Raw genomic sequence first — 57,110 nt, 5'->3', positions numbered from 1 at the left:
CCACGTGATGTTTGGCGGCCTGACCCATGCCCCGGCGGTGGAGCTCTGTCGCAAGCTGGTGGAGATCACCCCGGCTGGGCTGGATCGGGTGTTTCTGGCGGATTCAGGCTCGGTGGCGGTGGAGGTAGCGCTCAAGATGGCCCAGCAGTACTGGCACGCCAAGGGGACGCCTCGCGCCAAGTTCGTTGCCCTGCGCGGTGGCTATCACGGCGACACCTTCGGCGCCATGAGCGTGTGCGACCCGGATGGCGGCATGCACGAGCTCTACCAGGGCTTCCTGCCCGAGCACCATTTCGTGGAAGCCCCCAGCTGCCGTTTCCACGCCGAGTGGGACGAGCGTTGCGTGGTGGAGCTGGCCACCCTGATGGCGGACCATCACGAGGAGATCGCCGCCATCGTGCTCGAACCCATAGTCCAGGGCGCCGGTGGCATGCGCTTCTATCACCCCCGCTACCTGCAGTGGGTGCGCGCCCTGTGCGACGAGTTCGGCGTGCTCTTGATTGCCGACGAGATAGCCACCGGCTTTGGCCGCACCGGCCAGCTGTTTGCCTGCGACTGGGCCGGCATCAGCCCCGACATCATGTGTCTGGGCAAGGCGCTCACCGGCGGCTATCTGACGCTGTCGGCCACGCTCACTACCGAGCATGTGGCTCGCACCGTGTGTGATGGGAAGGCTGGCGTCTTCATGCATGGGCCGACCTTTATGGGCAATCCGCTGGCCTGCGCCGTGGCCAACGCCTCCATCGAACTGCTGCTGGCCTCGCCTTGGGCTGAGCGGGTGCGCGCCATCGAGCATCAGCTGCGCACCGAGCTGGTGGAACTGACCCTGCATCCGGCGGTGGCCGACGTGCGGGTGCTCGGCGCCATCGGGGTGGTGGAGATGAAGGAGCGGGTGGACGTGGCGCGTATCCAGCGCAAGTTTGTGGAGCTCGGGGCCTGGATCCGCCCGTTTGGCAAGCTCATCTACCTGATGCCCCCCTTCGTCATCGGCCCGGCACAGTTGACCGTGCTGACCGGCGCCATCACCGCCGCCATCCACAGCGGCGAGTTCTGAGCCAACAGCGCAGACCCTGCCTGTCAGGCAGGGTCTTTTGAATCTTTTTCATCAGAATGTGAGCAAGACACCAGACCCGGGCAGCCAAGACGCGTAGACTGCGCGGGTTTTACCCAACAGATGTACCGTTCCCATGCGCCTCTCCATTGCTGCCAAAATCAACTTCTTCCTGCTGTTCATCTTCTCCATGGTGCTGGTGTTTTCCGCGGCCTATCAGGCGGTGCGCGAGCGCGATCTCATCCTGACCCTCATCAAGGAGCAGAGCCGCGAGCAGACCGAAGCCTATTTCGATGGCCTCAACATGCTGATGCTGACCGGCAAGATGGAAGCCCGCGATACCCTGCGCGACAAGTTCCTCGAGCACGCTCACGTGGAGGATGCCCGCATCGTGCGCAGCGAGGCGGTGAGCAAGCAGTACGGGGCAGGCCGCGAGCACGAACAGTCCAAGGACAGGTTCGACGAGCTGGCACTGGCGGGTAAAGGGAGCCTGGAGGTGGTACACGACGGCATGCACAGCAAGCTGGTGGTGACCCGCCCACTGCTGGCCAAGAAGGATTTTCGCGGCACCGATTGCACCAGCTGCCACCAGGTGCCGGAGAATACCGTGCTGGGAGCGGTGCGCTTTGATTACTCCCTCGACACCCTGTTTACCCGGGTCGAGCAGAACATTCTCACCTCGGCCCTGAGCCTCACCGTCATCTTCGGGCTGGGGCTGCTGCTCACCCTCTGGGTCATCCGTACTTGGATCGTCCGCCCCCTCAACCAGCTGACCCGCTCCATGGAGGAGGCCACCGATCTGCACGACTTCGGCCACCGGCTGGAAGGGGATGAGGGGGACGAGATTGGTCGGGTGGCGCTCGCCTACAACCAGATGCTCGACAGCGTGGAACGCCAGCTCGGCAAGCGCTCCGCTGGCGAGCAGCCGCGGGCGGGGCAAGCGCCCTCCAGCCGCGACCCCTCCGGGCCGGCAGACTAGCCCAGGTAGTAGAACAGCAGGCTGGCGACGAGGATCAGCAGCAAGATAGCCAGGTGCACCCGCCCCGTGTCCTCCCGCCGCCGGCAGCGCCAACGCTCTGCCAGCAGCACCGCCAGGGTCAGCAGGCAGCATCCCCAGAGCCCGTGCAGCAGCCAGGGGGTGAGCTGGGGATCCCAGCTCTGGCGCACCTTGATCCCGCCATAGACCAGAAAACCGTAGGCCACCTCTGGCCGGGCGAAGTGGTAGAGGGAGAGCAGCACGATAAAGCCGCCCCAGCAGAGGATCACCAGCCCCCGCAACACCCGTGTCAGCCCGTCCGGCCCCCGTCGCCGCTCTTTCACGTCCATCCCCCGTTCCGCTGGCCCGCCAATGAAGCGATTGGCGCCGAAATCCCCCCCAGAGTCCGACATTTTTGCTTGTTTATCAAACCTGCGCGGGTAAGATGAACGGCTTAGTCTGCCATGGTGGGCCATCTGTGCCCGGGCCAGACCCCTAGTGTTGCAAATAGCGCTGCAAGAACAAGCTGGAGACAATATTTCGATGACGCACGCATCCGTAGTAGATGTGCTGGCCGGTAAGTATTCGGTCGGCACCACCCTGACAGTGAAAGGGTGGATCCGGACCCGCCGTGATTCCAAGGCGGGGATCTCATTTTTGGCCGTTTCCGATGGCTCCTGTTTCCATCCGGTACAGGCCGTCGTCCCCAATACCCTGGCCAATTACGAGAATGAAGTGCAGCGTCTGACCACAGCTTGCTCCGTCGAAGTGACCGGCACCGTGGTCGAGTCCCAGGGCAGCGGCCAGGCGTTCGAACTGCAGGCCACCGAGGTCAAGGTGGTGGGCTGGGTCGAAGATCCGGACACCTACCCCATGTCCGCCAAGCGCCACAGCATCGAGTACCTGCGCGAGCAGGGCCACCTGCGTGCCCGCACCAACATCGTCGGCGCCGTGACCCGAGTGCGCAACTGCCTCTCCCAGGCCATTCACCGCTTCTTCCACGAACAGGGCTACCTCTGGATCGCGGCCCCGCTCATCACCGCCTCCGACACCGAAGGGGCCGGCGAGATGTTCCGCGTCTCCACCCTGGATCTGGAAAACCTGCCGCGCACCCCGCAAGGCAAGGTGGACTACGACAAGGACTTCTTCGGCAAGGAGACCTTCCTGACCGTATCCGGCCAGCTGAACGTCGAGACCTACGCCTGCGCCCTGTCCAAGGTCTACACCTTCGGGCCGACCTTCCGCGCCGAAAACTCCAACACCAGCCGCCACCTGGCCGAGTTCTGGATGGTGGAGCCGGAAGTGGCCTTCGCCGATCTGGAAGACAACGCCGCGCTGGCCGAAGCCATGCTGAAGTACGTCTTCAACGCCGTGCTGAGCGAGCGCCGCGACGATCTGGAGTTCTTCGCCCAGCACGTGGACAAGGACGCCATCGGCCGTCTGGAGCGTTTCGTTGCCTCCGATTTCGCCCAGATTGACTACACAGACGCCATCGAAGTGCTGAAGAACTGCGGCAAGAGCTTCGAGTTCCCGGTCTCCTGGGGTATCGATCTCTCTTCCGAGCACGAGCGTTACCTGGCCGAAGAGCACTTCAAGTCACCGGTAGTAGTGAAGAACTACCCGAAAGACATCAAGGCCTTCTACATGCGCCTCAACGACGATGGCAAGACCGTTGCCGCCATGGACGTACTGGCCCCGGGCATCGGCGAGATCATCGGCGGCTCCCAGCGTGAAGAGCGTCTCGAGGTGCTGGATGCCCGTCTGGCCGAGATGGGCCTGAACAAGGAAGACTACTGGTGGTACCGCGACCTGCGCCGCTACGGCACCGTGCCGCACTCCGGTTTCGGTCTGGGCTTCGAGCGTCTGGTGGTCTACGTGACCGGCATGGGCAACGTGCGCGACGTGATCCCCTTCCCGCGTACCCCACGCACCGCCGAGTTCTGATTACGGGACTTTGCCGACAAAGCCGACCTCAGGGTCGGCTTTTTGTTGCCCGCCCCCCTGCCACCGGCTTGCCTTGGCCACAATTAATCACTTTTTTTGCAACAAACCACTCCCCTCGCCTTTTTATCCTGCTACCCTGCCCGCCTTCAAGCTCCATACGATGCCGCCTGTTACCCCTAAAATAACAAAAGGGTTAATACGTGGTTTTTATGGCGTTAAATCAAAAAGCGATGAGTTATTGAAGTACCTCAAATTTTTGCCCCCTTGTGGCAGGCAGAATAACCACTAACCCTTTAGGGCTAAATAAAAAACAGACAATCCCGGTCCATGCGCCCAACACAGCACTTACATGGATTAAATAACGCGAGGTAATGGAATGATCTTGATGGAGTTTTTGGTGGTACTCGGCTGCTTGCTGCTGGGTACCCGGTTTGGCGGCATGGGGCTGGGTCTCATCAGCGGCATCGGTCTGTTCCTGCTGACCTTCGTGTTCGGTCTGGTACCGGGCGAACCGCCGGTGCAGGTGATGCTGACCATACTGGCGGTGATCGGTTGTGCCGCCACCCTGCAGACCGCCGGCGGTCTCAACCTGATGATGCAGGTGGCCGAGCGTCTGCTGCGCCGTCACCCCCAATACATCACCATACTGGCCCCGCTCACCACCTGGACCCTCACCTTCCTGTGCGGTACCGGCCACGTGGTCTACACCATGTTCCCCATCATCGCCGACATCGCGCTGCAGAAGAACATCCGTCCCGAACGCCCGATGGCGGTGGCCTCCGTCGCCTCCCAGATGGCCATCTGCGCCTCGCCGGTATCGGTGGCCGTGGTCTCCATGGTCTCCATTCTGGCGGCCGGTCACGGCATCGGTCAGGCCTACGGTCTGCTCGACATCCTGATGATCGCCATCCCCTCCTCCCTGACCGGCGTCATCGTCGCGGCCCTCTGGAGCCTGCGCCGCGGCAAGGATCTGGACAAGGACGAGGAGTTCCAGGCCAAGATCCAGGATCCGGAGCAGCGCGCCTTTATCTACGGCGGCGGTGAAACCCTGCTCAATACCAAGTTCCCGAAAGAGGCCTACTGGTCTACCTGGATCTTCTTCGCCGCCATCGCTGCCGTGGTACTGCTGGGGGCCAACGAAGGTCTGCGTCCGGTTTTCACCATCAAGGACAAAACCGGCCCGCTCTCCATGAACCTGGTGATCCAGATGATGATGCTGATCGCCGGCGCCATCATACTGATGCGCTGCAAGGTCAAGCCGGGCGAGATCGCCAACGGCGCCGTCTTCAAGGCGGGCATGGTCGCCATCTTCTCCGTGTTCGGGGTCGCCTGGATGAGCGAAACCTTCTTCCAGGCACACATGCCGCTGCTCAAAGAGACCCTGGCCCACGTGGTACAGGCCCAGCCCTGGACCTACGCCCTGGTGCTGTTCCTCATCTCCAAGCTGGTAAACAGCCAGGCCGCGGCGCTGACCGCCATCGCCCCCATGGGGCTGGCGCTGGGGGTCGAACCCAAGCTGCTGATCGCCTTCCTGCCGGCGAGCTACGGCTACTTCGTGCTGCCAACCTACCCAAGCGATCTGGCCTGCATCGGTTTCGACCGTTCCGGCACCACCCGCATCGGCAAGTTCATCATCAACCACAGCTTCATCATTCCGGGGCTGATCGGGGTGGTGACCTCCTGCTCGCTGGGCTTTATCCTGACCAGCATCCTGCTCTGACGGAATCGCACCGCGCAATCCGTTCCACAGGCCCCCGCTCGGGGGCCTGTGCTTTTCACCCACCTTCCCGCTTTGCCAACCGCCCGCACTCTGGGTAGCATGACCCCTCTTTTTCTTGCGGAATCTCCCCCATGTCTCGCGTCATCGTGCTCTGGAGCGGCGGCAAGGATGCCATGCAGGCGCTCTGCCATGCCCGCGAAGCGGGTCATCAGGTAGTGGCACTGGCGACCTTTGCCCCCCCTTCACCCCGCTTTCTCGCCCATCCCCTGTCGCAAGTGCGTCGACAGGCGGCGGCCCTCGGACTGCCCCATCGGCTGGTCACCATAGAAGCGCCGTTCGATCTCGGTTATGAGCGGGCGCTGACCAAGCTCAAGGATGAGTGGCAACTGGATGGGGTCGTCACCGGCGATATCGACAGCGTGGCCGGCGCGCCGAACTGGATCCGCGAGCGTTGCCGCCCGCTTGGCCTCACCGTCCACACCCCGCTCTGGCAGCAACCCCGCGAGGCGCTGCTGGCGGATCTGCTGGCTCGCGGCATCGTCGCCCACCTCTCCTGCGTCGATACCGATGTGCTGACCCCCGAGTGGGTGGGGCGGGTGCTGGACCAGGGAGCCCTCGACGAGCTGCAGCAGCTGGCTTCAGCCCGGGGCTTCGATGCCTGCGGCGAGCAGGGTGAGTACCACACCATGGTGACCGACGGCCCGGGCTTTGCGGCGCCGCTGGTGCTGGGGCGCTGGCAGGTCGCCCGTCAGGAGCATCTTGCCTATCTGCTGGAGAGTGAGGAGTAGCGCGCAGATCCGTTCGACCGGTCTGCACCGGCACAACAGATAAAAAACGGGAGGCGATGGCCTCCCGTTTTGCTCTTCATGCTGCCTATCTGGCCAGCTTACCCAACACCCGCTGCAACAGGCGAATGCGCGGCTCGATGCTCTCCAGCAGCAGGAACTCCGCCTCCGAGTGGAAGCCGCCCCCCATGGGGCCGAAGCCATCCAGCGACGGCACCCCGGCCGCAGCGGTGAAGTTGGCATCCGAGCCACCACCGGCCTCCAGCCAGTTGAAGGAGATCCCCTCCTCTTTCGCTGCCGCCTCCACCAGCGCCATCAACGCCTCGGTGTCACCGCATGGGCGCATCGCCGGCTTGAAGCTCTGACGATCCACCTCGACCCGGCAACCGGCGAGGAAGGGGTTGTTGGCCATGAAGGTGAGCCGCTCGTGCACCGCCGCCGCTTCGTCATTGCTCCAGAAGCGCAGATCCACGATCGCCTCGGCAAAGTCCGGCACCACGTTGACGCCGGTGCCCCCCTGCACCACCCCCACGTTCATGGTGGTGCCGGTGTCGAGGTTGACCTGCTGGTTGATGGCGAGCACCCAATGAGCGAGCTCTGTGATGGCGGAGATCCCCTCACTCAGCGCCGAGCCGGCGTGGGAGGCCTTGCCGTGGAAGGCAATGCGGTACTTGGCATTGCCCTTGCGGGCGCTGATGAGATCCCCGTTCGGGCGGGCCGCCTCGGCCACCAGCACGCAGCCGCTCTGTCTGGCCTTCTCCACCAGCCACTCTTTGGACCAGGGGGAGCCTATCTCCTCGTCACAGTTGCAGCAGACCAGCACCTTGAGCTTGGCCAGCACGGCCGGGTCCATCCCTTTGAGGGCATACCAGGTGGAGAGCAGGCCGCTCTTCATGTCCGACACGCCAGGGCCAAAGGCCTGATTGCCTTCCACTTTCAGCGGGCGCTTGGCCGCCGTGCCCTCGGGGAAGACGGTGTCCATGTGGCCCACCAGCATCACGTCGTAATGGCTGGCGCCGGGGGCATTGGTTGCCTCGAGGCAGGGGCCGCACTCGGCGGCAAACTGGTGGCGAGTCACCTGCCAGCCGATGGCCTCATATTTCTCGGTCATGATGTCGGCCACCGTCGCCACCCCGGCCGGGGTGCGGGTGCCGCAATCGAGGTTGATGAGGGGGGCCAGATCCGCCAGGTAGGCGTCCAGAGAAAAAGCGTTGCGAGAGTCTGTCATTGTCATCTCCTGGGACGGGAGGGCACGCCTCCCGTCCGACAGCCGAGTGAAAGGGGCGAACGACCCGTGCCGTCCGCCACCCGCTTACATAAACAGCAGATAGTTGAGGGTCAATGCCGTCACCAGCGCCCCCGCCATGGGCACGCAGGTGCGCTTGACCACCACGAAGGGGGAGACCTTGGCGATGCCCGCACAGGCGATCAGCACAGCCGCGATGGGGGAGACGGTGCGGCCGATGCTGGAGGCGAGCTGCATCGGCAGCAGCATGGTCACCGCCGGCACCCCAAACTTGGCCGCCACCGCGGGGGCCAGGGTCGAGAAGCTCAAGAAAGCCGCGTTGCCCGAGCCCATGATGACCGCCGCCACCATGATGAGGCCCACCATCACCAGGGTCATCAGGCCGCTGCCGATGCCGGCATTGCTGGCAGAGTGCAGCAGGGTATCGATGGCACCGATGGCCTTGAGGGATTCGGCAAACAGCTCGGCACAGACGATGAGCGCCACCACGGGGCCGAATACCTTGCCCATGCCGTCGAGGAAGCTGGAGAGCCCGGCAAAGGCGCTGCGCACCGAGCGGGTACGCAGCAGCTCGCACAGCATGCCGATAAAGACCGACAGCAGCATGGCCACCTCCACGCTCATCTTGATGTCGCTCACCAGCAGCTTGGAGAAGGTCATCATCAGCACGAAGGGGATGATGGGCAGCAGGCAGTACCAGGTCGGTGCGGGCACCTCGTCTGCCCCTTTCTCGTCCAGCTCGGCGTGCTCGCCGCGATGCTGGGCCGGATCCCAGCCATCCTGGCGGTCACAGTGCCGCTGCCAGAAGAAGTGCAGCACCATGGTCACCAGCAACATGGGGGCCACCAGCCAGATCTGGTAGTCGACGAAATAGCTGGTGGGATCCATGCCAGACTGGCCGGCGGAGAAGATGGCATTGGTCTGGGTCGGGCCAATCTCGAACGCCTGGGAGGTGGCGATGACGCCGCAGGCGGAGGCCGGGCTGATGCCGAGGTTGCGCATCACTGGATACATGGTGACCATCAGCAGCAGGCCAAGGCCGGTGGCGGAGGTGACGAACAGGGAGACGAACACCGCCACCAGGTAGCAGATGGCCAGCATCAGGTAGCTGGACTGGATGCCCGCCACCGGTTTGACCGCCACTCGCACCAGCGCCTGGGAGGCACCGATATGGGACATGTAGGTGGCAAAGCCGGCCACCGCCATGATGGTGAGGCCGAGCCCCGCCGCCCGGTAGGAGAAGATCCCCTTGAACACCTCGAACAGGTCGAACAGGGCGAAGCCGGTGCTCTTGTCGGCGGGCAGAATGGGGTGCAATCCCAGCCAGTAGGCGACAGTGAAGATGGCCATGCCGGCCAGTGCCAGCACCGCCTGCGGGTTGTAATCCTTGATGATGCCGTAGACCACGGCCAGCAGTACGAGCAAGACTAAGACGAGTTCCAAATATTCACTCCTGATAAAGTTATCGAGGAGCGAAATCTAGTGGTCCGACCGCGCTTTCCCATTGATCCCTGTCAAGAAAGATGGCTTGACCGCACTTAGATAAAATAAAATGCTACACACTTAACAAAAAACGGTCTTTTAAACTAAAGGCAAACCTTTAGAATCCCTTTGCCACGCGTTCTGGCGAATAACCTCAGGCTTTTTTGCTTTGGATCAACGTCAGGGGCCAGTGAACTGGCCAAGATGCGCAACGACACACAGAGACCGTTTCGCGCCGGAGAGAGTTATGACAGACCGAGCCACCGCAGGCATGACGACCTGCGACTACAAGCTATGGGACATCCTCGTCGAGTCTGCAAAGGAACGCACCACCATTCGTTACTCCAAGCTGGCCAGGCAGGCCGGGCTGGAGAATTGCCAGGATGAGTTGCGCACCTTGTTGCAACGCATCCGTATGTACTGCACCGAGCACCAGTTGCCGATCCTCTCCGCCATCGTGGTGGACGATGTGGGCAAATATACCGGCCTCTCCTCCAGTCTGCCGGACGCCCCCTGGGAGCGGGCCAAGGTGTTTGACTACCAGTGGCCGGTTGCGCCCTGAGTGCTCAGCCCCTCACCATAACGCGCCCACCGGCGCGTTTTGTACTTCTTCGGGCCCCTTTTTCCTGAACCGCAGGCAAAAAAAACCCGCCGAGACGGCGGGTACTAAGCAAGCAACGCTCTGGATGACCAGAGTAAAGAGTTCAGGCTGTCGAATCTTGCCACCTCCGGCACCACGCGAAAGAGGTAACAGGACAACATGGGTTTGCATAAATCGCTGATTTACCCAAGCTTCATGCTGACCATCGACGGGAAATGAGACTAAAGTGAAGGCCCTGCTTAAGGAAATGATTTATTAGTATTCCATTATGCACAGAATGAATTTACGAGGCGTCGACCTCAACCTGCTGGTGGTGCTCAAGGCACTGCTGGAGGAGCGCAACACCACCAAGGCCGCCGAACGGCTCGCCATGAGCCAGCCGGCCGTCAGCCGGGCACTGGCCCGTTTGCGTCTGCTCTATGACGATCCCCTGCTGATCCGCACTCCCCAGGGCATGGAACCGACCGCTCGGGCGGAGGCCTTGCTGCTGCCGCTGCGGGAGATCCTGCGCGACATCGAGCAGACCTTCAGCCCGCCCGAGCAGCTCGACCCCGCCCAGTTCGAGGGGGTGCTGCGCATCGGGGCCCACACCTATGTGGAGTACGTGATGATGCCGAGCCTGCTGGCCCGGCTGCAGCAGCAGGCGCCCAACCTGCGCATCCACATGGTGCCGCTCAATGCGGACTACGAGAGCCAGCTCGACGAAGGGGTCATCAGCATGGTGATCAGCAAACAGGACGAGGTGCCCGGCCGTTTTCGCCGCATCCCGCTGTTCGAAGACAAGCTGATCTGCGCCGCCCACCGCAGCCACCCGCTGCAGGGCCAGGTGCTGTGTATCGAATCCTTCGCCCAGGCTCAGCACCTGCTGGTCGCCCCGCGCGGCAGCGAAGGGGGCATCGTCGATGATCTGCTGGCCGCCCACGGCATGACCCGGCACACCCCCTTGATCGTGCAGAGCTTTCTGGCCGCCCCCTTCATCCTGCCGTGCGCGCCTCTGCTGCTCACCTCCCCTGCCCGGGTGCTGCGTCCGCTGATGCCGCTGCTGGATCTGGTGGAGTACGAGACCCGCTTCGCCCTGCCCACCTTCGAGGTGAGCCTCATTCGCCATCGTCGCGACGACAACAACGCCATGCTCAACTGGTTCGAATCCGAACTGCACCTCTGGTGTCGCACCCAGAGCGAACTCTGATACCCGCCGGCGCGTCCTGCGCCGGGTACTTTTCCCCTCTTCCCAGGCCCGACCAGCGCCTCGCCTCACCTCCCCCATGCGCATCGGCGTTGCCTTGGGATCGCCACAATGCCAGAATCGGGCCTCTTCTTGATTTCCCGTTTCAGGACTCAAGTTTCGGCTTTCCGGGCCCATGCCCGCAGACAAAGGACTCCCCATGGCCACCACCCTCTATGGCATCAAGAACTGCGACACCATCAAGAAAGCCCGCAAGTGGCTGGAGCAGGCCGGCATCGACTACCGCTTTCACGACCACAGGGCCGACGGCCTGAACCCGGCCGACCTCGACCGCTGGCTGGACCAGCTCGGCTGGGAGGCGCTGCTCAACAGCCGCGGCACCACCTTTCGCGCCCTGCCGGACGAAGCCAAGCAGGGGCTCGACACCGCCAAGGCGCGCGCCCTCTTGCTGGAGCACCCGGCCATGATCAAGCGCCCGCTGCTGGACCAAGACGGCGAGCTGACCCTGGGCTTCAAGGCCGATCACTACCAATCCCTCTTCTCTCGTTAAGGAAAAACGATGTCGGATGTCATCGCACTGGCCAAGGATCTGATCCGCCGCCCCTCCGTTACCCCGCTGGATGAAGGGTGCCAGACCCTGATGGCGGAGCGCCTCGCCAAGCTCGGCTTCGTCATCGAGCCCATGGTGTTCGAAGACACCACCAACCTCTGGGCCCGCCGCGGCAGCGAGGGGCCGCTGTTCTGCTTCGCCGGCCACACCGACGTGGTGCCCGCCGGCCCGCTGGACAAATGGCACACCCCGCCGTTCGAGCCGACCATCCAGGATGGCGTGCTGTACGGGCGCGGCGCCGCCGACATGAAGGGCTCGCTGGCAGCCATGGTGGTGGCGGTCGAGCGCTTCGTGGCCGAGCATCCGGATCACACTGGGTCGATTGCCTTCCTCATCACCTCCGACGAGGAGGGGCCCTTCATCAACGGTACCACCCGGGTGATCGACACCCTGGAGGCCCGTAACGAGAAGATCCGCTGGTGCATCGTCGGCGAGCCCTCCTCTACCGCCGTGGTGGGGGACGTGGTGAAGAACGGCCGGCGCGGCTCCATCACCGGCGATCTGCTGGTGCGCGGGGTGCAGGGCCACGTCGCCTATCCCCATCTGGCGGACAACCCGATCCACAAGGCGGCCCCGGCGCTGGCCGAGCTCGCCGCCATCGAATGGGATCAGGGCAACGCCTACTTCCCTCCCACCAGCTTCCAGATCGCCAACATCCAGGCGGGCACCGGCGCCTCCAACGTCATTCCCGGCGAACTGCACGTCCAGTTCAACTTCCGCTTCAGCACCGAGCTCACCGATGCCGCGATCCGCGAGCGGGTCGAAGCCCTGCTCGAGCGGCACGGTCTGGATTACCAGATCAAGTGGACCCTCTCCGGCCAGCCCTTCCTCACCGACACCGGCAAGCTGCTGGCGGCGGCGGTCTCTGCCATCGAGGCGGTGAACGGCCAGCAGCCGGCCCTGCTCACCACGGGGGGAACATCCGATGGACGCTTTATCGCCCCCACCGGGGCGGAAGTCATTGAGCTGGGCCCGGTCAACGCCACCATTCACAAGGTGAACGAGTGCGTGAAGGCGGACGATCTGGATCTGCTGGCTGACATGTACCAAGGGGTGCTCGAGAGGTTGCTGGCATGACCCAGGATCAACTGCTGGGCCAGAATGAGGATCACCTCATCCTGGTGGGGCAAGGCCCGCACCGGCTGACGGCCGCCACCGCGGCGGCCTTCAACGACATGCAGGTGGCCGCCGCCCACGCCGGCTTCAACCTGCAGCCCGCCTCCAGCTGGCGGGGCTTCGAGCGCCAGCTCGCCATCTGGAACGGCAAGTGGCGCGGCGAGCGGCCGCTGCTCGATGCCCATAGCCAGCCCATCGACGCCCTGCACCTGAGTGACGAGGAGCGGCTGCACGCCATCCTGCACTGGAGCGCCCTGCCCGGCACCAGCCGTCACCACTGGGGCACCGACCTCGACATCTACGACCCGGACTGTCTGCCCGCCGGCACCAAACTGGCGCTGGAGCCCTGGGAGTATGAAGAGGGAGGCTGGTTTGCCGACTTGAGCGAATGGCTGGAGGATCGCATGAACGACTTCGGCTTCTTCCTGCCTTATGCCAAGCCGGCCGATGCCGGCAGCGGCGTCGCCTACGAGCCCTGGCACCTCAGCTTTGCGCCTGAGTCCCGCGAGCAGCGGCTCGACCCGGCGGCGCTGGCACTTTGCCTGCAACAGGCGGATATTGAAGGCAAGGCGACCATATTGGCCAACCTCGACGAGATCCTGGCCCGCTATGTCACCCTGGCCACCGACGAAAGGAGTAGCACATGAACCTCTGGCTCTGGATAGGCTTGCCCCTGCTCTTCCTGCTCGGCCTGTTTCTCAACGCCATCAAGGACATGAAGCGGCTGGAGAAAGAGCTGCCCCGCTACAAGGACAAGATCCGGGAAGTGAAGGACGACGAGGACGACTGACGACCTCCGTCAGCAGGGGCCCGGCGTGGGCCCCTGCCGTTTGCTGCCCGCTGCGGCGCCCGCCTCTCCCTCAAGTGTCCGTTTTGTGAACATCATCACGTTGCCGACCTCTCTGATCACCCCGCTGACCCCCTTTTGATGGCCAGAACCCTTCGCAGCAATCGCACTGAAAATGTAAAAAACTGCAAATAAATGCACAATTAAGCCACACGGAGCCGGTCAAACTGCATATAATGTGCCTGATTTGCATTTTGACAGAAGGAGTTCGCCATTGGATGCCGTCACCATCAACAGTTTCTTCCTCGTCGCGGCCTTGTTGGTGGGTGCCAGTGTCCTGTTGAGCGCGCTCTCCTCCCGTCTCGGTATCCCCATCCTGGTGATCTTCCTCGCCGTCGGCATGCTGGCCGGTGAGGACGGCCCCGGCGGCATCCACTTCGCCGACTACTCCATCGCCTACCTGGTGGGCAACCTGGCGCTTGCCATCATCTTGCTGGACGGCGGCATGCGTACTCGGGTCTCCTCGTTTCGGGTCGCGCTCTGGCCCGCGCTGTCGCTCGCCACGGTCGGGGTGGCCATCACCACCGGTCTGACGGGCCTCGCCGCCGCCTGGCTGTTTGACCTCAACCTGCTGCAGGGGATGCTGATCGGCGCCATCGTCGGCTCCACCGATGCGGCGGCGGTCTTCTCCCTGCTCGGCGGGCGCAGCCTCAACGAGCGGGTCAGCGCCACCCTGGAGATAGAGTCCGGCAGCAACGATCCCATGGCGGTGTTTCTTACCGTCACCCTGATCGAGGTGCTGGCCACCGCTCAGCAGGGGCTGGATGGCGGCTTTCTGCTGCTGCAACTGCTCAAGCAGTTCGGGCTGGGAGCCGGCATCGGCCTTGGCGCCGGCTGGCTGCTGTGGAAGCTCATCAACAGCGCCCGGCTGGCCCCCGGCCTCTACCCGCTGCTGACCGTCAGCGGCGGCCTGCTCATCTTCGCCCTCACCACGGCGGTAGGCGGCAGCGGCATCCTGGCCATCTACCTCACCGGCCTCTTGCTCGGCAACCTCTCCCTGCGCAGCCGCAGCACCACCTTGTCGGTGCTGGACGGCCTGACCTGGCTCAGCCAGATAGGCATGTTCCTGGTGCTGGGGCTGCTCGCCTCCCCCCACAAGCTGCTGCCCATCGCCCTGCCGGCGCTGGCGCTGGCCATGTGGATGATCCTGTTCGCCCGCCCCATCTCGGTCTGGATCGGCCTGCTGCCGTTCAAGAACTTTGCCCCCCGCGAGCGCTGGTTCATCTCCTGGGTCGGCCTGCGCGGCGCGGTGCCGATCATTCTGGCGGTGTTCCCCATGATGGCGGGGTTGCCCAACGCCCAGCTCTACTTCAATGTCGCCTTCTTCGTGGTGCTGGTCTCGCTGATCCTGCAGGGCAGCTCGCTGCCGCTGGCCTCCCGCCTCGCCCGGGTCGAAGTGCCGGCACCCCCCTCGCCCATCAACCGCTCCGGGCTCGAGATCGATCTCGACAGCCAGTGGGAGACCTTCGTCTATCGCCTGAGCGACGAGAAGTGGTGCATCGGCTCGCCGCTGCGGGATCTGCGCATGCCCAAGGGCACCCGCATCTGCGCCCTGTTCCGCGAGCAGGAGCTGCTGCACCCCTCGGGCAGTACCTGTCTGCAATCGGACGACATCCTCTGCGTCATCGGCCACGAGCGCGACCTGCCGGCCCTCGGCCAGCTGTTCAGCCAGGCGCCGGAGCAGGATCTGGGCCCGCGCTTCTTCGGCGACTTCCTGCTGGAGGCGGCCGCCAAGCTGGTGGATCTGGCACCGCTGTACGGGCTGGATGTGAGCGAGGTGGCGGATCAGACCCTTGGCCATTTTATTGCACAACAGTTGGGCGATAATCTGGTGGTCGGCGACCACGTCGAATGGCAGGGGCTGATCTGGACCGTGGCCGAAATGGAAGAGGGTGAACCCCGCAAGATAGGGGTGCGTTTTCTGGAAGAAGATCCGGTCTGATCGCCGTCTGCCTCGTCCTCTGCGAGAAGGGAGTTATCTATGCCTTACCAAACCCTGTTGTCCGGCCTGCAACCCCCTTCGCCCAACCTGGGGGTGATCGAGGGCTTCTTTGGCAAGGGCTGGAGCTGGGAAGCCCGCGCCCGCTACGCCCAGTGGCTGCCCCGCCACGGTTACGGCTTCTATCTCTATGCCCCGAAAGAGGATGGCTATCTGCGCAAGCACTGGGCCAAGCCCTGGCCTGCCGCCCAGCTCGAGGCGCTGCGCCAGCTCGCCCGCCAGTGCCGCGACAACGGTCTCGCCTTCGGGGTGGGGCTGAGCCCCATGGGCGCTCACCACGACTATGCCCGCCAGCGACCGGCCCTGCTGGAGAAGGTGCGGCTCATCGAGGAGGAGCTCAAGCCCGACATCCTGGCGATCCTGTTTGACGACATGAAGGGGGATACCCCGGATCTCGCCCACTGGCAGCTCACCATCACCCACGACATAGCGGCCCATACCGGTGCCGGCCGGCTGCTGTTCTGCCCCAGCTACTACAGCACGGATCCTGTACTGGAGAAGGTGTTCGGCGCCATGCCCCCCCACTATCTGCAGGATCTGGGGCAGGGGCTGGATCGGCGCATCGACATCTTCTGGACCGGCCCCAAGGTCTGCTCCAGCGAGTACCCGGCGGCCCACCTGCGCCAGACGGCCGAGTGGCTGCACCGCAAGCCGTTCCTGTGGGACAACTACCCGGTCAACGATGGCAGCAAGGCCAGCAGCTTCCTGCACCTGCGCGCCTTCGAAAACCGCCCGGCGGAGTTGGCGGATCTCGTGAGCGGCCATGCGGTCAACCCCATGAAGCAGGCGGCGCTGTCGGCCCTGCCGCTGGCCACCCTGCCCATGAGCTACCGGCTCGGCAAGCAGTACGACCCGGACAAGGCGCTGCACGCCTCCCTCAACGCCACCTGCGGCCCGCAGATCTCCGCCATGATCCAGGCTGACCTGCCGCTGTTTCAGGATATAGGGCTGGCCCAGCTGACCCCTGAGCAGGTGACTCACCTCAAGGCCCGCTATCTGCCGTTTCGCGACCAATCCTGCGTCGACGAGATCCTGCGCTGGCTGGATGGCGAGTACGTGTTCGACCCGGATTGTCTCACCGACTGATCCCACAGCCACAGGAGGCAGCATGGACGCGTCCCTGATTTACCAGAACCTGGCGGTGATCGCCGCCTTCCTGCTCATCTACAGCCTGATCGCCGGGCGCTTTGAATCCCGCCTCATCAACGGCCCCCTGCTGTTCTTGCTGATGGGCTGGCTGCTGGGGCCGGGCGGCATCGAGCTGCTCTCCCTCTCCATCGACAGCGACGGCATCAAACTGCTGGCGGAGCTGACCCTGGTCATAGTGCTGTTCAGCGATGCGGCCAACACCAACTGGCAGGTGCTGCTGGCCAACCGCAGCCTGCCCATCCGGCTGCTGCTGATCGGCCTGCCGCTCACCCTGCTGGCCGGCACCCTGTTCGGCCGCTGGATCTACCCGGACCTGCCGCTGCTGGAGCTGGCCATCCTCTCCACCATACTCGCCCCCACCGATGCGGCGCTCGGCAAGGCGGTGGTGAGCAACCCGGCGGTGCCCGCCCCCATTCGCGAGGGGCTCAACCAGGAGAGCGGCCTCAACGACGGCATCTGCGTGCCCGTGCTGCTCCTGCTGCTCGCCCTCATCGCCCCCACCGAGCAGCACAGCGGCACCGGCCTGCTGGCCATCACCCTGCTGCTGGAGGAGATCGGCATCGGCCTGCTGGTGGCCTGGGGGCTCACCACCTTCACCCTGCGCCTGCTCAAGACCTCCTACCTCAACGGCTGGCAGCTGCCGCTCTGGCGCCAGCTCACCATGCCGGGGCTGGCCCTGCTCTGCTTCGCGCTGGCCCAGACCCTGGGGGGCAGCGGCTTCATCGCCGCCTTCGTCGGCGGCCTGCTGATGGGCCGCAAACTGGGGGAGCACAAGCACGCCTACCTGGACAGCTGCGAGGGTTACGGGGATCTGCTCTCTGTGGTGATCTGGATGGTGTTCGGCGCCACCCTGATGCCCATGCTGGCAGAGCTGCTGCACTGGCAGTACTGGCTCTATGCCGCCGCCAGCCTCACCCTGCTGCGCATGGTGCCGGTCTGGCTGAGCCTGCTCGGCACCGGCCTCAAGCTTGAACTCAAGCTCTTCATCGGCTGGTTCGGGCCGCGGGGGCTGGCCAGCATCGTCTTTGCGGTGATGGTGCTGCAAAATGAGCCGGCCCTCCTCGGCCAGCGCCCCATCATCGCCACCGTGCTCTGCACCATCATACTGAGCGTCATCCTGCACGGTCTCACCGCCAATCCCTGGGTCGCTCGCTTCAAACCCCGTTGAGGGGCGCCGCCAACAAAAAGCCCCGGGCACTGTCCGGGGCTTCTCTTTTGTCAGACACAAGGCGTGCCCATCTCGGCCAGGGCCCCTCCCTAGGAGCTCGCGTCCTCGGCCTGCGGCCGATAGACCAGGATCCCCGGCTTGTTCTGCACGTACTCCAGGAAGGGGGAGTCCACCACCTGCATCTTGCTCGAGAGAGAAGAAGCATTGCGCAGCACGGGGCCGTTCTCGCCGCGGATGAAGATGCCGGTGTGGGTAACGTCGAGCCCGGCCAGATCGGTGTAGATGCCGATGTAGTCCCCCTCTTCCAGCAGACTCAGGGTGTTCTCGTCGATGCTGGCGGACGGAATGTAGGTGATGTCCCGCGCCGTCACCCCCAGCCCCGGAATGTAGTGGCCGCCGTCGGCCTTCTGGTTGAGCAGCTTGGCGGTGGTCACCGCGGCGCCGCCCACCAGATGAGTCACGTCGCTCACCTTGTTGTCACCATGCACCCAGTCGGAGAAGAAGTGCTTTCTGGTCAGATAGTTGACCTCACCATTCACGTAACGAGTGTGCATCAGGTTCTCGATGAAGTGATGCACACTCGTTGCGCGACGCAGCGACTCGACGTAGTCCAGATAGGTGAAGCAATCGAGCCCGCCAAAATCCACCACCAGCTTCTCCTGCACCTCGTTCGACCCCACCAGCCGGTTGGCCACATAGGGATTGCCCAGAAACAGGCTGGAGAAGGTCTTGATCGTCTGACCCGGCGCCCCCTGCTGGCGGGCAAACAGCTCGATAAGTTGCGGCTCCTTGATGTTGTAGAAATCGAGGTTCCTCTCTTTGCCGGCAGCCGCCGCGCCGGCAAACAGGAGCAATGCAATACTGGTCAGCCTCATCATCCTTAAATTTCCTTGCTCGAAATGTTAATAAACGGACCCTGTGCACCCTCTCGCAGGCGCAAGAGAATGCCATTCGAGACTGACGGCATCCCGGCCGTTTGCAAACCGGATAAATGTAAGCAAATGTGGCCAACCGCCCGCCAGCATACGAAAAAGCCCCGCATGGCGGGGCTTCTCGGCAGTAACAGACCAGCTGGCAAGTGCGGTATCAACCCAGCGCCAGCCAGACCCCGACAAACAGCATGAGAGAGCCGGCGATCCGGTTCATCAGGGTGACGTTGCCGCTCTTGGCGAGGAAGTGGCGCAGGGTGCGACCGCCGCTCGCGTAGAGCAGCAGGCAGGAGAACTCGATGAGCAGGATCAGGGCCACCAGGGCGCTGATCTGGGGGGTCATCGGCTTGGCCGCATTGATGAAAGGGGGCAGCAGGGAGACCATGAAGGCCCACCCCTTGGGGTTGGCGATGGCGGTGACGAAGCCCTGCATGGCCAGCGCCAGTGGCCGGGTCTCCTGGGCGGCCGACAGATCCGCCGGGATCGCCAGCTTGCCCTTGGCCTGCCACATCTGGATGCCTAGCCAGATGAGATAGGCGCCGCCCACGTACTTGAAGGCGGCAAACAGCGCCGGGTAGTTGAGCATGACGGCCGCCACCCCGATCACCGACAGCACAGAGACCAGGCCAACCCCGATGAGCTCGCCCCACATCATGTGCAGGGTGCGGCGCACCCCCAGACTCATGCCGAGGGTCATCGCCAGGGTCATGCACATGCCGGGGGTCACAGAGACAAAAAAGAACGTGGGAATAAACAGCGCCAAAATGGCAGGATCGATCCAGTCGGACACACAACACCTCCATGGTAACAGACCGACGATCTTGCCTATCACACTCATTTAACACAAGAAAAAACCTTTTCAAATAGCCGGTTTTGCACCTTAAAAACCTGTGACAAGCTTTGTCGCGCCTGTGTAAGATGCCGCCTTGTTTCTCTTTTGGGTCAGGATCTTTCATGTCATTGAATAATCTCTCTATCCGTCTGCAAGTACTCATCCCTCTCCTGCTCGCCAGCCTGTTGATGATCCTGATGATCGGGATCGGCAAACAGGACATCGACCGCGCCATCAACGACATGAACGAGACCACCGCCAGCGTGACCCGTCACAAAGACGACATCGCCACCCTGATCCACGCCACCTACCGGCTGCGCACCAACGCCATCTACGGCCTCTATGACCCCGCCCGCTTTGCCCAGCTGCCCAGCGAGCTCTCCGCCGCCGAGCAGGAGATAGGTGCCATCCTGGCCAGACTGGCCATCGCCGGCGCCGAGCAGGACAACAGCCGGGTCGCGGCCGCCCTGCAGGCCTACCTCGGCCACACCCGCAGCAACATGCTGCCGCTGCTGGCCGCCAAGCACCAGGGTGGCGGCGATCCTGCCGCCTATGAGCAGGCCCGCCTGCGCTTTCGCGATCTGGGGGAGGATCTCATCAAGCAGATCGATGCCATGTCCGCCCACGTCAACCAGCTGATCCTGGCTGAAATTGCCGAGGAGCAGGCTCACTACCACGCCACCCTGCTGCGTACCCTGCTGCTGATGGCAGCCAGTCTGGCCGCTGCCCTGTTTGGTGGCTGGTGGCTCTCCGGCCGCATCGTGCGTCCCATCGGTCAGCTGCAGCAGGTGATGCGCGCGGTGGCCCAGGGCCGCTTCAACGTGCGTGCCGTCAGCGATGGCAACAACGAGCTGAGCCAGCTGGCCGCCGACATCAACCAGACCCTGACCCAGCTTGGCAACACCATCCAGACCCTGACCGGCATCAGTGGCAACGTGGCCTCCGCCGCCACCGAACTCGCCGCCGTGATGACCCAGGCAGAGGTCAATGCCCAGCAGCAGCGCGGTGAGACCGAACAGGTGGCCTCCGCCGTCACCGAGCTGGCCAGCACCGCCGACAACGTCAACCACAACGCCGCCCTGGCCGACGAGCTGGCGCGCGATGCCAACCAGCGGGTCGAAGAGGGGCTGGCGCTGTTTGCCGAGAGCATCCAGGCCAACAGCCGCATGGCCAACAGTCTGGAGAGCGCCGCCTCCGTGGTGGCCAGCCTCAAGTCCCAGTCCGAGCAGATCGGCAAGGTAATCGAGGTCATCCAGGGGATTTCCGAGCAGACCAACCTGCTGGCCCTCAACGCCGCCATCGAGGCCGCCCGCGCCGGTGAAACCGGTCGCGGCTTTGCGGTGGTGGCCGACGAGGTGCGCATGCTGGCGGCCCGCACCCAGGACTCCACCAAGGAGATCCAGGCCATCATCGAGCAGCTGCAGAGCCAGTCTCTCTCCGCCAACAGCGGCGTGCAGGATACCCTGGCCATCCTGGCCCACAACCAGCAGCTCTCCGGCCAGGTGCAGGATCTGCTGGGCGGCATCACGGAGGCGGTCAACCAGATCAACGGCGCCAACGCCCAGGTGGCTACCGCCGCCGAGGAGCAGTCCTGCGTCACCGCCGACATCAACCGCAACATCACCAACATCCACGAGATCGTGAACCAGAACGCGGCCGGTATCAGCCAGAGTGCCGCCGCCAGTCACGAACTGTCACAGCTCGCCGAGCAGCAGCGCAAGCAGCTGTCCCAGTTCCAGCTGTGACGCCAACCCGCTGACCAGACAGAGAGGCCCCGCACGCGGGGCCTCTCTGTTAATGACGCTGACGACTTGTTATTGTTTTAAACGCTATTTTTTATGATCAGGCTTCATTGGGGGCTGGGCTACCTCACCAAATATGGGTATGGTAGAGGCACGTCACTCCCCCTCATGCGAGATCATCATGAAGCTGTCCTTCAAGAAACCGGCCTTCATCGGCCTCGGGCTCATCGCCCTCGTCACCGCCATCTGGCTCGACTACTACCTGCCGGAACACACCATCGCCACCATCACAGGGGTGGAGGTGAAACGCACCGACAAGGATGGCCCCATCAGCCAGAAGAACCCGGCCGACGGCCCCACCACCGACGTTTACTACATCTATACCGAGCGTCCCGGCGAGAAGATCCGCGTGTTCCGCAACGAAGACACCGAGTGGGGCTGGCCCTTCTACTTCAAGTTCAACGCCGCCGACGTGCAGGCCAAGGCCAAGTCGATGGAGTTCGAAAAACGGCTGGCCATCATCACCTCCTACGGCTGGCGCATCAACATGTTCTCCATGTTCCCCAACGTCACCAAGATTGAGAGCACCGAGCCCGACGCTTCCACCTGGAGCTTCTTCCGCTGGTTCTGGTTCGGCATCTGGGCCCTGGTGATGGGCAAGGCTGCCATCGCCACCTGGCGCTACTTCGATCGTCTCGAGGACGAGATATGAGTGAGCCGAGCAAGACGCGCACCAGCTTCTATCGGCGGCTCTACGTGGCCTGGCTGATCAGCCAGGGCACGGATACGGTGCCGGCCATCATGGAGGCGACCGGTATGCCGCGCCGCACCGCGCAGGATACGCTCAGCGCCCTGGCCGAGCTGGACATCAGCTGCGGCTTCGAGCAGACCGAGGGGGCTCGCCATCTGCAGGGGCACTACCGCATCAGTGACTGGGGGCCCATCAACCCGGCCTGGATAAAAGCCCAGCTGCCGGTTATCAAGGAGACGCTGGGTTACCCCTGAAACCACAGACTTGATCGTCTGTGACTGGGACCAATCCGCCAGATAAAAAGAGGGCCAGCCGACAAGGCTGGCCCTCTTTTTATCTCTGCCAAGGCGTCGGCCTTGTTTCTACTCGGGGAAAGGCTCCTCCGGCAGCGACTCCTGGCTCTCGCCCCGGGTGCAGTCGATGATGGAGCGCTTGGGGTTGTTGGGATCGCGCAGCAACAGGGGGGCCAACCCCTCGTCATGCTTCTGCTCGTCGGAAAACTCGCTGCCGTAGGCGTTGTGGGTCAGCCGGCGCGCGTTGGCGATGGGGGTATCCACGAACAGGGCGTGCACCTCGAAGGTGGAGGCCGGAATGAGAAAACCACTGATGGGCAGGCCGTGCAACTCCTGGCGGGTCTTGTACCAGGCGAAGCCGTCCGCCACCTTGTAGGGGGTGTAGTGGTTGAGCTGCGGGTGCGCCGGCTTGCCGGTCTCGCTGTCGAGATAGAGATCATCCAGCTCGCAGGTCGCCAGCCCCTGCCACATCGACTCGAACGGCGTGGCACACCCCGTCAGTTGCAACCCGGCCAACAGTGCCAGCCCTGTCTTCCACATCGCTTCGCCCCTTCTTGCAAGAGTGGAACTGCGTTCAGTCAAAGGCCCGCAGCCGCGTGACCAGCAGATCGATAAAGCCCGCCCGATCCAGCCCCAGCAGCACCAGCGCATTGGCCGGCTTACCGGTCAGACCGTAGCGATCCACCACCGTCATGCCGCTAGTATGGGTGCCGCCTGTCTCGATATCGACCCGGCACTCGACCCCGTGGAACAGCGCGGGAGCCAGCAACCAGGCAATGGTACAGGGGTCGTGCAGCGGCGCGCCAGCAAATCCCCACTTGGGATCCCGGTGGTAGATCATGAAAAAGTCGAGCAGCCCGGCCACGCACTGGGCCACCGGATTGGTGATGGCGCGTACCCGTTCGATGTCCTCGTCCATCACCTGCGCCTCGTGGGTCACGTCCAGCCCGCACATGGTGATGGGGAGCCCCGACTTGAACACCATGTCGGCCGCCTCCGGGTCCACATAAATATTGAACTCCGCCGCCGGGGTCCAGTTGCCGGCTCCCGCCGCACCGCCCATCAGCACGATGCGGGCGATCTTCTGCTTGAGCTCGGGGTGGGCCGCCAGCAGCAGGGCGATGTTGGTGAGCGGGCCGGTTGGCACCAGGGTCACGGGCTCAGGGCTCTCGCGCAGGCACTTGGCCATCAGCTCCAGGGCGGTCATGGCCACGGGGGCAAAGGCGGGAGCCGGCAGTTTGGGGCCATCGAGCCCCGATTCGCCATGGACGTTGTCGGCGATGATAAGCTCGCGGGCCAGCGGCTTGGGAGCCCCCGCCGCCACAGGAATGTCGTCACGCCCCAGCAGGGTCAGGATGCGCAGGGCGTTGTTGAGGGTCTTGTCCGGCGTCTGGTTGCCGGCGCTGGTGGTGACCGCCAGCACCTTGAGCTCGGGGCTGGCCAGCGCCAGGATGAGGGCGATGGCATCATCGTGGCCGGGATCGCAATCGAGAATAACGGGCAACGCCATGGACAGGCTCCTTACAACATGACAGGGAGCCATACCTTAGCAAGCCGCGGCTGCATTAACTCTGGAAGGGGTCACAAAATGGCCCCTTTCCCGCCTTATCAAGCAGTTAGCCACAAAACGAGGGCCGCTTCTGCAGTTATTCGCCGCGCCCCGCCGGTTCGGGTATGATCCCCCTCCCTTTTCAGACCGTGCGCCCCATGTCCGCCATCATCGACACCTTCATCGCCCCGCCCTGTGCGGCCGCCATCGAGATCCTGTTTGAGGATGAACACCTATTGCTCATCAACAAGCCGAGCGGCCTGCTGAGCCTGTCGGGCAAGAACCCGCAGAACCTCGACTCGGTGCACCACCGGCTGGTGCAAGATTATCCCGGTTGCGCCCTGGTCCATCGCCTCGATTTTGGCACCTCGGGGATCATGCTGGTGGCCAGGAACAAGGCCATCAACGCCCTGCTCTGCCGCCAGTTCAGCCAGCGCACGGTGAGCAAGGCTTACAGCGCCCTGCTGTGCGGCCATCTGGCCGAAGACGCGGGGGTGATCGATGCCCCCATCGCCAAGGATCCGGCGCTGTTTCCGCTGATGAGCATCTGCGCCGTCAGCGGCAAGCCCGCCCGCTCCCGCTATCAGGTGATGACGCGCCTGATCTGCCAGGTACAGGGCGACACTGTGCCGCTGACCTCGGTGCGGCTGGTGCCGGAGACCGGCCGCACCCATCAGCTGCGCATCCACAGCCAGCAGCTGGGCCACCCCATCCTGGGCTGCGATCTCTATGGCGGTCTGCTGCCGCCCGGCTGCGAGCAGGCGCCGCGGCTGATGCTGCACGCCAGTGAACTCGACTTTGCTCACCCGATCAGTGGCGAGCCGATGCAGATCCGCTGTGAGGCGCCCTTTGAGCAGGCGCTGGCGGCCATGACGGGGCAACAGGGGTAACGCAGAAAAGAGGGGAAAAGGAGAAGGGGAAAAGCGGTAAACGGCGGATAAAGATAGGGGCCGTGCTTTCGCAACGGCCCCCACCCCCCACTCGGTACTCTTTGTTACAAAGAGGGCTATCAGATCAGTTTGCGGGCGGCGCCCAGCACGATCTTGATGGCATCAGATTCGGTCTTCGCCATGGTCTCGGCGTTCGGGATCTCTTGCTGGGTACGGTTCACGATGACACCGGCCACCATGCCGGCGCGCAGGCCCTGGCTGGAGCACATGGTCAGCAGCGTCGCGGACTCCATTTCGAAGTTCAGCACGCCCATGGATTGCCACTCTTTCATGGAACCCTGGAAGCGTTGTACCACGCGGCCGGAGAAGGTGTCGTAGCGCTCCTGACCCGGGTAGAAGGTGTCAGAAGAGGCGGTGACGCCCACGTGCAACTTGGAACCCAGCTCCTTGGCGGTGTTGACCAGCGCAGTGGTGCAGTCGAAGTCGGCCACGGCCGGGAACTCCATCGGCGCGAAGTGCAGGCTGGCACCGTCGAGGCGCACGGAGCCGGTGGTGACGATCACGTCGCCCACGTTCAGGTGCGGCTGGATGGCGCCGGTGGTGCCGATGCGCAGGAAGGTACGGATGCCCAGCTGAGCCAGCTCTTCCACCGCGATGGAGGTGGACGGGCCGCCGATACCGGTGGAGCAGATGATCACGGCCTTGCCGTCCATCTCGCCACGCCAGGTAGTGAATTCACGATGGCTGGCCAGGTGCACCGGGTTATCCAACAGTTCTGCGATGCGCTTCACGCGCTCGGGGTCACCGGGAACGATCGCCAGGGTGGCGCCTTGCAGATCCGCTTTTTTCAAACCCAAGTGAAATACATCAGACATAGTGGACTCCTGGTTGCTCCCCACCAGCATGGTCAGGGGCAAGTTAAGGTGATTCTTTATGGTACTTTCAAGCCTTCACTCCCCTCGTCGGGGAGGCGCCAACTATGGTCGAAAGCGCTTTCCAATTCCTTGAAGCATCTCACACTTCCTTGCATTGACAGCCACAAATTCGGCGCAAAACGTTTGCTAACTTGATGAATTAATTGAAAAACGTTTTTCTGCTCGCGAACAGGCTAGCGCGCTTGTCAATCCCTGTCGCGGCCCATGTTTCCGGTACGTGATCGAGTCCATAAAGTTGCAAAGCAGATACTATTGACCCCTTTTCATCCCCCCTGACGGTGCTATGTTGGCGCCCGTATACCACTTAATGGCTAATCATACGGAGTCCATCATGGCGACATTCAAGTTCTACATTCCCGCAATCAACCTGATGGGGGCAGGCTGCCTGCAAGAGGCGGCAGCTGATATCAAGGGTTATGGCCATCGCAAGGCGCTGATCGTCACCGACAAGATCCTCAATCAGATTGGCGTGGTCGCCAAAGTGGCCGGCCTGTTGACAGAACATGGCATTGAAAGCGCAGTTTTCGACGAGACCAAACCCAACCCGACCATGACCAACGTGGAAGCGGGCCTGGCCATGCTCAAGGCCAATGGCTGCGACTGTGTCATCTCGCTGGGGGGGGGCTCGCCCCACGACTGCGCCAAGGGCATCGCCCTGGTGGCTGCCAACGGTGGCAGCATCAAGGATTACGAAGGGGTGGATCGCTCCGCCAAGCCGCAGCTGCCGCTCATCGCCATCAACACCACCGCCGGCACCGCCTCCGAGATGACTCGCTTTTGCATCATCACCGACGAGGCCCGCCACGTGAAGATGGCCATCGTCGACAAACACGTCACCCCGCTGATGTCGGTCAACGACCCCGAGCTGATGCTGGCGAAACCCGCCGGCCTCACCGCCGCCACCGGCATGGATGCGCTGACCCACGCCATCGAGGCCTATGTCTCCACCATCGCCACTCCGGTGACCGATGCCAGCGCCATCATGGCCATCCAGCTCATCGCCAAACACCTGCGCACCGCCGTCAACCACGGCGACGATCTGCACGCCCGCGAGCAGATGGCCTATGCCCAGTTCCTGGCCGGCATGGCCTTCAACAACGCAAGCCTGGGTTACGTGCACGCCATGGCCCACCAGCTGGGCGGCTTCTACGACCTGCCGCACGGGGTGTGCAACGCCGTGCTGCTGCCCCACGTACAGGCCTACAACGCCCAGGTGTGCGCCGCTCGCCTGAAGGACGTGGCCCGTCACATGGGGGTGGATGTGAGCGCCATGACCGATGAGCAGGGGGCTGCCGCTGCCATTGCCGCCATCCAGCAGCTGGCCCGCGACGTCAAGATCCCGGCCGGGCTGGAGCAGCTCGGCGTCAAGGCGGACGACTTCAACGTGCTGGCCGAGAACGCCCTGAAAGACGCCTGTGGCTTCACCAACCCGAAACAGGCGAGCCACGACGAGATCGTCGCCATCTTCCGCGCCGCCATGTAAGGGGCGCAATGGGCAGAAAGGGTCGCATGGCGGCCCTTTTTATTGGCTGATGGATCAATGGCTTTTTACTTCCGTAGAGGGAGCCGGTATGATTTGCCGAGCTTAAAAAGACTTGAATGGATGATCTGAACTCGATATGCGGATGAAACACCTGATTGCCGCGGCCCTGACCGCCCTCACCCTGTCCGGTTGCAGCCTGGTCTATCGCATCGATATTCCCCAGGGTAACTATGTGGAACAAAAACAGGTCGACAAACTGCGCCAGGGCATGACCCGCGAGCAGGTCGAGTTCGTGCTGGGCTCTGCCATGCTGCGCGATGGCTTTGACCCGAACACCTGGTACTACCTCTATGAATTCCAGCCGGGGCGCGGCGAAAAAGAGCGCAAGGAGCTGACCCTGACCTTTGCCAATGACAGATTGGCCACGGTCACCGGCGACTTCCCGCTGCCAGCGGCCTTCCATACCCCGCTCTGATCCCATCCACAAAACCGGCCTCGCGCCGGTTTTGTTTTATTGCCGCCGGCCACCCATTACCCCCTTGCAGAGGGCAGCCCCTCGCCCAATACTGGCCTCGATTCAATCACACAGGGAGAGCAGCATGAGCAGGATCCTGATCGCCGGAGCCAGCGGCCTCATCGGCCGCGAGCTGGTGCGACAACTGCCCGCGGAGCATGAACTGACCCTGCTCTGCCGCAAGCCAGGAGAGCAGCAGCCCGCCCACCACTGGCTGCCGGTCAATTTCGATATGCTGGCCGAGGTGAATCTGCCCGAGCTGGTGGATCTCGCCTTCTGCTGCCTTGGCACCACCCGCAAGGAAGCGGGCTCCGCCGAGGCCTTTCGCCGGGTCGATCTCGACTATGTGCTGGCCTTTGCCGAGCTGGCCCGCCGCCACGGCTGCCAGCGGCTGGTGGTGGTCTCTAGCCTGGGGGCCAACCCGCACTCCCCCGCCCTCTATCCCCGTACCAAGGGGGAGATGGAGCAGGCCCTGCTGGCCCAGCCCTGGCAGCGGCTAGCCATCGTGCGCCCCGCCATGTTGCTGGGGGATCGCCAGCCGCCGCGCCGCTCGGAGCAGTTTTTCCAGGCCATCTACCCCTTGCTGAAGCCACTGCTGGTAGGCAGGTTGCGCCGCTGGCGCGCCATCAAGGCCAGCCAGGTGGCCCGCGCCATGATAACCCTCTCCTGCCAGCCCGCCGGCTGCGAAGTGGTCGAGAACGAGTGGCTGCTCCAGCTGTAACGAAGCGCCCCGCTTGGCGGGATGACGGGATCAAAAAAGGCGCCAAGGCGCCTTTTTTAGATGCGGTGTCGAGCCAGAGGCTCTCAGTCTGACTGTTTGCGATTGGCATTGGGCCGGCCGCCGGTCACCACGTCGGCACGCCCCTCCTCCTTGGCCTTTTCCGCGCGCTTCTTGCGCATCTCCTTGGGATCGGCGATGAGCGGGCGGTAGATCTCGATGCGATCGCCATCTTGCAGCAACTCGGAACCCTTGACTGGTCGACTGTAGATGCCGAACTTGTTGACCGCCAGATCGATCTCGGGATGCTTGCTCATGATGCCGGACTGCTCGATGGCGGCCTGCACCGTCGTGGCCGGCGCCACCCGCAGCCGCAGCACTGTCTGCTGCTGAGGCAGGGCATAGACCACTTCGATATTGAGTTGATCAGGCACCGTACACCACCTTGGCGCGGTTGGAGAAGGCCAGCACCATGGAGCTCACCAGGTCGCGGAAGATCTGGCCAAACGCCAGCTCGATGAGTTTGGAGGTGAACTCGAAGTCGAGATCGAACTCCACCTTGCAGGCATCCACGTCCAGCGGGGTGAAGGTCCACCAGCCCGCCAGCTTGCTGAAGGGCCCCTCCACCAGCTCCATCTTGATCTGCCGGTTGGCCTCGAGCTGGTTGCGGGTGGTAAAGGTCTTGGCAATCCCGGCCTTGGCCACATCGACCGACGCCGTCATATAGTCATCGCCGGTCTCGTGGACACGGCTGCCGACACAACCGGGCAGGAACTCCGGATAGGCGTGAACATCATTGACCAGCCTGAACATCTGTTCTGCGCTGAACATCACCAGGGCACTGCGAGTAATACGGGGCATGGCTTTTCCTCATCCAATCGCCGCGATTTTATCACCATGTTTGCGCTTTTGGAGGTAAAACCTCGGTCAAACTGCTCATAAAGCCATCAGTTGACCCGCTGCGCGTTTTACAGCCGCCCTTGCCCACGTATAATGCCCTCCTCCCAGTCATTGCCGGAAATCGCCCGTCATGAGCAAAAAAAACAGTAAAAACAAAGCCGGGTCCAACACCATTGCACTCAACAGAACCGCGCGTCACGAATACTTCATCGAAGAGAAGATCGAAGCGGGTCTGTCCCTGCAAGGGTGGGAAGTCAAATCCCTGCGGGCGGGCAAGGCCAACATCAGCGAAGCCTATGTCATCTTCCGCGATGGCGAGGCCTACCTGTTCGGCTCCAGCTTCCTGCCACTGCAGGCTGCCTCCAGCCACGTGGTGTGCGACCCGACCCGGACCCGCAAACTGCTGCTGAGCCGTCGTGAACTCGACAAGCTCGAAAGTCTGATCGCCCGTCAGGGCTATACAATCGTGCCGCTCGCCCTCTACTGGAAACAGTGCTGGGTCAAGGTCGAAATCGGCCTGGTGAAGGGCAAGAAAGAGCACGACAAGCGCGAAGACACCAAGGCCCGCGAATGGGATCGGGAAAAAGCCCGCATCATGAAGAACAAGAACCGCGGCTAATCCGCTTGATGCTGCAAGGTCCGGGCTCCTGCCCGGACTTTTTCTTTTCCGGCCCGCCGCTTACCCGCTCCCGCCAGGCGTGCGCACAATAAATCGGCAAACGGAGCAGCTCCCTGCGGGAATGACCATCAACGCCTTGCCATGGCAGGATTTTTGCGTACAATCCCTCTTAACAACTTGGGGCTGATTCTGGATTCGACAAGATTCACGAAACCCAAGGTGCATGCCGAGGTGCGGTAGGCCTCGTTAATAAACCGCAAAAAAATAGTCGCAAACGACGAAAACTACGCACTGGCAGCTTAATAACCTGCGCAGAGCCCTTCTACCCTAGCTTGCCTGTGTCCTAGGGAATCGGAAGGTCATCCTTCACAGGATCGTGTGGAAGTCCTGCTCGGGGCGGAAGCATTAAAACCAATCGAGCTAGTTAATTCGTGGCGTGTCTCTCCGCAGCGGGTTGGCGAATGTAAAGAGTGACTAAGCATGTAGTGCCAAGGATGTAGTAATTTTGGACGGGGGTTCAAATCCCCCCAGCTCCACCAAACGTTTGGAAAGGGCCACCTCGCAAGAGGTGGCCCTTTTTATATCCGGCATCCTGACGCTTAAAAAGATTCACGCCTCACCAAGAAGGCATGGAAATATCCAACCCAGGCACAGTAACGTCAACAAACTCGTCAATGCCCCGCCACAACCGAGCCTGCTCGCGAACGGCCTGCTGATAGGCCCAGGTCACAATAGCGGTAGAACGTTCGGCATCAACCCCCACCAAAAGCCCGAGCTCGTCGGTGAGGAGTGTTCCATGCATCACAATATTCTGCTCATACCAGGCATCCCTATGCTCTGGCGCTGCGAGGAAGTCTCGCTTGCTGCGATTGCAGTTGGCATGTGCCAGCACGAAGTTGTGACCCAGATCGAGAGGATAACGGCGCCAGGGGATGAAGTGATCCACCTCGCCAGCCCCCTGTATCGCCTTGCGGCAGTAAAAGCAGGTTCCCCCCTGCAACTCTCTCAGTACTTTCCCCACTCGTCCCAGCCCCTGCCGGCGTGAACCAAAGAGAAAATCTTCCAGCCCCACACTGGGGCCAATCAGCCCCTGATTGCCCTTTATATCGCAGATAAGTTGCAACCAATGTTGTCGGGAGAGGGAAACCACCAGATCGTAAAAGCGATGAAGACAGTAGAGAATACCGGGGTTCAGGCAAATGTGATCCGCCCCCTTGCGATGAGGATAGAGGTGGCACACCTCCTGACCTCCCAGGATCTGCAAACGCCATAACGGGCCTTCAATCAGGATACGCCGCACTCGGGCAAGGAGAGGCCGCCAGGCAGAATGGTCCCGCAAAGCGGTCACCGAACTCACCCCCTCTTCACGCAGCCGAGACAACTCCGTCAGCATGATTGCCTGACGCCCGCTGCTCTGCTTGAGCAAGGCAGCACTTTCTTCCGTTGCCGAGTAAGGTAGAGAGTGCTGCCAGTAGAGCTCAACAAACTTGGCTGCAAGCTCATCCAGCGTGATGGTACGGGCCGCTGCCAGTTCATGGTTATCGGCATTGCGCCCGATGGCGATATCTGCAATCCCGTGCAGCAAGGCACACTTGTAAGTAGCCACAAAATCGCCTTCGGTGAAAATGCGTTGCAGATAAGCGATAAAGGCAAGTTGTTGCTCAGGGGAGGCGTGCATGTGTTCCCCCCAGGATCAGGCTCTGCCAACTTAGCTCACCACGAGCCATGACATCCTGTTGTAGGGCCGAGGCGTGGAGGATCGTCAGCCCCTCCTTCCATGCCAGACATTCAACTTCCTCAAGGCTCACCGGGAACATAGCCCGCTCCCGCATCTCCTGCTCTGATACGGAGAAGCGAAGACTCAACACCAGATAACCCTGTGGCGAGAGCAGCTCACCAAGACGAGCCAAGGCCAGCGGGCGATCCGCCAAAGACAAATGCATCCAGACCGCACTGAGCAGGATCAGATCAAAAGGGCCGATTACATGAGAGAGTGCTGGCATGGAATCATTAACCCACGTCACCGCTAGCGTGCGAGTATAGCGTTGACCCAACGCACTGAAGGCGTGACAAGGCTCGACCGCCACCACATGGTGGCCAGGGTTCAGGCCACCCAAAAAAGCTGCATCCCGTCCACTGCCCGCCCCTACGTCAAGCAGTCTGCGTGGGGCCACCATCAGCCAAGGTTCCAGCAATGTGAGCCAGTCACCATGAACGGCACGGGCCGGGAGCTGCTGATAACGGGCTGCCAGTTCGTGGGCATGGTACTGGTAGTAAGCGAGAGACACGATGCGTTCCAATCGGGAAAGGAAGAAAAATAATCTCACAGGATCAGTGAGTTGGCCATGACTAGTACAACACTTTCCAAACATGAACGATTAAGGGACAGAGGCATTTACAAAACCGGGAGTCCGCCAAAAGAACCGCAGCCAGGGGCTCCAAATGATGGCACCGTTCAATATTTCGGGTAATATTCATCCAACTCACTGATCTCTTGGCACTTATTATCGCAATGAGAGGTCAACGCCAGATGGAGATGGCTATTGATGAACCCCCTTGTTGTCGTCACCCCGTTTGGGGATGACAAGATTCTCTCCTTTGATCTTGAACTGACCCGAGATGAAAAACTGCGTCACTTAGGGGCGCTCCTGGCGGAACGTGAGCTCAATCTCAAAGGGCCGCAAGAGCTCTCCATCAAGGCACTCAATGCACTGGCACAAGACGCAGACCTGATCCTTGGCCACAACATTCTCGATTTTGATCTCCCTTGGCTGGCCAAACAGGCTGTACGTCCACAACTGCTTCTCGATAAGCCGGTCATCGATACCCTCTATCTATCGCCTCTCGCTTTTCCCAAGAATCCCTATCATCGCCTGGTGAAGGATTACAAGCTGGTACGAGATACCCTTAACGATCCGGTCGCCGATGCAAGGCTCGCGTTGCAGATCTTCTCCGAACAGTTGGCAGCCTTGCAGAACTTGCCTCTACCCCAGTTGCAGCTCTATCAATATCTTTTTAGTCAAGGCGTCACGGCGCAGTTCAATACTCAGGGACTCTCCCTGGTGTTTGCCCGGTTAACGGGTAGACCTCTAGTCAGGGTCTCCGAACTGCCCACCCTAATTAAGAGCATTGCTCATGAGAAGGCATGCCCGAATCAACTTAGCCGGGTAATTGGCGATGCCCTGCACCAACCCATGCTGCTGTTGCCTTTGGCCTATGCCTGCGCCTGGTTGCCGGTTTCCGGCGGTAACTCAGTGTTGCCCCCCTGGATTTGGCGCCGTTTCCCTCAAACGGCAGAGATCATCAACACAGTTCGTGAACACCATTGTGGCCAAGCTGACTGCAGCTACTGCCAGGAAAACCACGATGCACGCGGTCATCTGCAGCGTATCTTTGAACTCGATGATTTCCGTAATCTGCCTAACGGAGAGCCACTGCAGAAAACCCTGGTCGAAGAGGCGATGGCAGGCACGCCCTTGCTTGGGATCCTGCCTACCAGCGGTGGCAAATCGCTCTGCTACCAACTCCCTGCCCTGGTCCGCAATCAGCGTAGTGGCGCCCTCACTATCGTCATCTCGCCGCTGCAGGCACTGATGAAGGATCAGGTGGACAATCTTAAATTCAAGGCCGGCATCGAAGGGGTGGCCGCCATCTCCGGTCTGCTCACCCTGCCCGAACGCGGTGCGATCCTAGAGCAGATCCGCATGGGGGACATTGCGCTTCTCTACATCTCCCCGGAGCAGCTTCGCAACCGTACCGTAAAACAGGCCATACGGCAGCGTCAGGTCGGTGGCTGGGTGTTTGACGAGGCGCACTGCTTGTCGAAATGGGGCCATGATTTTCGACCCGACTATCTCTACTGCGCCAAGGCGATCGCCGCCATTGCCACTGAGCAACAGGTTCAGGTTCCCCCCGTCTTTTGCTACACCGCCACGGCCAAGCTGGATGTGATTCAAGATATCTGCGATCAGTTTCTCGATAAGCAGACCCGACCACTACTCAGACTCGAAGGTGGGGTGGAGCGCACCAACCTCGAGTACCAGGTGATCGAATGTCCCGGGCTTAATAAACAGGGCCATATTCTCAATCTGCTCGAGCAGTTCTTCGGTGAGGGCAGGCCTGGCTCCTGCGTTATCTATTGCGCAACCAAACGCAGCGTCGATGAGCTAGCCGACTTTCTTGGCCAGCAACAGTCCCTCACTGTCGCCCGTTTTTATGCCCGCATGGACAGCGCCCAAAAGAAGGAGACCCTGGAGCAATTCATCAATGGCGAGATCCGGGTCATCTGTGCAACCAATGCCTTTGGCATGGGGATCGACAAAGACGATGTACGATTGGTCATCCACGCTGACATTCCCGGCTCCCTCGAAAACTATCTGCAAGAGGCGGGTCGAGCAGGCCGCGACACGCATCAGGCGCACTGTGTTCTGCTGTTTGATGAGCAGGATATAGAGAAGCAGTTCCGACTCGAGGCCATGAGTGAAGTCAGCCTGCGCGACATCAAACAGATACTGCGCGGGATACGAGTGAGAGCCAACAAGGGAAACCGGCAGGAGAACCCGGCACCGCTGGTTGCGACCAGCGCCGAACTCATCAATCAGCCCGAAGTAGAGACCAGCTTCGCCGCCGACGACAACAATGCCGACACCAAGGTCAAGACGGCTATCGCCTGGCTCGAGCGAGCCGGATATCTGGAACGCAGCGACAATATCACCCAGGTGTTTCAGGGCCGTCCCCTGTTTACCTCCACCGAAGAGGCCATGAAACGGGTTGATACCCTGAAACTTGCCCCCAAGGCTAAAGCCATCTGGCAAGCCGTTATTCAAGCGCTCATCAATGCAGATGACGACGATGGACTCAGTGCCGACACCATTGCCGAAGAGGCGGGCCAGTACATGGTAGATCAGGGAAGCGGAGTGCAAGCCAGTGAAGTGATGCGCGTGCTCACTCAAATGGCGGATGTGGGATTGCTCTCGCAAGGCATGCTGCTCACCGCCTGGATCCGCCCCAAGGGGAAAGACAACGCCCGGGTACTTTGTGGCCAGGTACACAGCATTGAAAAGGCGATGTTCGCAACCCTGCGGGAACAATTGCCTGCCCCCGAGCCCAACATCGGTCACCCCCTCAACATGCGACTCCTCAACCAGGCCATCAAGGAGCAGGGCCATGAGCAATGTAACCCTGGTTTGCTACGTAACCTGTTGACCAGTTGGTCCCAAGATGGCCGCTCGGGTGGAGAGAAAGGTGCAATTGATGTGAGATACCTCTCCCGGGACCACTACCAGATAACATTCAACCGCACCTGGTCCCAAATCGAGCAAACCATCGATCAGCGCCATGCCGTTACCGGGGCAGCGCTCGACTTTCTCTACACCCAGTTAGCCAGCAGTGAAGAGAGTGTCCAACGTCAGGTCATGATCTCGTTCGCCCTAGAACAGTTAATCAAATATCTGCGCGAAGATATGGATGTGGCCCAACTGATGGGCAAGCGGGAGGCAAGCAGCCAACAGGAGTGGCTACTCAAGGGGTCTGAGCGAGCACTGCTCTATCTGCACGAGCAGCATGCCATTGTGCTACAAAATGGCCTCGCCGTTTTCCGCACGGCCATGACATTGACTCTGACGGCGGAGCGCCAGCAACAGTACAACAAGGCAGACTATCAACCCCTCGAACATCACTATCGCCAGAAGGTTATTCAGATCCATGTGATGAACGAATATGCCCGCATTGGTCTTGAGCACTTCAAGAAAGCCAGGGATCTGGTGACCGACTACTTCTCCATGGAAGCTGACAAGTTCCTCGGCCACTACTTCAAGGGAAGAGGCAAGGTGTTAGAGCTGGCGACCAGTGAACACTCCTGGAAGCGTATCGTGGAAGAACTGCACAACCGACCACAAGAGCAAATAGTTCAAGCCCCGCCCGAGCAAAACTTGCTGGTACTGGCAGGGCCAGGTTCGGGCAAGAGCAAGGTGATCATTCACCGCTGCGCCTACTTACTGCGGATCAAACAGGTCGACCCGGCCAAGATCATGCTGCTTTGTTACAACCACAACGCGGCCATGTCCTTGCGCCGCCGCCTGGTCGAACTGCTGGGACGCGATGGTGCCAGGGTCTCGGTCTTCACCTTCCATGGCCTGGCCATGAGCCTTACAGGCAATGCAGTGCAGAACCGCACCTCGGACGATATCAACTTCACCGCCATCATCGATGACGCCATCAAGCTCTTGCGGGGAGAGCAGAGTCAGCTCGGCCTCGAGCTCGAAGAGCAGCGGGAGCGCCTGCTAGGGGGACTGCAATTTTTGCTCGTCGACGAGTATCAGGACATAGATGAACAGCAGTACCAACTTATCGCAGCACTGGTAGGCAAGAGTGAGGAAGATGAAGAGGCCCGCCTGCATCTGATGGCCGTGGGGGATGATGACCAATCGATCTACGCCTTTCGTGAGGCAAATGTCAGCTTTATTCGCCGCTTTGAGCAAGACTACAACGCCCAAACTCACTTTCTGACCTGGAACTACCGCTCCACCGCCCACATCATCAACACCTCAAACCGCTTGATTGAGCACAATCAGGATCGCATGAAGCGCAGGCACCCCATCGAGATCGACGACCGGCGCAAGATTGAGGTAGCCGGGGGGCTCTGGGAGGGACTGGAGACCGCACAAGGCCGCGTCATCATCCAGCAGTGTCAGGATGCGGCCCAGCAAGCCGCTGAAGTGGTGAGACATATTGCGCTCATCCGTGAGAAGGATCCCACCTGCCCTTTGGAGTCTATTGTCGTGTTGGCCCGTAACGGGCTGGAGAAAGACGAGCTAGCCTGGGTTCGCTCGGCACTGGCAGATGCCGACATTCCCTGCCGCTTCACCCTGGATAAAGAGAATGGTTTCCCCGTGCATCGCTGCCGTGAGATCTTACGCTACCAAGGTTGGCTACAACAGCAAGGCCATACCTTGCTAACGGCCGACCAACTTGCAGCCCCCCTCCCCCCGCTTGCCCAAGCCAACCGCTGGGAGGCGCTACTGCACAGTCTGATTGCTCAGTGGCAAGCCAGCCAGGGGGAGCATGCTCTTTCGGCCCACCACTTTCTGATGTTCCTCTACGAATATCTGAGCGAGCAAAGACGCCAGATCCGCTTCGGCAAGGGAGTGCTGCTCAGTACCGTGCATGGGGTCAAGGGGGAAGAGTATCGCCATGTGCTGCTACTCGACGGTGGCTGGCAACGCGCGACAGAGCTATCGGCCGGTAACCTGGAAGAGGAGCGTCGCCTCTTCTATGTGGGGATGACCCGCGCCATCGACAGGCTAGTTCTCATGGCTCGCCAGGATCAACGTAACCCCCATATTCCACTGATCGCCCCCCACTGCTTCACGCAGATTCCCAGCGCAACAAGACCGAACAGACAACGCCGCTTTGCCATGATGGGCATGTCGCAACTGGTATTGGGGTATGCAGGGCGCAGCAACGGGACCCACCGTATCCACCGGCTCCTCAGTCAGCTAAAGGTTGGCGATTCAGTGCGCATTGCCCCCGATAAAAACAACAAGCTTCACGTCTATCACCAGAGTCACGAGATAGCCCGCCTCTCACAGCAAGGAGAAGAGACCTGGCGGTTCGATATGAATACCATCCGCGAAGCCAGGGTGATCGCCCTGGTGGAGCGGTGCAAAGAGCAGGAGAAAGAGGAGTTTCAACCCCATATCCGCAGCGAGCGCTGGGAGATCCCCATCATAGAACTGGAGCTGTAACATCTGCGCACAGTACGGCCAAACGGAGACCAACGGCAGTTTTCAACAGATGGCCCATCAAGAGCCATATCTGTATTCATTTTGCAGATCGCAAGGTACTGCCAGCATGGCATAAATTACGGCCGCGACGGCTGTCTGGAGACAGACGGTCGCCTCCCTCTCGGCCATCAAGAAGCGGGCCCGGGCCTTTCTCAAGCAGCAGGGGGCGGATCCCGCAGCACTGGCAGAGGGGCGTGTCGGCACAGCCCAGCTGCTGGCACGCTATCAGCAGGGGGATCCCATGATCCGGGCCATGGTGGACGAAGGAGCCCGTGCCATTGGCCTGAGCCTCTACAACTTCCTCAACATCCTCAACACCAACCGCATCTGGCTCTATGGCCGCAGCTGCGGTTTTGGCGAGGAGTGGCTGCAGACCATCATCCACCAGACCGGTGCCAACCCGTTCGACTGCAGCGATGCCGTCAACGCCACCCACATCCGTTTTGGCCAGCTCAGCCGCGCCCAGCAGGTGATGGGGATTGGCTATCTCTATGTGGAAAGTGCTCTGGCACAGCCTCGCTAGCCTGTTTGCGCAAGGGCTGACTCAGACCCCTGCCTGCTGGCAGGCCCAGTCGATGAAGGCTTGCGCCTTGGGGTTCTGACAATTGGGCAGGGTGGCGATGTAGTAGCGCTGGGCGCAGCGCACCGCCATGTCCGGGAAGGGGGCCACCAGCTCGCGCCGTGCCAGCCGCTGGCTCACCAGGTTCTGGCGTCCCATGGCGATCCCGGCGTGGTTCATGGCAGCGATGATGGCGAGATCGGAGCGATCAAACCCCATGCTGACCCTGCATGCCGAAAGCGAAACGCCGGACTGTTCGGCCCAACCGGACCACTCGTCATCGTTGGAATCCTGGCTCCAGGCTTGCCGATCGTGCAGCAGGCGGCAGTGCGCTAGGTTGGCCGGGTTGCCGAGCAGGCCGTGCTGTTCGGCATACTTAGGGCTGCACACCGGCACCATGTACTCGTCCATCAGCGGGTGGATGGCGAGCCGCGCAGGCGTCTTGTCATCGAAGCAGAGGGCGAGATCGATGCCGTAGCCATGCAGGTTGATGTTCTCGTTGCCGGTCATGACGTTGAGCTCGATCTGGGGATGCTGACGGGCGAAATCCGCCAGTCGCGGCACCAGCCAGCACTGAGCAATGGAGGGGCGTGAGAAGACGGTCAGGGGGCCCGACAGCTCCTGATGGCGGATCTCCAGGATCTCCTGGTTGATGAACTCCAGCGATGAGGTGAGTGCCCAGAACACCCGTTGCCCGTCTGCCGTCAGCGCCACCTTGCGGTGAAAGCGCTGGAACAGCTTGAAGCCAAGATCCTCCTCCAGCGCGCTAATCCTGTGGCTCACCGCACTCGGGCTGAGCGCCAGCTCGTCAGCCGCCAGCGCAAAGGAGCCGTGTCTGGCTGCCGCCTCGAAGGTGTGCAGCCTGGCCAGTTGATAGCCGTTGAGCAACTTGCTTCCCGCGATACGGCTTCTCGCCACCTGGTGATCCTGCTTATACATGACGCCCCCATTGCCCCCTTCAACACATGCGCCGATGATACCGAAAAAGCGTCCCCTTGCATCAGCTCACACCACCCAATATCACCATCAGGTCAACAATGTGATGAATGCAGCACCCTTGCATCAATCCAGCTCATCCAAGACGCTCATTTCATCATTTGTCACGGCCACCTCATTGGCATTGAATAACGCCAGCCTTATTCCCATGCCGGGGTGCGCCATGAGCGCCTCAACAGGGCTCGGCGCCCCCGGCCGACAGCCATCATGGACCCCATGGCTCTGTGCCAGCTCTGCCATCGTGGGCGCAACCCTGCTGGCACCTGCATGCCCGAATTCAATGACGAAGCCGAGAACACCATGAAAAACATCGACGTATCACACCTCACCCAGCAGTTTCCGCTGCTGCAATCCCTGATCGCGCTGGAACCGGTCAGCTGGTTCAACCCCAGGGCCACCCCCCTGGTGGAAGGTCTGCCCTATGTGGGGCTGGATGGCCACAACGTGGCGGAAGCCTCCGCCCGGCTGGCCCGCTTCGCCCCCTACCTGTGTGAAGCCTTCCCCGAGACCCGCGCCAGCAAGGGCATTCTGGAGTCCGAGATCGCAACCATTCCCGCGATGCAGGCCACTCTCAACCAGCGTTACGGCGTTGAGGTCGCCGGTCGATTGCTGCTCAAAAAAGACAGCCACCTGCCCATCTCCGGCTCCATCAAGGCACGCGGCGGTATCTACGAGGTGCTGACCCATGCCGAGCAGTTGGCCATCAAGGCCGGTCTGCTCTGCGAAGAGGACGACTATCGCAAGCTGTTCACGGACGAGTTCCGCCACTTCTTCAGCCAGTACAGCATCGCGGTCGGCTCCACTGGCAACCTTGGCATGTCCATCGGCATCATGAGCGCCCGCCTCGGCTTTCGCGTCACCGTCCATATGTCCGCCGATGCGCGGGAGTGGAAGAAGCGCAAGTTGCGCGAACATGGCGCCATCGTGGTGGAATACGCCGAGGATTACGGGGTGGCGGTGGAGCAGGGCCGCAAGGAGGCCGAACGCGACCCCAACTGTTTCTTTATCGACGACGAGAACTCCCGCACCCTGTTTCTCGGCTATGCGGTGGCCGGTGAGCGGGTGAAAAAGCAGTTTGATGACATGGGGATTGTGGTGGACGCCGACCATCCGCTGTTTGTCTACCTGCCTTGCGGTGTCGGTGGCGGCCCCGGCGGGGTGGCCTTTGGCCTCAAGCTCGCGTTTGGGGACAACGTTCACTGCCTGTTTGCCGAACCAACCCACTCCCCCTGCATGCTGCTCGGGGTGTACACCGGCTTGCACGATGCCATTGCGGTGCAAGACCTTGGCATCGACAACCTCACCGCTGCCGACGGCCTCGCGGTGGGGCGCGCCTCCGGTTTCGTCGGCCGCGCCATGGAGCGGCTGCTGGCAGGCTTCTACACCCTGAGCGATCAGGAGATGTACGACCTGCTGGGACTCTTGGCCCGCGATGAGCAGATCAAGCTGGAACCTTCTGCGCTGGCTGGCATGGCAGGCCCGTGGCGCGTCGCGGCTGACCTTGAGTGGCAGGCCGGTCAGGGGCTGGATGTCGCCAAGATGGCCAGCGCCACCCACCTGGTGTGGGCCACCGGCGGCGGTATGGTGCCCGCCGAGGAGATGGAAAAGTACCTGGCCAGCGCCCGCTTCTGATCTTTTTTTCAGCCATAAACCCCGCCAGACTGGCGGGTTTTTCTCGTGTGAGATCAGCAAGATGGCGTGCATGTTCGGGTGCATATAAAGTGGACGGCCAGACAGCTGGACACCCTGAATTGCTGACAATCCCCCCAAGCTGGTTATTTTGTGATACGATAGTGACCGTTTTTTGACATCTGCACCCACGTTGGCGCCCTGTTCGGGCGAGATCGCGACCTAATCCGTTGATCACAACCATCAAAGGCATGCAGAAAAACCGTGGCCTGAAGGCCCCGTCCGGCACAAAGCCTGGCGGCGGTCAGCAAGACACACGAGATAAGGAGATCGGGCAATGAAACAATATCAAAGCTGGCTGGGACAATATCTGATGAGTCGCCGCGATGGGGACCACGCCATGGCATCCGAACTCGCCAGCTCCATCTGCGAGTTCTGGCAGACCCAGGGGGATGAGGCCGAGCAGGACAAATGGCAGCAGATCTACCAGCACCATCTGGAACGAACCACCTAATCATCCGAATCCTTGCCTTGCAGCCCCAAACTGCAAGGCTCTCTTTTATCCAGCCCCTTCTTCCCCTCGCCTCCTTTGTGCTCTCGCCATGACAGCGCAGATCTGCCTGCCTGCTTCATATCGTTGCCCGCATCCTTTCAACAGGTTACCGGGCAGGGCCGCCTGCCATGTGCAATTTGGCGTCACATCGGCACGTTCGCGCCTTGCCCCTGCCCCTCCCCTTTGTTAGAGTCGCGCGCCGCGCGGCCACCGCGCCCATAACGACAACGCGCGCCCAGAGCGCCAGCAACGAGCGAGAACAATCCATGCGTGAGCGCATCAGACAAGAGTGGTTTGGCAACGTCAGGGGGGATCTGCTGTCGGGCACGGTCGTGGCCCTGGCCCTGATCCCCGAGGCCATCGCCTTCTCCATCATCGCCGGCGTCGATCCCAAGGTGGGGCTCTACGCCTCCTTCTGCATCGCCGTCATCATCGCCTTCACCGGCGGCCGCCCGGCCATGATCTCCGCCGCCACCGGCGCCATGGCCCTGCTGATGGTGACCCTGGTGCGCGAGCACGGCCTGCAATACCTGATGGCCGCCACCCTGCTCACCGGCCTGCTGCAGATCCTGGCCGGCTACCTGCGCCTCGGCGCCCTGATGCGCTTCGTCTCGCGCTCGGTGGTGACCGGCTTTGTCAACGCCCTGGCCATCCTCATCTTCATGGCCCAGTTGCCGGAGCTGACCAACGTCAGCTGGCAGGTCTACGCCATGACCGCAGCCGGGCTTGGCATCATCTACCTGTTCCCGCGCCTGCCGCGCATCGGCACTTTGCTCCCCTCGCCGCTGCTGTGCATCGTGCTGCTCACCGCGGTGAGCGTCGGCCTCGGCCTCGAGGTGCGCACGGTCGGCGACATGGGCGCCCTGCCGGACACCCTGCCGGTCTTCATGTGGCCCGACGTACCCCTCAATCTCGAGACCCTGGCCATCATCTTCCCCTACTCCGCCGCCCTAGCCGTGGTGGGACTGCTCGAATCCCTGATGACCGCCGCCATCGTCGACGAGATGACCGGTACCCGCAGCGATCGCCACCGCGAGTGCAAGGGGCAGGGGCTGGCCAACATCGCCGCCGGCCTGATGGGCGGCATGGCGGGCTGCGCCATGATCGGCCAGTCGGTCATCAACGTGAAATCCGGTGGCCGCGGCCGTCTCTCCACCCTGGTGGCGGGGGCCCTGCTCATCGTCATGGTGGTGTTCCTGGACGAGTGGATCCGCCAGATCCCCATGGCCGCCCTGGTGGCGGTGATGATCATGGTATCCATCGGCACCTTCTCCTGGGGCTCGGTGCTGCGCATGCACAAGACGCCGCTGGCCACCAACCTGGTGATGCTGAGCACGGTGGCCGTGGTGGTGGTGACCCACAACCTGGCCCTCGGGGTGCTGACCGGGGTGCTGCTGGCCTGCCTCTTCTTCGCCCACAAGGTGGCGCGTACCCTGTTGGTGCACAGCGACAGCGAGCGCCACGGCGCCACCCGCACCTACCGGGTACACGGCCAGGTCTTCTTCGCCAGCACCGAGCAGTTCTGCGCCGGCTTTGACACCGGCGAATCCCTTGAGCGGGTGGTGATCGACTTAAGTGACGCCCACTTCTGGGATCTCAGCGCCGCCGAGGCCCTGACCACGGTGCGCCGCCGCTTCGAGGCTGCCGGCACCGAAGTGCAGCTGACAGGCGTGAGCGACGCCAGCGCAGCCCTGCTCGGCCGCTTTGCCCCGGCGACCTGACCGAACGCCGCTTTGGCGCCAGGCGCCCATAAAAAAGGCCAGCCCCCTGGGGCTGGCCTTTTGCATCTCTACAGACTTACATCTGGTCGACCATGTCCTGGGCGAACTGGGAGCAGGAGCGCAGGGTGGCACCTTCCATCAGACGCTCGAAGTCATAGGTGACAGTCTTGTTGCGGATCGCCGCTTCCATCCCCTTGATGATGAGGTCGGCCGCCTCAACCCAGCCCATGTGGCGCAGCATCATCTCGGCGGAGAGGATGAGGGAGCCCGGGTTGACCTTGTCCTGACCTGCGTATTTCGGTGCGGTGCCGTGGGTTGCTTCGAACAGGGCCACGCCGTCGCCTATGTTGGCGCCCGGTGCGATGCCGATGCCGCCCACCTGGGCCGCCAGCGCGTCGGAGATGTAGTCGCCGTTCAAGTTCATGCAGGCGATCACGTCATACTCGGCCGGGCGCAGCAGGATCTGTTGCAGGAAGGCATCGGCGATGACGTCCTTGACCACGATGGTCTTGCCGGTTTTCGGGTTCTTGAAGGAGCACCAGGGGCCGCCGTCGATGAGCTGGGCATCGTACTCTTTCTGGGCCAGGGCGTAGCCCCAATCCTTGAAGGCACCTTCGGTGAACTTCATGATGTTGCCCTTGTGCACCAGGGTCACGGAGTCGCGATCGTTGTCGATGGCATACTCGATGGCGGCACGGACCAGACGCTCGGTACCGGCCTTGGACATGGGCTTGATGCCGATGCCGCAGGTCTCGGGGAAGCGAATTTTCTTCACGCCCATCTCGTTTTGCAGGAAGGCGATCACCTTCTTGGCTTCGTCGCTGTCGGCTTTCCACTCGATGCCGGCGTAGATGTCTTCGGCGTTCTCGCGGAAGATCACCATGTCGGTCAGATCCGGGCGCTTGACCGGGCTCGGGGTGCCCTCGTAGTAACGGACCGGGCGCAGGCAGATGTAGAGATCCAGCTCCTGACGCAGGGCCACGTTGAGGGAGCGAATACCGCCACCGACCGGGGTGGTCAGCGGGCCCTTGATGGCCACGCAGTATTCACGAATGAAATCCAGGGTTTCGGCCGGCAGCCAGGCACCTTCGCCATAGACATGAGTCGATTTCTCGCCGGTGTAGATCTCCATCCAGGCGATCTTGCGCTCGCCTTTGTAGGCTTTCTCGACCGCGGCATTCACCACATTCAACATGGCCGGGGTCACGTCCACGCCGATGCCATCCCCTTCGATAAACGGAATGATCGGATGGTTGGGAACCTGCAGCTTGCCGTTGGCATCGACTGTGATTTTCTGGCCCTGGGTCGGGATAACTACTTTGCTTTCCATCGGCATCTCCTAACTTCCGTTTGTTATCAATCTGTAAGTTGCGCGCGGCCATCTTAAGCCCATCCATTGGCAGAATCAAATGGCGAGCACGCATGTCAGACCATAGTCGCGCACTGGATCACAATGCGTCCATTCAGCCGGTTCCGGATCCGAAGCAGCCCCGCCAGCGCCTGAGCTGGGCAGGCTCCGGCGGCATCCCTGCTTATCCCGCCAGCCCCTCGGCCTGCCCCTGCGGCTGGCTGAGCGCCCGGTACTGGGAGGGGGTCAAGCCGGTCTTTTGCTTGAACACCCGGCAAAAATAGTTCACATCGCTGTAACCACAGCGGCTGGCCACCTCTTCGAGGCGAAAGCGGTATTTCTTGAGCATGAACTTGGCCCGATCGATGCGCACCCAGCTGATGTAATCGGCCAGGCGCATGTGCCCCTGCTCGCGAAACAGGTGCGACAGGTGGCTGGCCGAGACGTTGAAGCGATGGGCGATCGAATCCCGGCTGATGGGGCGGTGAAAGTTCTCCTGGATATAGATGCAGATCCCGTGAAACAGCTCGGCCCCCCGCGGCCGCTCGAAGGTGGACTCGGCCAGCAGCTGGCGCACGCTGGTGAGCAGCGCCTGCAGCAGGTGATTGTCGGTGGGGGAGCGCGCGGGATCCTCGGTCAGCACGTTCAGTGCCGCCAGTATGTGTTCGTTCACATGGCCGGCCCGGGCCATGATGCTGTGCTTTTGCACGTCAAAGAAATCGGGGTCTTCCCGCCGCTTGCTCACCAGACTGAAACCCAGCTGACGCTTGCCGAACAGCAGGCTCAGCACCGAGCAGTCGGTGGTCCAGAGCGGCTTGTTCCAGCCGTTGGGGGGGATATAGAGCGCCTGCCCCGGGGCGATGCAGATCTCCTGGCAGCCCTGCTCCCTGTCCCAAATCTGGTTGCGGTACTCGCCGCTGAACACCAGCTCGAGGCGGGGAAAGTTGACCTGATAGCTGAAACCGGGCGGCACCCCCTGATCCTGGGCAAACCAGATCTGGTCGAAGGGGGCCTGCTCGTGGAGGGCGCCATCGAGCAACTGGCTGAAGACAAGAGACATGCTGATCCTGATCAAGAGAGAGGCAAGCGGTTGCGGTGCCCGCGACCGCCCATGTTATAGTCCGGTCCACGGCAGCAATGCCACCCTTTTCTGCACCCGATTTTCTGCACACCAAATGAGGCATCCCTTATGAGCAGTCGCGATCTGCCCTCTTTTTTGTCAATGCAAAATCCGATTCAAGGCTACGACTGGGGCAGCTATGACGCCCTCACCACCCTGTTCGGCATCCCCAATCCGGCGGGCAAACCCCAGGCCGAGCTGTGGATGGGTGCCCACCCCAACGGCTGCTCCGAGGTAGTGCTGGCCGGGCAGACGCAAAAGCTCTCGACCCTGATAGAGAGCGCCCCCGCCGCCGTACTGGGTGAAGCCACCCAGACCCGTTTTGGCAGCCTGCCGTTCCTGTTCAAGGTGCTGTGCGCCGAGAAGGCTCTCTCCATTCAGGTGCACCCGAGCAAGGCGCAGGCCGAAGCAGGCTTTGCCAAAGAAGAGGCCGCCGGCATCTCGCCCAAGGCCGCCAATCGCAACTACAAGGATCCCAACCACAAGCCCGAGCTGGTGTTTGCCCTCACCCCCTATCAGGCGATGAACGGTTTTCGCGCCATCCCGGCCATCCTGGCGCTGTTCGAGCGGGTCAAGCTGCCTGCCCTTGCCGAGCTGGTTGCCGCCCTCGCCGCCAGCCAGAATGAAGCGGGCCTGCAGCACTTCTTCCACCAGCTGCTGGTGCTGGAAGGGGCGCGCAAGGAGGAGGCTCTGGCGGGCCTGCTGGCCTTTGCCGCCAAGCATCAGGATGAAGAGACCTTTGCGCTGATCACCAGCCTGGCCGCCCAGTACCCGGGGGATGTGGGGCTGTTCTCGCCGCTCTTGCTCAACGTGGTGACCCTGCAGCCCGGTCAGGCGATGTATCTGGACGCCTGTACCCCGCACGCCTATGTGCGCGGCACTGGCCTCGAGATCATGGCCAACTCCGACAACGTGCTGCGCGCCGGACTCACTCCCAAGTACATAGACGTGGCCGAGCTGTTGGCCTGCACCCGCTGCCTGCCCAAGCCGGACGACCAGATCCTGCTTGCCCCCCGCCTGGAAGGGGCGGTGCAGCACTTCGAGGTGCCGGTGCCGGACTTCACCTTCAGCGTCTACCCGGCGGGCGAGCACCAGCTCAACACCGCCAGCGCCGAGATCCTGTTTGCCATCGATGAGGCCGTGATCCTCAAGCGCGGTGACGACACCCTGCGTCTCGAGAAGGGTCAATCCGCCTTCATCCCGGCCGCCACCGGCCGCTACCAGCTGCTGGCCGAAGGCCGGGTCGCCCGCGCCGGCAACCGCTGCTAAGCCGGTTCAAATCGAGCCATGACAACAAGGGCCATCCAGGATGGCCCTTGTTGTTGGCAGTGACCGCCACTGTCCACTTCCGCCTTTGCCGACTAATTTCTTGATGTGCGGCATAAAATCATCAGATCCTGCTGTCGCCCTCTGCCGGGTTGGCTATCATGCCCGTCTGGCTATCACACGCCTTGATACCCGCCGGAGCAGCACTGCCAGCCGGCCCCAGTTCAGGAAGAACATCATGAAAGGCTACTGTGGACTATCCGTTTTACTGCTGGCGCTGCTGGGCGGCCCGGTGCACGCCGCCTGCGACAAGGGGGTGGCGCTCAGGCTGGCCAAGGCGTTCTGGAGCGAGCACAAGGATTTCTATTACGCCGATCCGGCGCCGCTCAAGGCGCTGCTCACCCCCGACTTCTTTGCCGTGCTGAGCAGCGAGGCCGAGTGCAACGCCGACGGCGAGGTGTGTGCCATCGATGCCGACCCCTGGATCAACGCCCAAGATGGCGAGGTGAGCGAGCCCGTCAGCTTCACCCTGGCCAAGGAGCAAGAGCAAGGGGTAACGGTCAGGATGCACTATCTGTTCGCCCTCTCCGACGCCCAGAAAGAGCCGCAGACCGTCAGCCTCCACTTTCAGAAGAGCGGCGACAACCGCTGCTACCTGATGGATGACTTCATCCCCCCTGGCGATGGCTCCCTCAAGCAGCGCCTGCGCCAGTGGCAGAACCACAACGCCATCGAGTTGCAATAAAAAACCCCCGCCATACAGGCGGGGGTTTTGCATTCAGCCGGGCCACACGCATCAGCGCCGGGCCCATGGCGAGGTCACTCCTCTACTGCCTCCGACTGAGGCTCTTCAGCACGGATCTGCTGCAGCTCTTCGACCCTGGCCTGCCATTTGTCGTGGGCCTGTTTGCGCTCCTGTTGCTTGAACTCTTCGCGCATGGTGTCGATATTTTGGGCCAAATTTTCCATCAGGATGTCTCCTTACATCTGGGTGAACATGACAAGTAAAACGGGTTGACGGCACACTCCGCATCAAGGGCGTTGGCCTGTCGGTTCATCAAGTTTGACTTCCGGTTTGCCAAAACTGTCCAACTAAATAAACGATTGGATATGCACAAAGCAATCTAAAAAATGATTAAACGCCTCTCGTAAAACCGTCTAAAGGCGCTCAACAGACTCACTTCCCGCTCCTGTGCATGAGATGTAAACCATTAAATATCAGTATCTTAAAGTGATCTCGTAGCGAGTTCACACGCCCTTTTCAAGGCGCCGATTATGCACTAATTTTTCACGCCCCGTGTTTTCGTCCCTTGCAGCCCCGCCACCATAAGCGCCGCCCAGAGCCAGGCAGCCGCTTTTGCCGAGCGGCTCACAGTTTTGCTGACCACGGGAGCACACAAATCTCCATCCTTCAGCCCACAAAGAGCAGACCACCCAACCGCCGACTGGTGATGAATTGCCCCCACACCAAGAATAATCATCTGTTTTTAAAGCTTTTTTTGTTCATCACCCGCGGTCTTTACTAACCGAACAAAATGCGAGCAGGGTCACAGGCAGGCGCCATCAACACAAAAATCCAGTAAAGGGCACATATGTCCGATTTCGGCCGAGGCACTTGGGAGAAACAATAGGCAGGTCAACCAGTTACACCACCGTTTTCAACAGGACCCGTTCCATTCGGACGGCACCAGCCAGGAGAGAACCATGCTCACCACCCTGATAGATGAAGGATTGATCTGCCTCGATCTTGCGGCCCACGACAAGCAGGCGCTGTTTGTCGAGCTGGCCGAGAGGCTCAAGGCCAGCGGCAAGATAGCCAGTCAGGATCAGTTTGTGCGCGACCTCTGGGCGCGAGAGGCGCTCGACAACACCGGCTTCGAGCAGGGGGTCGCCCTGCCCCACGCCAAGAGCGAGGCGGTGCGAGAGCCCGCCATCGTGGTCGGCATCAGCCGCCAGGGCATCGACTACGGCGCCGAAGATGGCGAGCCCTCCAAGCTGTTCTTCATGATTGCCTCCCCGGCGGGCGGCGCCAACCACCATATCGAGGTGCTGGCCGAGCTCTCCACCAAGCTGCTGGAACCCGGTTTCATCGCCAGCATGCAGGCGGCCACCAGCCGCGCCGAGGTGCTCGCCTTGCTGGCCGCATCAGGGCCGTCCGCAGCCCCTGCCGCCCCCCGGGCGCAACCCGCCCAGCCGGCGGAGCCGCAGGAGCGCGGCATCAAGGCCCAGCTCAACACCCTCAAACAGCATTTGCTGTTCGGCACCTCCCACATGATCCCCTTCATCGTCGCGGGGGGCGTCTTGCTGTCGCTGTCGGTGATGATCAGCGGCAAGGGCGCCGTGCCCGAGGCGGGCGTGCTCAAGGACATGGCCGACATGGGAATTGCCGGGCTCACCCTGTTTACCGCCGTGCTGGGCGGCTACATCGCCTACTCCATGGCGGACAAACCGGGCCTGGCCCCCGGCATGATCGGCTCCTGGATTGCAGTGCAGCAGTTTCATACCGGTTTTCTCGGCGCCATCCTGGTGGGCTTTATCGCCGGTCTCATCGTCAACCAGCTCAAACGCATCAAGCTGCCGGATTCCATGAGTTCGCTCGGCTCCATCTTCATCTATCCGCTCATCGGTACCTTCCTGGTGTGCGGCATCGTGATGTGGGTGATAGGTGCGCCCATCGCCGCCATGATGGAAGGGATGAACCACTGGCTCTCCAGCATGGCGGGCTCCGGCAAGGTGATGCTGGGGGCCATCCTGGGTGGCATGACCGCCTTTGACATGGGCGGCCCCATCAACAAGGTGGCCACCCTGTTCGCCCAGACCCAGGTCAACACCCAGCCCTGGCTGATGGGCGGGGTCGGCATCGCTATCTGCGTGCCGCCGCTCGGCATGGCGCTGGCCACCCTGCTCTCCCCCAAGCGCTACAAGAAAGAGGAGCGTGAAGCGGGCAAGGCGGCCGCCATCATGGGTATGATCGGCATCAGCGAGGGGGCCATTCCGTTTGCCGCCGCCGACCCGGTGCGGGTCATCCCGGCCATCGTCGCAGGCGGCATCGTCGGCAACATCACCGGCTTTCTGATGCACAGCATCAACCACGCCCCCTGGGGCGGCTGGATCGTGCTGCCGGTGGTGGAGGGCAAGATGGGCTATATCCTGGGCACCCTGCTCGGCGCCCTCACCACGGCCCTTATCGTCAACCTGCTGAAAAAGCCGGTCAGTGACACCGAAGAGAGCAACGAGCGCCTGGAGGAGTACCAGATCATCGAGGCGGAAGGGGAAGCCGAGGTGCTGGCCATCACCGCCTGCCCCTCCGGCGTGGCCCACACCTTCCTGGCCGCCAAGAGCCTGCAAAAGGCAGCCGCCAAGGCCGGCATCAAGCTCAAAGTGGAAACCCAGGGCGCCAACGGCATCATCAACCGCATCAGCGCCAAGGACGTGGCCAACGCCCGCTGCGTCATCCTGGCCCACGACGTGGCCATCAAGAACAAGGAGCGCTTCGCCCATATCGAGGTCATCGATGTGAAGACCCGGGAGGCCATCCACAACCCGGAGGGGCTGCTGGCCCGCACCCGGCCGGAACGCCAGGTGGCCTGATAACGGACTTGAGAGCACCTGCGACAGAAGGGGCCGAGGGCCCCTTCTTTTATCACGGCATCAGGCAGCAAGCCCTTCGTCAGCCGCCCGAACGGGGATGGCGACCTCACCCACAGGATCGATAAGATAGGAGCCATATTGTGCCTTCGCCTGCCAGCCGGCCTGGCGACCACATATGGACAGAGCCTTGCACAGATGGATCTGACGGACGTACGGCTCACCCTGCCCGAGTGCCTCGCCCGCCATCCCGAATAAACGCCAGTTGCTGTACCTGCGGTTCGCACAAGGTTCGGTTTCGAAGCCGCGCTATTCTCTGACAGATTCATATATCAACTAGATGAGTGAAGGGACGCCCAGTGAGTAATCGAACAGCCGCTGCCCGTTGGCGCTGGCTTCGCCAACATATAAAAACATTGCGCAATTCTGAGCTGGAACCCGAAGAAAAGGGGACAACTTGGCGCTTTGCGGGATTAGTCGTGGCGGCCATTCCTGCCCTGACAGCAGCAACCTATCTCCTGGGGATGGCCTATCACTATGGCTATACCTTGGCGTTTAACCTCGACTATGCCGAATTTTCTCCACCGGCGGATTATCTGCTGGCCCTTAGCCTTCTCACGACTCTCAATATGCTCAAGCCCTGGATGTGGCCTGTATTGGGTAGCATGCTCACGATTTTTTCAGTGGCGATCACCCTACTCATCTGCGCTCGCTGGCGAATTCATCTCACATGGCTGTGGCAAAGCTCAATGTTCTATCGTTGGCTGATCAAAAGAGCGAAAAAGATTGGGCGCTACCCAGCCCCCTCTCTTTTCAGAGCATTTGTTTGGATGGGGAATAGCTATGACAAATTTGCCTTCTTGTTGTTATCCGTATTGATCCCCGTCATGGGTGCGCTCTGGTTCTTTGTGAAAGGTGTCGAAGAGGCACAAACACAGATCTCCCGCCTCGAACAAGGCAAGTGGCCGCAGACAGAGGCCCATAGTCAGTCTCCCCTGCTGGGGGATGAGCCTCATATTCGCATCGCCTGCAACACTTCCCACTGCGCCTATCGCCTCAAGGGGGGTGATACCCTGATCCTGCGCTTTGATCAGATAGAAGAGACCCGCTATCGGCCTGACAAGGCCGCCTCGAAATAGTAACCGCCGCCCTAGGGCGGCGGTGCTCTATCTGGCCAGCAGCTCTTGTAGTGCGCTTATCAGGGCATCGAGTCCTTTATCTACTTTTGAGCGCGGGCAGCCGACATTGAGGCGAAGATAGCCTTTGCCTTCGGGGCCATAGGTGTCACCGCGCATGATGGCGACCCGGTATTTCTCCACCAGCAAGCGTTGCAGCGCATCCATCCGCTCGGTGGCGTCGATGCCGAGGCCACTCAAGTCAATCCAGGCGAGATAGGTCCCCTCGGGCACCCGATAGTCGATGGCGGGAAAAGCAGCGTTGAGCCGCGCCGCCACCTGGGTCAGGTTGCCGTGCAGATAGGCTTTCAGGGCATCGAGCCACTCATCCCCCTCCCGATAGGCGCTGATATGGGCCAGCACTCCGAGAATGGGCGGCGATGAGAGGCCATGGGCCGCCTTGAGCCGCTGCAGATAGGCGGCCCGCGCCTCGGCGTTGGCGATAAAGGCGTAGGCACTACCAAGGGCCGGAATATTGAAGGATTTCGAACCCGAACTCACCAGTGCCCAGTTGTCATCCGGCGCCACCTCGCTCCACGGCAAGTAAGGGGCAAAGCTCATATCCATATGGATGTCGTCCGAGATGACCTTGACCTCGTGACGCTGGCAGATGTCGGCCATCCGGCCCAGTTCATCCCGCGTCCAGACCCGGCCGGTGGGGTTGTGGGGGCTGCACAGCAGCAAAATCCGGCAATCGGGGCGGGCCACCTGACGCTCGAAGCAGGCCCAGTCGATCTGGTAACTCCCCTCTGCTTTTTTAATCGGGCAAGGCAGCAGCACCCTGTCGTTGGCGGCCAGCATATTGCCGAAGGCGTCGTAGGCGGGGGTATGCACCAGCACGCCTTCGCCGGGCGCTGACCAGAGGCTCACCAGCTGGGCGATCACATAGATGACCGAGGGGCCGTAGACCAGGCTCTCGGGGTCGAGGCGAGAGCCGTAGCGGTGCGCAAACCAGTCGCTCACCGCCCCCTTGAAGTCGTCGTGATTCCAGCGACTGTAGCCAAAGACCCCGTGATCAAGGCGCCTGGCCAGGGTCTGGCGAATGCAGGGGGCAGTCTCGAAGTCCATGTCGGAGATGGTAAAGGGGAGCAAGTCGGCATGGCCAAAGCGGTCGGCCACATAGTCCCACTGGGTGCAGTAGGTGCCGTGGCGATCGACGACGCGATCAAAATCAAAGGATTCGGTAGTGGGCATCTCTTTCTCACCAGTAAAACAGCAATGAACAAGGGGGCATGGCGCCCCCGACGTACGTTAACAGAGAGCCAACTCAGGCCCCCATCAGGCTCTGCAGCTGGTTTTTCACCAGATGGACCTGGGGCCCGATCACCACCTGCAGGTTGTGCTCGTCGAGCTTGATCACCCCGATGGCGCCGTTCGCCTTCAATACCTTGTCATCGACCCGGCTCATGTCCTGCACCGACATCCGCAGGCGGGTGATGCAGTTATCGAGCGCCAGAATGTTGCCGGCGCCGCCCAACGCATTGAGGATCACCTCGCCGTTGTAGCCGCTGTTGCCTGCCTTCTTGCCTGCGGGTTGAGCCGCCTCGCTGGTCTCGATTTCACGGCCGGGGGTTTTCAGGTTGAAGCGCACGATGGCGAAGCGGAACACGCTGTAGTAGATGGCAAACCAGATAGCAGCAGCGACCGGCACCAGATACCACTTGGTGGCGGTACCTTGCAGCACGCCGAACACCAGAAAATCGATGAGGTTGCCGTCGGTGTTACCGATGGTGACGCCAAGCAGCCCCATGGTCATAAAGCCGAGCCCGGTCAGGATGGCGTGAATGACATAGAGCACGGGCGCCACGAACAGGAACAGGAACTCCAGCGGCTCGGTGATGCCGCCGATGACGCAGGCCACCACGCCGGAGACCAGCAGCGCCTTGATCTTGCCGCGATTTTCCGGGCGGGCGCAGTGATACATGGCGAGCGCCGCCCCCGGCAGGCCGCCGAGGAAGGCCGGCATCTTGCCCTGGGAGAGGAAGGAGGTGGCCGACACCGAGAACTGGGTGGTGTCGGCGCAGGAGAGCTCGGCATAGAAGATGTTGAGCGCGCCACTCACCTCGTTGCCGCACACCAGTTGGGAGCCGCCCGCCTCGGTAAAGCGAATGAGCGCCACCAGGATGTGGTGCAGACCGAGCGGCAGCAGCAGACGCTCGCCGGTACCGAACAGGAAGGGGCCGAAGGGACCGGCGTGGGAGATGAGCGCCCCTATACCGTTGATGCCAGCGGCGAACCAGGGCCAGACCAGGGGCACCACCAGACCGACCACCCCCAGCACGATGGCGGTGATGATGGGTACGAAGCGGGCGCCGCCGAAGAAGGCGAGCGCATCGGGCATCTTGTAGGTGTAGAAGCGGGCGTGCAGTTTGGCGACGATCACCCCGACGATGATGGCCCCCAGAATGCCGGTGTCGATGGAGCTGATGCCGAGGATGGCTTTCACCCCATAGGCCTTCTCCGCCGCTGCGTCACCGATGACGTTGGCCACGGTCAGGTAGAAGTTGATGGAGAGGTTGAGCGCCGCATAGCCGACGAAACCGGCAAAGGCCGCCACCCCCTTCTCTTCGCGCGCCAGCCCGAGCGGAATGGCCACCGCGAACATCACCGGCAGGTAGATAAAGGCCACCAGCCCCACCTTGGTCATCCAGAGGAACAGCAGTTGCAGCACGGTATTGTCGAGGAAGGGCATGCTCTGCTTGACCGCATCGCTGGTGAGCGAGCTGCCGACACCGAGCAGAATGCCCGAGAAGGCCAGCAGGGCGACCGGCAACATAAAGGTCTTGCCGAGGCTCTGCAGGAACTCCCAGATCGTAGATTTGGCGGGGGACTTGGCCATGTGTCAGATCCTTGTGAGGTGAGGGTCATTCGATACGACTGCCCGGCACCGCTCCTGACGGATGACAACGGCGAGTCGCATCTGGTTTTGTTGGATGATAAAACGTTTTATCAGCTCAAAAGTGCCGACAGGATCACAGAATATAAGTGCTACCAGGGAAGCGCTTGCAAAACTGTGAGCCGGATCTGCCCGATGGTGATGTAACGTTTCACTTAAGCATATGAGCAGGTATGCTGGGGCCTCGCTCTCAACTTTCCGTCGCCCGTTCGCCCTATGTCGCCCAAATCCCTCTCTGCCAAAGCCACCAAGATCACCGATGTCGCCCAGTGGGCGGGGGTGTCGGTCACTACCGTCTCCATGGTGCTCAACGGCAAGGGGCGCATCTCACCGGCCACCGCCGAGCGGGTGCAGCAGGCGATCAGGGCGCTCGACTATGTGCCCAACAGCGCCGCCGCCAACCTGCGCAGCCAACAATCCAACCTGGTGGGGCTGATCCTGCGCGACATCACCGACCCCTTCTACACCGAGGTGACCGCCGGGGTGAGCGAGGTGCTGGAGCAGCAGGGCTATCTGCTGTTTCTGACCCAGTGCGGCCACAGCCCCGAGCGGCTGCAACAGAGCATCCAGTCCCTGTCACGCCAGGGGGTGGCGGGCATCATCTTCAACCCGGTGCGCGGCGCGGCCGCCAAGCCGCTGGAGCACCTGCTCGACTCGGCGCTACCGCTGGTGTGCGCCGCCCGCTCCTACTATCGGGACGACGTGGACTTTATCGGCCCGGACAACACCCACGCCGCCCAGCAGGCCACCACCTACCTTATCGAACAGGGTCACCGCCATATCGCCTACGTCGGCGGGCGGGCCGACTCCCTCACCCGCGCCGAGCGGATCGGCGGCTACTGCGCCAGCCTGCTGCAATACTGCCTGCCCTTCAAACCCGAGTGGGTACTGGAGTGTGAACGCACCCAGCGTAGCGCCGCCGACACCATCGCCCAGCTGCTGCACCAGCACCCCAAGGTGACCGCCGTGCTCTGCCACTACCCCGAGGTGGCCCTCGGTGGCATCTACGGCATCGAGGCGAGCGGACGCAGCGTGGGCAAGGACAACTACATCGGCCAGCAGGTGGCCCTGCTCGGCTTTGACGACGTGGCGGAGGCCGAGCTCACCTCCCCCGCCCTCACCTTCGTCAGCTCGCCGGCGCGAGAGATAGGCCGCCAGGCCGCCCTGCGCCTGCTGACCCGGATGCAGCAACCCGAGCTCGCCCCCACTCGCCATATCATCACCCCCAGCTTGCAGAAACGGGCGTCGGCTTGAGTTGGCAAGGCAGGTCCATCTGCAGCAGACCGAATTTGCCATATCATCACCGCTCACCAGCAAACCACAGAAACGGGCATCGGCCTGAGTTGGCAAGGCTGGCAGATTCACGAGCCGCTACCTCTTCACTTTTCCTGCACCTTGATCCAGCGTCGATAGCGGGCGTTGCCAAGCAGGGTCTGCCACTGCTGGCAGGCCAGCGCCAGGGCGGGCGCGATCTTGGGGCGGCTCGGCTGGCCGCGCCCCAGCCGCCGCAACTGGTATTTCACCATCGCCATATAACCTACCGAGGCCAGCACCTTGTTGCGCCAGGGGATGGGCCTGAGCTCGGCACTTGCCGCCTGCTCATGGTGCCATCTGGCGGGCAGATCCGGGGCGATGGCCAGCGCAGTGGCCATGCCGGCGACCGCCACCCCGCTGCCAAGCACCTGCTCCACCACCGGATAGCGGCGAATTCCCCCGGTCACCATCACGGGCATATGGGCAACGGAGACGATCTCCCGAGCGAACTCCAGAAAATAGGCCTCCCGCGCCAGAGTCCGACCATCGCGGGCCTGGCCGTGCATGGCGGGCGCCTCGTAACTGCCGCCGGAGAGCTCCACCAGATCTACCCCAAGCGGGTTGAGCATCTCCACCACCGCCTTTGCATCCTCGGTGCTGAAGCCGCCACGCTGAAAGTCGGCGGAGTTGAGCTTGACCGATAGTGAAAAGCGCTCCCCCGCCTGCTGACGGATCCCTTCTACTATCTCCAGCAGCAAGCGGGCTCGATTCTCAAGGCCACCGCCCCAACGATCACTGCGCTGGTTGGTGAGCGGCGAGAGGAACTGGCTCAGCAGATAGCCGTGCGCGGCGTGGATCTGCACCCCGTCAAAACCGACACGCTGTGCCAGCAGCGCCGTGTTGATGAAGCGCGCCTTCACCTCGGCAATGTCGGCCTCGCTCATGGCTCTGGGCGGGGCGAACTGCCTCGAGAAACTGCCGAGCGCCATGGGCACGGCGGAAGGGGCCAGGGTGGGCTGCCCCAGCGCCGCCGGCATCTGGCGACCGGGGTGGTTGATCTGCATCCAGATCTGGGCGCCCCCGCTCTTGGCCGCCTCGGCCCAGGCACTGAAACGCTCGGCCAGCTCTGGGGAAAGATCGTGGGAATCGAGTACCACGCCCCCCGGCCCCGTCATGGCGTGGCCGT

General features: G+C 61.9%; 51 protein-coding genes and 1 other RNA gene (2 of these 52 cut by a window edge). 33 read left to right on the top strand and 19 right to left on the bottom strand.

Going from position 1 to position 57,110, the window contains the following annotated elements:
- Nucleotides 1-1,054, top strand: partial view of an adenosylmethionine--8-amino-7-oxononanoate transaminase gene (gene bioA, locus I6L38_RS04420; protein ID WP_054545229.1) — the 3' portion only. It extends 221 nt beyond the left edge of the window; the window shows 1,054 of its 1,275 coding nt (coding positions 222-1,275); the start codon falls outside the window, past its left edge; it ends in the stop codon at nt 1,052-1,054.
- Nucleotides 1,055-1,187: 133 nt separating this feature from the next.
- Nucleotides 1,188-2,030 (top strand): HAMP domain-containing protein, encoded by an 843-nt coding sequence (locus tag I6L38_RS04415; protein ID WP_017783430.1) that lies wholly within the window; start codon nt 1,188-1,190, stop codon nt 2,028-2,030.
- Here I6L38_RS04415 and I6L38_RS04410 read toward each other — a convergent pair.
- Nucleotides 2,027-2,377: a hypothetical protein gene (locus I6L38_RS04410; RefSeq protein WP_010634517.1), complete on the bottom strand. Its 351-nt coding sequence runs from the start codon at nt 2,375-2,377 to the stop codon at nt 2,027-2,029. The genes I6L38_RS04415 and I6L38_RS04410 overlap by 4 nt on opposite strands.
- Nucleotides 2,378-2,570: 193 nt before the next feature.
- On the opposite strand from I6L38_RS04410, the gene asnS reads away from it, so the two are divergent.
- From asnS to I6L38_RS04395, 3 genes are all read left to right on the top strand, one after another.
- A complete protein-coding gene (asnS, locus tag I6L38_RS04405; protein WP_005299016.1) occupies nt 2,571-3,971 on the top strand; it encodes an asparagine--tRNA ligase in 1,401 nt (466 codons plus the stop codon).
- A 376-nt stretch (nt 3,972-4,347) separates the two neighbouring features.
- Nucleotides 4,348-5,691 (top strand): anaerobic C4-dicarboxylate transporter, encoded by a 1,344-nt coding sequence (locus I6L38_RS04400; RefSeq protein ID WP_005299013.1) that lies wholly within the window; start codon nt 4,348-4,350, stop codon nt 5,689-5,691.
- A gap of 131 nt (nt 5,692-5,822) precedes the next feature.
- Entirely contained in the window at nt 5,823-6,479 is a 657-nt protein-coding gene (locus I6L38_RS04395) for an adenine nucleotide alpha hydrolase (protein ID WP_216989208.1), read from the top strand.
- 85 nt (nt 6,480-6,564) lie between these two features.
- Here I6L38_RS04395 and I6L38_RS04390 read toward each other — a convergent pair whose 3' ends face one another.
- Both I6L38_RS04390 and dcuC read right to left on the bottom strand, forming a co-directional pair.
- Nucleotides 6,565-7,704 (bottom strand): M20 family metallopeptidase, encoded by a 1,140-nt coding sequence (locus I6L38_RS04390; RefSeq protein ID WP_216989207.1) that lies wholly within the window; start codon nt 7,702-7,704, stop codon nt 6,565-6,567.
- A gap of 84 nt (nt 7,705-7,788) precedes the next feature.
- Nucleotides 7,789-9,165 (bottom strand): C4-dicarboxylate transporter DcuC, encoded by a 1,377-nt coding sequence (dcuC, locus tag I6L38_RS04385; RefSeq protein ID WP_216989206.1) that lies wholly within the window; start codon nt 9,163-9,165, stop codon nt 7,789-7,791.
- A gap of 286 nt (nt 9,166-9,451) precedes the next feature.
- Between dcuC and I6L38_RS04380 the strand changes: the two genes are divergently transcribed.
- From I6L38_RS04380 to I6L38_RS04340, 9 genes are all read left to right on the top strand, one after another.
- Nucleotides 9,452-9,766 carry a hypothetical protein gene (locus I6L38_RS04380; RefSeq protein WP_005298999.1) on the top strand — a complete coding sequence of 105 codons (315 nt, stop codon included), beginning with the start codon at nt 9,452-9,454 and terminating at the stop codon, nt 9,764-9,766.
- A 316-nt stretch (nt 9,767-10,082) separates the two neighbouring features.
- Nucleotides 10,083-10,994 (top strand): LysR family transcriptional regulator, encoded by a 912-nt coding sequence (locus I6L38_RS04375; RefSeq protein ID WP_017783426.1) that lies wholly within the window; start codon nt 10,083-10,085, stop codon nt 10,992-10,994.
- 196 nt (nt 10,995-11,190) lie between these two features.
- Nucleotides 11,191-11,541 carry an ArsC family reductase gene (locus I6L38_RS04370; protein ID WP_017766166.1) on the top strand — a complete coding sequence of 117 codons (351 nt, stop codon included), beginning with the start codon at nt 11,191-11,193 and terminating at the stop codon, nt 11,539-11,541.
- Nucleotides 11,542-11,550: 9 nt separating this feature from the next.
- The gene (gene dapE / locus I6L38_RS04365) at nt 11,551-12,678 is read left to right on the top strand and encodes a succinyl-diaminopimelate desuccinylase (protein WP_201988461.1); all 1,128 of its coding nucleotides are present in this window, start codon (nt 11,551-11,553) and stop codon (nt 12,676-12,678) included.
- The gene (locus tag I6L38_RS04360) at nt 12,675-13,364 is read left to right on the top strand and encodes a M15 family metallopeptidase (RefSeq protein ID WP_216989205.1); all 690 of its coding nucleotides are present in this window, start codon (nt 12,675-12,677) and stop codon (nt 13,362-13,364) included. The genes dapE and I6L38_RS04360 overlap by 4 nt, the downstream gene beginning before the upstream one ends.
- Nucleotides 13,361-13,507, top strand: coding sequence for a hypothetical protein (locus I6L38_RS04355; protein WP_005298986.1), 147 nt, complete (start codon nt 13,361-13,363; stop codon nt 13,505-13,507). The genes I6L38_RS04360 and I6L38_RS04355 overlap by 4 nt, the downstream gene beginning before the upstream one ends.
- A 271-nt stretch (nt 13,508-13,778) precedes the next feature.
- Entirely contained in the window at nt 13,779-15,506 is a 1,728-nt protein-coding gene (locus tag I6L38_RS04350) for a potassium/proton antiporter (RefSeq protein WP_005298984.1), read from the top strand.
- Nucleotides 15,507-15,545: 39 nt separating this feature from the next.
- Nucleotides 15,546-16,649 carry a beta-N-acetylglucosaminidase domain-containing protein gene (locus I6L38_RS04345; protein ID WP_216989204.1) on the top strand — a complete coding sequence of 368 codons (1,104 nt, stop codon included), beginning with the start codon at nt 15,546-15,548 and terminating at the stop codon, nt 16,647-16,649.
- 22 nt (nt 16,650-16,671) lie between these two features.
- Complete coding sequence (locus I6L38_RS04340) at nt 16,672-17,880, top strand: sodium:proton antiporter (protein WP_005298981.1); 1,209 nt, start codon at nt 16,672-16,674, stop codon at nt 17,878-17,880.
- Nucleotides 17,881-17,969: 89 nt separating this feature from the next.
- Here I6L38_RS04340 and I6L38_RS04335 read toward each other — a convergent pair whose 3' ends face one another.
- Both I6L38_RS04335 and I6L38_RS04330 read right to left on the bottom strand, forming a co-directional pair.
- Entirely contained in the window at nt 17,970-18,758 is a 789-nt protein-coding gene (locus tag I6L38_RS04335; protein ID WP_005298979.1) for a DUF1460 domain-containing protein, read from the bottom strand.
- 208 nt (nt 18,759-18,966) lie between these two features.
- Complete coding sequence (locus I6L38_RS04330) at nt 18,967-19,599, bottom strand: LysE family translocator (protein WP_010634529.1); 633 nt, start codon at nt 19,597-19,599, stop codon at nt 18,967-18,969.
- Between the two features lie 164 nt (nt 19,600-19,763).
- Between I6L38_RS04330 and I6L38_RS04325 the strand changes: the two genes are divergently transcribed.
- From I6L38_RS04325 to I6L38_RS04315, 3 genes are all read left to right on the top strand, one after another.
- Nucleotides 19,764-21,386, top strand: coding sequence for a methyl-accepting chemotaxis protein (locus I6L38_RS04325; RefSeq protein WP_043170124.1), 1,623 nt, complete (start codon nt 19,764-19,766; stop codon nt 21,384-21,386).
- Between the two features lie 178 nt (nt 21,387-21,564).
- Complete coding sequence (locus tag I6L38_RS04320; protein WP_010634531.1) at nt 21,565-22,095, top strand: DUF1523 family protein; 531 nt, start codon at nt 21,565-21,567, stop codon at nt 22,093-22,095.
- On the top strand, nt 22,092-22,388 hold the full coding sequence (locus I6L38_RS04315; protein WP_005298972.1) for a helix-turn-helix domain-containing protein: 297 nt from the start codon (nt 22,092-22,094) through the stop codon (nt 22,386-22,388). The genes I6L38_RS04320 and I6L38_RS04315 overlap by 4 nt, the downstream gene beginning before the upstream one ends.
- A gap of 108 nt (nt 22,389-22,496) precedes the next feature.
- Here the strand turns inward: I6L38_RS04315 and I6L38_RS04310 are convergent, their stop codons facing one another.
- Nucleotides 22,497-22,967 carry a hypothetical protein gene (locus I6L38_RS04310; RefSeq protein WP_005298971.1) on the bottom strand — a complete coding sequence of 157 codons (471 nt, stop codon included), beginning with the start codon at nt 22,965-22,967 and terminating at the stop codon, nt 22,497-22,499.
- A gap of 34 nt (nt 22,968-23,001) precedes the next feature.
- Nucleotides 23,002-23,937 carry a pyrimidine-specific ribonucleoside hydrolase RihA gene (gene rihA / locus I6L38_RS04305; RefSeq protein WP_216989203.1) on the bottom strand — a complete coding sequence of 312 codons (936 nt, stop codon included), beginning with the start codon at nt 23,935-23,937 and terminating at the stop codon, nt 23,002-23,004.
- Between the two features lie 164 nt (nt 23,938-24,101).
- Here rihA and I6L38_RS04300 point away from each other — a divergent pair, with 164 nt between their 5' ends.
- A complete protein-coding gene (locus I6L38_RS04300) occupies nt 24,102-24,866 on the top strand; it encodes an RluA family pseudouridine synthase (RefSeq protein WP_216989202.1) in 765 nt (254 codons plus the stop codon).
- 119 nt (nt 24,867-24,985) lie between these two features.
- On the opposite strand, the gene udp is transcribed toward I6L38_RS04300, so the two are convergent.
- Entirely contained in the window at nt 24,986-25,741 is a 756-nt protein-coding gene (gene udp, locus I6L38_RS04295) for a uridine phosphorylase (RefSeq protein ID WP_005298967.1), read from the bottom strand.
- Nucleotides 25,742-26,132: 391 nt separating this feature from the next.
- On the opposite strand from udp, the gene yiaY reads away from it, so the two are divergent.
- From yiaY to I6L38_RS04280, 3 genes are all read left to right on the top strand, one after another.
- Entirely contained in the window at nt 26,133-27,284 is a 1,152-nt protein-coding gene (yiaY, locus tag I6L38_RS04290; RefSeq protein WP_216989201.1) for an L-threonine dehydrogenase, read from the top strand.
- 136 nt (nt 27,285-27,420) lie between these two features.
- Nucleotides 27,421-27,759: an outer membrane protein assembly factor BamE gene (locus I6L38_RS04285; protein ID WP_011705347.1), complete on the top strand. Its 339-nt coding sequence runs from the start codon at nt 27,421-27,423 to the stop codon at nt 27,757-27,759.
- 124 nt (nt 27,760-27,883) lie between these two features.
- A complete protein-coding gene (locus tag I6L38_RS04280; RefSeq protein ID WP_216989200.1) occupies nt 27,884-28,519 on the top strand; it encodes an NAD(P)H-binding protein in 636 nt (211 codons plus the stop codon).
- 83 nt (nt 28,520-28,602) lie between these two features.
- Here the strand turns inward: I6L38_RS04280 and I6L38_RS04275 are convergent, their stop codons facing one another.
- Nucleotides 28,603-28,950: an RnfH family protein gene (locus I6L38_RS04275; RefSeq protein ID WP_017766151.1), complete on the bottom strand. Its 348-nt coding sequence runs from the start codon at nt 28,948-28,950 to the stop codon at nt 28,603-28,605.
- On the bottom strand, nt 28,943-29,377 hold the full coding sequence (locus I6L38_RS04270; protein WP_201988454.1) for an SRPBCC family protein: 435 nt from the start codon (nt 29,375-29,377) through the stop codon (nt 28,943-28,945). The genes I6L38_RS04275 and I6L38_RS04270 overlap by 8 nt, the downstream gene beginning before the upstream one ends.
- 169 nt (nt 29,378-29,546) lie before the next feature.
- Here I6L38_RS04270 and smpB point away from each other — a divergent pair, with 169 nt between their 5' ends.
- Nucleotides 29,547-30,035 carry an SsrA-binding protein SmpB gene (gene smpB / locus I6L38_RS04265; RefSeq protein WP_017766150.1) on the top strand — a complete coding sequence of 163 codons (489 nt, stop codon included), beginning with the start codon at nt 29,547-29,549 and terminating at the stop codon, nt 30,033-30,035.
- Nucleotides 30,036-30,214: 179 nt separating this feature from the next.
- Nucleotides 30,215-30,574, top strand: a transfer-messenger RNA (tmRNA) gene (gene ssrA, locus I6L38_RS04260).
- Nucleotides 30,575-30,651: 77 nt separating this feature from the next.
- On the opposite strand, the gene I6L38_RS04255 is transcribed toward ssrA, so the two are convergent.
- The gene (locus I6L38_RS04255; RefSeq protein WP_216989199.1) at nt 30,652-31,713 is read right to left on the bottom strand and encodes an HNH endonuclease; all 1,062 of its coding nucleotides are present in this window, start codon (nt 31,711-31,713) and stop codon (nt 30,652-30,654) included.
- Nucleotides 31,697-32,362, bottom strand: a complete 666-nt coding sequence (locus tag I6L38_RS04250; RefSeq protein WP_043170116.1) for a bifunctional 2-polyprenyl-6-hydroxyphenol methylase/3-demethylubiquinol 3-O-methyltransferase UbiG — start codon at nt 32,360-32,362, stop codon at nt 31,697-31,699. Before I6L38_RS04250 ends, I6L38_RS04255 begins: the two co-directional genes overlap by 17 nt.
- 219 nt (nt 32,363-32,581) lie before the next feature.
- Between I6L38_RS04250 and I6L38_RS04245 the strand changes: the two genes are divergently transcribed.
- Together I6L38_RS04245 and I6L38_RS04240 are read left to right on the top strand one after the other, a co-directional pair.
- Nucleotides 32,582-37,780: a RecQ family ATP-dependent DNA helicase gene (locus I6L38_RS04245; RefSeq protein ID WP_216989198.1), complete on the top strand. Its 5,199-nt coding sequence runs from the start codon at nt 32,582-32,584 to the stop codon at nt 37,778-37,780.
- A gap of 280 nt (nt 37,781-38,060) precedes the next feature.
- On the top strand, nt 38,061-38,342 hold the full coding sequence (locus tag I6L38_RS04240; RefSeq protein ID WP_216989197.1) for a hypothetical protein: 282 nt from the start codon (nt 38,061-38,063) through the stop codon (nt 38,340-38,342).
- Nucleotides 38,343-38,363: 21 nt separating this feature from the next.
- Here I6L38_RS04240 and dsdC read toward each other — a convergent pair whose 3' ends face one another.
- The gene (gene dsdC / locus I6L38_RS04235) at nt 38,364-39,317 is read right to left on the bottom strand and encodes a DNA-binding transcriptional regulator DsdC (RefSeq protein WP_216989196.1); all 954 of its coding nucleotides are present in this window, start codon (nt 39,315-39,317) and stop codon (nt 38,364-38,366) included.
- A 357-nt stretch (nt 39,318-39,674) separates the two neighbouring features.
- On the opposite strand from dsdC, the gene I6L38_RS04230 reads away from it, so the two are divergent.
- From I6L38_RS04230 to I6L38_RS04220, 3 genes are all read left to right on the top strand, one after another.
- Complete coding sequence (locus I6L38_RS04230; protein WP_216989569.1) at nt 39,675-41,006, top strand: D-serine ammonia-lyase; 1,332 nt, start codon at nt 39,675-39,677, stop codon at nt 41,004-41,006.
- Nucleotides 41,007-41,340: 334 nt separating this feature from the next.
- Entirely contained in the window at nt 41,341-41,517 is a 177-nt protein-coding gene (locus I6L38_RS04225) for a hypothetical protein (RefSeq protein WP_005298942.1), read from the top strand.
- A 305-nt stretch (nt 41,518-41,822) separates the two neighbouring features.
- Entirely contained in the window at nt 41,823-43,277 is a 1,455-nt protein-coding gene (locus tag I6L38_RS04220; RefSeq protein ID WP_019839587.1) for a SulP family inorganic anion transporter, read from the top strand.
- A gap of 76 nt (nt 43,278-43,353) precedes the next feature.
- Here I6L38_RS04220 and icd read toward each other — a convergent pair whose 3' ends face one another.
- Nucleotides 43,354-44,607 (bottom strand): NADP-dependent isocitrate dehydrogenase, encoded by a 1,254-nt coding sequence (icd, locus tag I6L38_RS04215; protein WP_017786499.1) that lies wholly within the window; start codon nt 44,605-44,607, stop codon nt 43,354-43,356.
- A gap of 202 nt (nt 44,608-44,809) precedes the next feature.
- Nucleotides 44,810-45,685, bottom strand: coding sequence for an AraC family transcriptional regulator (locus I6L38_RS04210; RefSeq protein ID WP_005298937.1), 876 nt, complete (start codon nt 45,683-45,685; stop codon nt 44,810-44,812).
- 129 nt (nt 45,686-45,814) lie between these two features.
- On the opposite strand from I6L38_RS04210, the gene manA reads away from it, so the two are divergent.
- A complete protein-coding gene (gene manA / locus I6L38_RS04205) occupies nt 45,815-47,014 on the top strand; it encodes a mannose-6-phosphate isomerase, class I (RefSeq protein ID WP_216989195.1) in 1,200 nt (399 codons plus the stop codon).
- A 235-nt stretch (nt 47,015-47,249) separates the two neighbouring features.
- Nucleotides 47,250-47,756, top strand: coding sequence for a hypothetical protein (locus tag I6L38_RS04200; RefSeq protein WP_017766110.1), 507 nt, complete (start codon nt 47,250-47,252; stop codon nt 47,754-47,756).
- Between the two features lie 74 nt (nt 47,757-47,830).
- Here the strand turns inward: I6L38_RS04200 and I6L38_RS04195 are convergent, their stop codons facing one another.
- On the bottom strand, nt 47,831-47,980 hold the full coding sequence (locus tag I6L38_RS04195) for a hypothetical protein (RefSeq protein WP_005298930.1): 150 nt from the start codon (nt 47,978-47,980) through the stop codon (nt 47,831-47,833).
- A gap of 735 nt (nt 47,981-48,715) precedes the next feature.
- Here I6L38_RS04195 and I6L38_RS04190 point away from each other — a divergent pair.
- Nucleotides 48,716-50,602, top strand: coding sequence for a PTS fructose transporter subunit EIIC (locus I6L38_RS04190; protein ID WP_216989194.1), 1,887 nt, complete (start codon nt 48,716-48,718; stop codon nt 50,600-50,602).
- 356 nt (nt 50,603-50,958) lie between these two features.
- Nucleotides 50,959-51,738, top strand: a complete 780-nt coding sequence (locus I6L38_RS04185; RefSeq protein ID WP_254204185.1) for a hypothetical protein — start codon at nt 50,959-50,961, stop codon at nt 51,736-51,738.
- Nucleotides 51,739-51,765: 27 nt separating this feature from the next.
- On the opposite strand, the gene I6L38_RS04180 is transcribed toward I6L38_RS04185, so the two are convergent.
- Both I6L38_RS04180 and malX read right to left on the bottom strand, forming a co-directional pair.
- Nucleotides 51,766-52,968 (bottom strand): MalY/PatB family protein, encoded by a 1,203-nt coding sequence (locus I6L38_RS04180; protein WP_216989193.1) that lies wholly within the window; start codon nt 52,966-52,968, stop codon nt 51,766-51,768.
- A gap of 73 nt (nt 52,969-53,041) precedes the next feature.
- Nucleotides 53,042-54,613, bottom strand: a complete 1,572-nt coding sequence (gene malX, locus I6L38_RS04175; RefSeq protein ID WP_025201980.1) for a maltose/glucose-specific PTS transporter subunit IIBC — start codon at nt 54,611-54,613, stop codon at nt 53,042-53,044.
- A 273-nt stretch (nt 54,614-54,886) separates the two neighbouring features.
- Between malX and I6L38_RS04170 the strand changes: the two genes are divergently transcribed.
- Entirely contained in the window at nt 54,887-55,924 is a 1,038-nt protein-coding gene (locus I6L38_RS04170) for a Mal regulon transcriptional regulator MalI (RefSeq protein ID WP_216989192.1), read from the top strand.
- A gap of 125 nt (nt 55,925-56,049) precedes the next feature.
- Here the strand turns inward: I6L38_RS04170 and I6L38_RS04165 are convergent, their stop codons facing one another.
- Nucleotides 56,050-57,110, bottom strand: partial view of an NADH:flavin oxidoreductase/NADH oxidase family protein gene (locus I6L38_RS04165; RefSeq protein ID WP_024942896.1) — the 3' portion only. 184 nt of this gene lie beyond the right edge of the window; 1,061 of the gene's 1,245 nt are visible here — the last part of the coding sequence; its start codon lies beyond the right edge, outside the window — the gene reads right to left on this strand; it ends in the stop codon at nt 56,050-56,052.

This window comes from Aeromonas sp. FDAARGOS 1408, from assembly GCF_019048665.1.
GTDB lineage: Bacteria > Pseudomonadota > Gammaproteobacteria > Enterobacterales > Aeromonadaceae > Aeromonas > Aeromonas dhakensis.
This window is presented reverse-complemented; position numbering and strand designations above follow the sequence as displayed.

Coding starts and splice junctions, on each gene's coding strand:
- I6L38_RS04390 (WP_216989207.1), bottom strand. CDS start 7,704: ATGACAGACTCTCGCAACGCTTTTTCTCTGGACGCCTACCTGGCGGAT.
- rihA (WP_216989203.1), bottom strand. CDS start 23,937: ATGGCGTTGCCCGTTATTCTCGATTGCGATCCCGGCCACGATGATGCC.
- I6L38_RS04255 (WP_216989199.1), bottom strand. CDS start 31,713: ATGCACGCCTCCCCTGAGCAACAACTTGCCTTTATCGCTTATCTGCAA.
- I6L38_RS04210 (WP_005298937.1), bottom strand. CDS start 45,685: ATGTCTCTTGTCTTCAGCCAGTTGCTCGATGGCGCCCTCCACGAGCAG.
- I6L38_RS04380 (WP_005298999.1), top strand. CDS start 9,452: ATGACAGACCGAGCCACCGCAGGCATGACGACCTGCGACTACAAGCTA.
- I6L38_RS04410 (WP_010634517.1), bottom strand. CDS start 2,377: ATGGACGTGAAAGAGCGGCGACGGGGGCCGGACGGGCTGACACGGGTG.
- I6L38_RS04220 (WP_019839587.1), top strand. CDS start 41,823: ATGCGTGAGCGCATCAGACAAGAGTGGTTTGGCAACGTCAGGGGGGAT.
- udp (WP_005298967.1), bottom strand. CDS start 25,741: ATGTCTGATGTATTTCACTTGGGTTTGAAAAAAGCGGATCTGCAAGGC.
- I6L38_RS04415 (WP_017783430.1), top strand. CDS start 1,188: ATGCGCCTCTCCATTGCTGCCAAAATCAACTTCTTCCTGCTGTTCATC.
- I6L38_RS04190 (WP_216989194.1), top strand. CDS start 48,716: ATGCTCACCACCCTGATAGATGAAGGATTGATCTGCCTCGATCTTGCG.
- I6L38_RS04360 (WP_216989205.1), top strand. CDS start 12,675: ATGACCCAGGATCAACTGCTGGGCCAGAATGAGGATCACCTCATCCTG.
- I6L38_RS04335 (WP_005298979.1), bottom strand. CDS start 18,758: ATGATGAGGCTGACCAGTATTGCATTGCTCCTGTTTGCCGGCGCGGCG.
- I6L38_RS04310 (WP_005298971.1), bottom strand. CDS start 22,967: ATGTGGAAGACAGGGCTGGCACTGTTGGCCGGGTTGCAACTGACGGGG.
- I6L38_RS04320 (WP_010634531.1), top strand. CDS start 21,565: ATGAAGCTGTCCTTCAAGAAACCGGCCTTCATCGGCCTCGGGCTCATC.
- I6L38_RS04400 (WP_005299013.1), top strand. CDS start 4,348: ATGATCTTGATGGAGTTTTTGGTGGTACTCGGCTGCTTGCTGCTGGGT.
- I6L38_RS04225 (WP_005298942.1), top strand. CDS start 41,341: ATGAAACAATATCAAAGCTGGCTGGGACAATATCTGATGAGTCGCCGC.
- I6L38_RS04170 (WP_216989192.1), top strand. CDS start 54,887: ATGTCGCCCAAATCCCTCTCTGCCAAAGCCACCAAGATCACCGATGTC.
- dapE (WP_201988461.1), top strand. CDS start 11,551: ATGTCGGATGTCATCGCACTGGCCAAGGATCTGATCCGCCGCCCCTCC.
- malX (WP_025201980.1), bottom strand. CDS start 54,613: ATGGCCAAGTCCCCCGCCAAATCTACGATCTGGGAGTTCCTGCAGAGC.
- I6L38_RS04180 (WP_216989193.1), bottom strand. CDS start 52,968: ATGCCCACTACCGAATCCTTTGATTTTGATCGCGTCGTCGATCGCCAC.
- dsdC (WP_216989196.1), bottom strand. CDS start 39,317: ATGTATAAGCAGGATCACCAGGTGGCGAGAAGCCGTATCGCGGGAAGC.
- I6L38_RS04395 (WP_216989208.1), top strand. CDS start 5,823: ATGTCTCGCGTCATCGTGCTCTGGAGCGGCGGCAAGGATGCCATGCAG.
- I6L38_RS04315 (WP_005298972.1), top strand. CDS start 22,092: ATGAGTGAGCCGAGCAAGACGCGCACCAGCTTCTATCGGCGGCTCTAC.
- asnS (WP_005299016.1), top strand. CDS start 2,571: ATGACGCACGCATCCGTAGTAGATGTGCTGGCCGGTAAGTATTCGGTC.
- I6L38_RS04370 (WP_017766166.1), top strand. CDS start 11,191: ATGGCCACCACCCTCTATGGCATCAAGAACTGCGACACCATCAAGAAA.
- I6L38_RS04245 (WP_216989198.1), top strand. CDS start 32,582: ATGAACCCCCTTGTTGTCGTCACCCCGTTTGGGGATGACAAGATTCTC.
- smpB (WP_017766150.1), top strand. CDS start 29,547: ATGAGCAAAAAAAACAGTAAAAACAAAGCCGGGTCCAACACCATTGCA.
- I6L38_RS04325 (WP_043170124.1), top strand. CDS start 19,764: ATGTCATTGAATAATCTCTCTATCCGTCTGCAAGTACTCATCCCTCTC.
- I6L38_RS04240 (WP_216989197.1), top strand. CDS start 38,061: ATGATCCGGGCCATGGTGGACGAAGGAGCCCGTGCCATTGGCCTGAGC.
- I6L38_RS04355 (WP_005298986.1), top strand. CDS start 13,361: ATGAACCTCTGGCTCTGGATAGGCTTGCCCCTGCTCTTCCTGCTCGGC.
- I6L38_RS04375 (WP_017783426.1), top strand. CDS start 10,083: ATGAATTTACGAGGCGTCGACCTCAACCTGCTGGTGGTGCTCAAGGCA.
- I6L38_RS04230 (WP_216989569.1), top strand. CDS start 39,675: ATGAAAAACATCGACGTATCACACCTCACCCAGCAGTTTCCGCTGCTG.
- I6L38_RS04200 (WP_017766110.1), top strand. CDS start 47,250: ATGAAAGGCTACTGTGGACTATCCGTTTTACTGCTGGCGCTGCTGGGC.
- I6L38_RS04280 (WP_216989200.1), top strand. CDS start 27,884: ATGAGCAGGATCCTGATCGCCGGAGCCAGCGGCCTCATCGGCCGCGAG.
- I6L38_RS04345 (WP_216989204.1), top strand. CDS start 15,546: ATGCCTTACCAAACCCTGTTGTCCGGCCTGCAACCCCCTTCGCCCAAC.
- I6L38_RS04195 (WP_005298930.1), bottom strand. CDS start 47,980: ATGGAAAATTTGGCCCAAAATATCGACACCATGCGCGAAGAGTTCAAG.
- I6L38_RS04270 (WP_201988454.1), bottom strand. CDS start 29,377: ATGCCCCGTATTACTCGCAGTGCCCTGGTGATGTTCAGCGCAGAACAG.
- yiaY (WP_216989201.1), top strand. CDS start 26,133: ATGGCGACATTCAAGTTCTACATTCCCGCAATCAACCTGATGGGGGCA.
- manA (WP_216989195.1), top strand. CDS start 45,815: ATGAGCAGTCGCGATCTGCCCTCTTTTTTGTCAATGCAAAATCCGATT.
- icd (WP_017786499.1), bottom strand. CDS start 44,607: ATGGAAAGCAAAGTAGTTATCCCGACCCAGGGCCAGAAAATCACAGTC.
- I6L38_RS04340 (WP_005298981.1), top strand. CDS start 16,672: ATGGACGCGTCCCTGATTTACCAGAACCTGGCGGTGATCGCCGCCTTC.
- I6L38_RS04300 (WP_216989202.1), top strand. CDS start 24,102: ATGATCCCCCTCCCTTTTCAGACCGTGCGCCCCATGTCCGCCATCATC.
- I6L38_RS04285 (WP_011705347.1), top strand. CDS start 27,421: ATGCGGATGAAACACCTGATTGCCGCGGCCCTGACCGCCCTCACCCTG.